This window comes from Clostridium sp. AM58-1XD (genome assembly GCF_003464085.1).
Classification (GTDB): Bacteria; Bacillota; Clostridia; order Lachnospirales; family Lachnospiraceae; genus Lachnoclostridium_A.
The window spans coordinates 57672-115342 of record NZ_QSDR01000003.1; the positions used below are offsets into that span (position 1 = coordinate 57672).

Annotated in this window: 54 protein-coding genes and 4 pseudogenes (2 of these 58 cut by a window edge); 47 read left to right on the forward strand and 11 right to left on the reverse strand. The window is 46.4% G+C overall.

The features are described 5' to 3' along the window. The 8 genes and pseudogenes from metG to DXA13_RS02305 form a co-directional block, all read left to right on the forward strand. Positions 1-1074, forward strand: a pseudogene (gene metG / locus DXA13_RS02270) (methionine--tRNA ligase); it begins 893 nt to the left of the window's first position. 161 nt (positions 1075-1235) lie between these two features. After that, the gene (locus tag DXA13_RS02275; protein ID WP_181995502.1) at positions 1236-1733 is read left to right on the forward strand and encodes a TRAP transporter small permease; all 498 of its coding nucleotides are present in this window, start codon (positions 1236-1238) and stop codon (positions 1731-1733) included. Then, complete coding sequence (locus DXA13_RS02280; protein WP_118241641.1) at positions 1734-3041, forward strand: TRAP transporter large permease subunit; 1308 nt, start codon at positions 1734-1736, stop codon at positions 3039-3041. Between the two features lie 15 nt (positions 3042-3056). After that, positions 3057-4025: a TRAP transporter substrate-binding protein DctP gene (gene dctP / locus DXA13_RS02285; RefSeq protein ID WP_118241643.1), complete on the forward strand. Its 969-nt coding sequence runs from the start codon at positions 3057-3059 to the stop codon at positions 4023-4025. 62 nt (positions 4026-4087) lie between these two features. Beyond that, on the forward strand, positions 4088-5020 hold the full coding sequence (locus DXA13_RS02290) for a 2-dehydropantoate 2-reductase (protein WP_118241645.1): 933 nt from the start codon (positions 4088-4090) through the stop codon (positions 5018-5020). A 132-nt stretch (positions 5021-5152) separates the two neighbouring features. Then, positions 5153-5734 carry a Crp/Fnr family transcriptional regulator gene (locus DXA13_RS02295; protein WP_118241647.1) on the forward strand — a complete coding sequence of 194 codons (582 nt, stop codon included), beginning with the start codon at positions 5153-5155 and terminating at the stop codon, positions 5732-5734. Positions 5735-6068: 334 nt separating this feature from the next. After that, complete coding sequence (locus DXA13_RS02300; protein WP_118241650.1) at positions 6069-7259, forward strand: M24 family metallopeptidase; 1191 nt, start codon at positions 6069-6071, stop codon at positions 7257-7259. A 25-nt stretch (positions 7260-7284) separates the two neighbouring features. After that, a complete protein-coding gene (locus DXA13_RS02305) occupies positions 7285-8463 on the forward strand; it encodes a M24 family metallopeptidase (protein WP_118241652.1) in 1179 nt (392 codons plus the stop codon). Between the two features lie 172 nt (positions 8464-8635). On the opposite strand, the gene DXA13_RS02310 is transcribed toward DXA13_RS02305, so the two are convergent. Both DXA13_RS02310 and DXA13_RS02315 read right to left on the reverse strand, forming a co-directional pair. Beyond that, positions 8636-9442: a sugar phosphate isomerase/epimerase gene (locus DXA13_RS02310; RefSeq protein ID WP_118241654.1), complete on the reverse strand. Its 807-nt coding sequence runs from the start codon at positions 9440-9442 to the stop codon at positions 8636-8638. 3 nt (positions 9443-9445) lie between these two features. Beyond that, positions 9446-10498 carry an isocitrate/isopropylmalate family dehydrogenase gene (locus DXA13_RS02315; RefSeq protein WP_118241656.1) on the reverse strand — a complete coding sequence of 351 codons (1053 nt, stop codon included), beginning with the start codon at positions 10496-10498 and terminating at the stop codon, positions 9446-9448. A 306-nt stretch (positions 10499-10804) separates the two neighbouring features. On the opposite strand from DXA13_RS02315, the gene DXA13_RS02320 reads away from it, so the two are divergent. The 10 genes from DXA13_RS02320 (at position 10805) to DXA13_RS02365 (ending at position 20793) form a co-directional block, all read left to right on the forward strand. Beyond that, complete coding sequence (locus DXA13_RS02320) at positions 10805-11569, forward strand: aldolase/citrate lyase family protein (RefSeq protein ID WP_118241658.1); 765 nt, start codon at positions 10805-10807, stop codon at positions 11567-11569. An 11-nt stretch (positions 11570-11580) separates the two neighbouring features. Then, complete coding sequence (locus DXA13_RS02325; RefSeq protein WP_147347982.1) at positions 11581-12408, forward strand: DUF6282 family protein; 828 nt, start codon at positions 11581-11583, stop codon at positions 12406-12408. A 36-nt stretch (positions 12409-12444) separates the two neighbouring features. Further along, positions 12445-13461, forward strand: a complete 1017-nt coding sequence (locus DXA13_RS02330) for a tripartite tricarboxylate transporter substrate binding protein (protein WP_118241662.1) — start codon at positions 12445-12447, stop codon at positions 13459-13461. A gap of 16 nt (positions 13462-13477) precedes the next feature. Further along, positions 13478-13948: a tripartite tricarboxylate transporter TctB family protein gene (locus tag DXA13_RS02335; protein ID WP_118241664.1), complete on the forward strand. Its 471-nt coding sequence runs from the start codon at positions 13478-13480 to the stop codon at positions 13946-13948. An 18-nt stretch (positions 13949-13966) separates the two neighbouring features. Continuing rightward, positions 13967-15484, forward strand: coding sequence for a tripartite tricarboxylate transporter permease (locus DXA13_RS02340; protein ID WP_118241666.1), 1518 nt, complete (start codon positions 13967-13969; stop codon positions 15482-15484). Between the two features lie 32 nt (positions 15485-15516). Then, a complete protein-coding gene (locus DXA13_RS02345) occupies positions 15517-16383 on the forward strand; it encodes a LysR family transcriptional regulator (protein WP_118241668.1) in 867 nt (288 codons plus the stop codon). A 276-nt stretch (positions 16384-16659) separates the two neighbouring features. Next, a complete protein-coding gene (locus DXA13_RS02350; RefSeq protein ID WP_118241670.1) occupies positions 16660-17664 on the forward strand; it encodes a 4-hydroxythreonine-4-phosphate dehydrogenase PdxA in 1005 nt (334 codons plus the stop codon). A 22-nt stretch (positions 17665-17686) separates the two neighbouring features. Continuing rightward, complete coding sequence (locus DXA13_RS02355) at positions 17687-18136, forward strand: tripartite tricarboxylate transporter TctB family protein (RefSeq protein WP_118241671.1); 450 nt, start codon at positions 17687-17689, stop codon at positions 18134-18136. A 12-nt stretch (positions 18137-18148) separates the two neighbouring features. Then, positions 18149-19666 carry a tripartite tricarboxylate transporter permease gene (locus DXA13_RS02360; RefSeq protein ID WP_118241673.1) on the forward strand — a complete coding sequence of 506 codons (1518 nt, stop codon included), beginning with the start codon at positions 18149-18151 and terminating at the stop codon, positions 19664-19666. A gap of 77 nt (positions 19667-19743) precedes the next feature. After that, positions 19744-20793 carry a tripartite tricarboxylate transporter substrate-binding protein gene (locus DXA13_RS02365; protein ID WP_118241675.1) on the forward strand — a complete coding sequence of 350 codons (1050 nt, stop codon included), beginning with the start codon at positions 19744-19746 and terminating at the stop codon, positions 20791-20793. Between the two features lie 82 nt (positions 20794-20875). Here DXA13_RS02365 and DXA13_RS02370 read toward each other — a convergent pair whose 3' ends face one another. The 3 genes from DXA13_RS02370 to DXA13_RS02380 are packed head-to-tail and all read right to left on the reverse strand — an operon-like array spanning position 20876 to position 22616. Continuing rightward, positions 20876-21700: a sugar phosphate isomerase/epimerase family protein gene (locus DXA13_RS02370; protein ID WP_118241677.1), complete on the reverse strand. Its 825-nt coding sequence runs from the start codon at positions 21698-21700 to the stop codon at positions 20876-20878. A gap of 23 nt (positions 21701-21723) precedes the next feature. Further along, positions 21724-22191 (reverse strand): MurR/RpiR family transcriptional regulator, encoded by a 468-nt coding sequence (locus DXA13_RS02375; RefSeq protein WP_181995504.1) that lies wholly within the window; start codon positions 22189-22191, stop codon positions 21724-21726. Continuing rightward, on the reverse strand, positions 22188-22616 hold the full coding sequence (locus DXA13_RS02380; protein ID WP_118241681.1) for a MurR/RpiR family transcriptional regulator: 429 nt from the start codon (positions 22614-22616) through the stop codon (positions 22188-22190). The genes DXA13_RS02375 and DXA13_RS02380 overlap by 4 nt, the downstream gene beginning before the upstream one ends. Positions 22617-22889: 273 nt before the next feature. On the opposite strand from DXA13_RS02380, the gene DXA13_RS02385 reads away from it, so the two are divergent. The 13 genes from DXA13_RS02385 (at position 22890) to DXA13_RS02445 (ending at position 36883) form a co-directional block, all read left to right on the forward strand. Next, complete coding sequence (locus DXA13_RS02385; RefSeq protein WP_118241683.1) at positions 22890-23663, forward strand: enoyl-CoA hydratase/isomerase family protein; 774 nt, start codon at positions 22890-22892, stop codon at positions 23661-23663. Positions 23664-23712: 49 nt separating this feature from the next. Then, the gene (locus tag DXA13_RS02390; RefSeq protein WP_118241685.1) at positions 23713-24753 is read left to right on the forward strand and encodes a DctP family TRAP transporter solute-binding subunit; all 1041 of its coding nucleotides are present in this window, start codon (positions 23713-23715) and stop codon (positions 24751-24753) included. A gap of 29 nt (positions 24754-24782) precedes the next feature. Next, positions 24783-25286, forward strand: a complete 504-nt coding sequence (locus tag DXA13_RS02395) for a TRAP transporter small permease subunit (RefSeq protein WP_118241687.1) — start codon at positions 24783-24785, stop codon at positions 25284-25286. Next, on the forward strand, positions 25283-26569 hold the full coding sequence (locus DXA13_RS02400; RefSeq protein ID WP_118241689.1) for a TRAP transporter large permease: 1287 nt from the start codon (positions 25283-25285) through the stop codon (positions 26567-26569). The genes DXA13_RS02395 and DXA13_RS02400 overlap by 4 nt, the downstream gene beginning before the upstream one ends. Before the next feature lie 42 nt (positions 26570-26611). Next, the gene (locus DXA13_RS02405; protein ID WP_118241691.1) at positions 26612-27688 is read left to right on the forward strand and encodes an alcohol dehydrogenase catalytic domain-containing protein; all 1077 of its coding nucleotides are present in this window, start codon (positions 26612-26614) and stop codon (positions 27686-27688) included. A gap of 497 nt (positions 27689-28185) precedes the next feature. After that, a complete protein-coding gene (locus DXA13_RS02410; protein WP_118241693.1) occupies positions 28186-29022 on the forward strand; it encodes a sugar phosphate isomerase/epimerase family protein in 837 nt (278 codons plus the stop codon). 3 nt (positions 29023-29025) lie between these two features. Then, entirely contained in the window at positions 29026-29685 is a 660-nt protein-coding gene (locus DXA13_RS02415; RefSeq protein WP_118241694.1) for an aspartate/glutamate racemase family protein, read from the forward strand. Between the two features lie 25 nt (positions 29686-29710). Continuing rightward, positions 29711-30538: a transketolase gene (locus tag DXA13_RS02420; RefSeq protein WP_118241696.1), complete on the forward strand. Its 828-nt coding sequence runs from the start codon at positions 29711-29713 to the stop codon at positions 30536-30538. A gap of 79 nt (positions 30539-30617) precedes the next feature. Next, entirely contained in the window at positions 30618-31478 is an 861-nt protein-coding gene (locus DXA13_RS02425) for a transketolase C-terminal domain-containing protein (protein WP_347559662.1), read from the forward strand. Between the two features lie 101 nt (positions 31479-31579). Beyond that, a complete protein-coding gene (locus DXA13_RS02430; RefSeq protein ID WP_118241698.1) occupies positions 31580-33484 on the forward strand; it encodes a sigma 54-interacting transcriptional regulator in 1905 nt (634 codons plus the stop codon). After that, a complete protein-coding gene (locus DXA13_RS02435) occupies positions 33477-34469 on the forward strand; it encodes an aldo/keto reductase (protein ID WP_118241700.1) in 993 nt (330 codons plus the stop codon). Before DXA13_RS02430 ends, DXA13_RS02435 begins: the two co-directional genes overlap by 8 nt. A gap of 172 nt (positions 34470-34641) precedes the next feature. Further along, positions 34642-36192 (forward strand): DUF4118 domain-containing protein, encoded by a 1551-nt coding sequence (locus DXA13_RS02440; RefSeq protein WP_243008929.1) that lies wholly within the window; start codon positions 34642-34644, stop codon positions 36190-36192. Beyond that, positions 36185-36883, forward strand: coding sequence for a response regulator transcription factor (locus DXA13_RS02445; RefSeq protein WP_118241704.1), 699 nt, complete (start codon positions 36185-36187; stop codon positions 36881-36883). Before DXA13_RS02440 ends, DXA13_RS02445 begins: the two co-directional genes overlap by 8 nt. A 49-nt stretch (positions 36884-36932) precedes the next feature. Here the strand turns inward: DXA13_RS02445 and DXA13_RS02450 are convergent, their stop codons facing one another. Next, positions 36933-37772: a hypothetical protein gene (locus DXA13_RS02450; protein WP_118241706.1), complete on the reverse strand. Its 840-nt coding sequence runs from the start codon at positions 37770-37772 to the stop codon at positions 36933-36935. 223 nt (positions 37773-37995) lie between these two features. Between DXA13_RS02450 and DXA13_RS22680 the strand changes: the two genes are divergently transcribed. The 16 genes and pseudogenes from DXA13_RS22680 to DXA13_RS02525 all read left to right on the forward strand — a co-directional run bounded on the left by DXA13_RS22680 (position 37996) and on the right by DXA13_RS02525 (position 53302). Further along, positions 37996-39195: a hypothetical protein gene (locus DXA13_RS22680; RefSeq protein WP_347559657.1), complete on the forward strand. Its 1200-nt coding sequence runs from the start codon at positions 37996-37998 to the stop codon at positions 39193-39195. A gap of 67 nt (positions 39196-39262) precedes the next feature. After that, a complete protein-coding gene (locus DXA13_RS22685; protein WP_347559658.1) occupies positions 39263-40042 on the forward strand; it encodes a DHH family phosphoesterase in 780 nt (259 codons plus the stop codon). 1 nt (position 40043) lies between these two features. Continuing rightward, positions 40044-40489: pseudogene (gene rplI, locus DXA13_RS02460) on the forward strand (50S ribosomal protein L9). 29 nt (positions 40490-40518) lie between these two features. Next, on the forward strand, positions 40519-41853 hold the full coding sequence (dnaB, locus tag DXA13_RS02465) for a replicative DNA helicase (protein WP_118241707.1): 1335 nt from the start codon (positions 40519-40521) through the stop codon (positions 41851-41853). Positions 41854-41941: 88 nt separating this feature from the next. Further along, positions 41942-42823, forward strand: coding sequence for a LysR family transcriptional regulator (locus tag DXA13_RS02470; RefSeq protein WP_118241709.1), 882 nt, complete (start codon positions 41942-41944; stop codon positions 42821-42823). 192 nt (positions 42824-43015) lie between these two features. Continuing rightward, a pseudogene (locus DXA13_RS02475) lies at positions 43016-44091 on the forward strand (tartrate dehydrogenase). Between the two features lie 41 nt (positions 44092-44132). Then, complete coding sequence (locus DXA13_RS02480) at positions 44133-45218, forward strand: C45 family peptidase (protein WP_118241711.1); 1086 nt, start codon at positions 44133-44135, stop codon at positions 45216-45218. A gap of 115 nt (positions 45219-45333) precedes the next feature. Beyond that, entirely contained in the window at positions 45334-45990 is a 657-nt protein-coding gene (locus tag DXA13_RS02485; RefSeq protein ID WP_118241713.1) for a helix-turn-helix domain-containing protein, read from the forward strand. 228 nt (positions 45991-46218) lie between these two features. Beyond that, complete coding sequence (locus tag DXA13_RS02490; RefSeq protein WP_118241715.1) at positions 46219-46890, forward strand: aspartate/glutamate racemase family protein; 672 nt, start codon at positions 46219-46221, stop codon at positions 46888-46890. A gap of 24 nt (positions 46891-46914) precedes the next feature. Next, entirely contained in the window at positions 46915-47934 is a 1020-nt protein-coding gene (locus DXA13_RS02495) for a DctP family TRAP transporter solute-binding subunit (protein ID WP_118241718.1), read from the forward strand. Positions 47935-47947: 13 nt separating this feature from the next. Then, positions 47948-48430: a TRAP transporter small permease gene (locus DXA13_RS02500; RefSeq protein ID WP_118241720.1), complete on the forward strand. Its 483-nt coding sequence runs from the start codon at positions 47948-47950 to the stop codon at positions 48428-48430. A 1-nt stretch (position 48431) separates the two neighbouring features. After that, a complete protein-coding gene (locus tag DXA13_RS02505; protein WP_118241722.1) occupies positions 48432-49700 on the forward strand; it encodes a TRAP transporter large permease in 1269 nt (422 codons plus the stop codon). Between the two features lie 93 nt (positions 49701-49793). Then, positions 49794-50528 carry a GntR family transcriptional regulator gene (locus DXA13_RS02510; RefSeq protein WP_118241724.1) on the forward strand — a complete coding sequence of 245 codons (735 nt, stop codon included), beginning with the start codon at positions 49794-49796 and terminating at the stop codon, positions 50526-50528. Positions 50529-50674: 146 nt separating this feature from the next. Next, positions 50675-51028 carry a cupin domain-containing protein gene (locus DXA13_RS02515; protein WP_118241726.1) on the forward strand — a complete coding sequence of 118 codons (354 nt, stop codon included), beginning with the start codon at positions 50675-50677 and terminating at the stop codon, positions 51026-51028. Between the two features lie 25 nt (positions 51029-51053). Next, entirely contained in the window at positions 51054-51866 is an 813-nt protein-coding gene (locus DXA13_RS02520) for a 3-keto-5-aminohexanoate cleavage protein (protein ID WP_118241860.1), read from the forward strand. A 14-nt stretch (positions 51867-51880) separates the two neighbouring features. Further along, positions 51881-53302 carry a four-carbon acid sugar kinase family protein gene (locus tag DXA13_RS02525; RefSeq protein ID WP_118241728.1) on the forward strand — a complete coding sequence of 474 codons (1422 nt, stop codon included), beginning with the start codon at positions 51881-51883 and terminating at the stop codon, positions 53300-53302. A 114-nt stretch (positions 53303-53416) separates the two neighbouring features. Here the strand turns inward: DXA13_RS02525 and DXA13_RS02530 are convergent, their stop codons facing one another. The 5 genes and pseudogenes from DXA13_RS02530 to pflB form a co-directional block, all read right to left on the reverse strand. Next, positions 53417-54127 carry a gamma-glutamyl-gamma-aminobutyrate hydrolase family protein gene (locus DXA13_RS02530; RefSeq protein WP_118241730.1) on the reverse strand — a complete coding sequence of 237 codons (711 nt, stop codon included), beginning with the start codon at positions 54125-54127 and terminating at the stop codon, positions 53417-53419. A 132-nt stretch (positions 54128-54259) separates the two neighbouring features. Beyond that, a complete protein-coding gene (locus DXA13_RS02535) occupies positions 54260-54430 on the reverse strand; it encodes a 4Fe-4S binding protein (RefSeq protein WP_118241732.1) in 171 nt (56 codons plus the stop codon). A gap of 117 nt (positions 54431-54547) precedes the next feature. After that, positions 54548-55312: a pyruvate formate-lyase-activating protein gene (gene pflA, locus DXA13_RS02540; RefSeq protein ID WP_118241734.1), complete on the reverse strand. Its 765-nt coding sequence runs from the start codon at positions 55310-55312 to the stop codon at positions 54548-54550. 110 nt (positions 55313-55422) lie between these two features. After that, positions 55423-55674: an autonomous glycyl radical cofactor GrcA3 gene (gene grcA3, locus DXA13_RS02545; RefSeq protein WP_118241736.1), complete on the reverse strand. Its 252-nt coding sequence runs from the start codon at positions 55672-55674 to the stop codon at positions 55423-55425. 30 nt (positions 55675-55704) lie between these two features. Further along, positions 55705-57671 (reverse strand): annotated as a pseudogene (gene pflB, locus DXA13_RS02550) (formate C-acetyltransferase); it runs 120 nt beyond the window's last position.

A 57671-nucleotide genomic window follows, 5' to 3' on the forward strand; every position in this document is an offset into this window, starting at 1 on the left:
CAGGGCGACGGCAAGATGAGCAAATCTAAGGGAAATGTGCTGTATGCCGATACTTTGACAGACTTTTTCGGCGTAGATGCCGTGCGCTACTTTGTGCTCCATGAGATGCCGTTTGACAATGACGGAGTCATCTCCTGGGAGCTGATGGTAGAGCGTATGAATTCCGACCTGGCCAACATACTGGGCAATCTTGTAAACCGTACGATTTCCATGAGCAATAAATACTTCGAAGGTATTGTAACGGATGCGAAGGCAGCAGAGCCGGTGGATGAGGATTTGAAGGAAACGGTTCTCTCTGCGGTTAAGAAGGCAGACGAGAAGATGGATAAACTCCGCGTAGCAGATGCAATCACGGAAATCTTTAATATCTTCAGAAGAAGCAACAAATACATCGATGAGACGACGCCATGGACGCTTGCAAAGGAGGAAGCAAAGAAAGACCGCCTTGCAACAGTGCTTTACAATCTGACGGAAGCGATTACAATCGGCGCTTCTCTTCTCGCATCCTTTATGCCAGAAACATCAGAAAAGATTTTAGCACAGCTGAACACTTCCAAACGGGAGCTGAAAGACATGGGATCATTCGGCCTCTATCCTTCCGGCAATCAGGTCGTGGAAAAACCGGAAATACTCTTTGCACGTATGGATATCAAGGAGGTTCTGGAAAAGGTAGAAGCTATGAATAAGGCGGCTGCAGCAGATCAGACGCCGGCAGAGGAAGAGGGCGGCATCGATTTGGAAGCAAAGCCGGAGATCACGTATGATGATTTTGCAAAGCTTCAGTTCCAGGTGGGCGAAATCCTTGCGTGCGAGGAAGTTCCGAAATCCAAAAAGCTGCTCTGCTCAAAAGTGAAGGTAGGGAGCCAGGTCAGACAGATTGTCAGTGGTATTAAGGCTCATTATACACCGGAGCAGATGGTCGGAAAGAAGGTAATGGTTGTTACGAACCTCAAACCGGCCAAACTGGCAGGTATTATGTCAGAGGGAATGCTTCTCTGTGCAGAGGATGCAGAGGGAAATCTTGCGCTTATGACACCGGACAAGGATATGCCATCAGGAGCGGAGATCTGCTAAGAAAATTAATATGAGAAAATATGATTTGAAACCTGAAAAGGCCAGTCTGTGACTGGTCTTTTTTTTGTGGAATGTCTCTTTTGGTACATTAGCAGGAATTGTTTGTATGATAAAATAAAAACAAGGTTTTGGATAAGAAATTAAAAAAAGGAGGGGAAGATGTGAAGGTATTTCATAAGGTCATTGACACATGTCTGAATATTTTGGCTACGATAGCAGGGCTGGCATTGGGATTTCTGCTGATTGCGATCTGTTACTCGACCTTTTCCAGGGTCGCATTTCACAATCCGATGTCCAATCTGATTGAATATTCAGCGTACAGCCTCATCTATATCACGTTTTTAGGGGCGCCGTGGATACTGAAACAGAGGGGGCATATTACGGTCGATCTGATTTTGGAGATGATGAGCAAAAAAAAGAAATATCTGATGAACATGATGACAGACATAGCCGGGAGTCTGATCTGCTCGGTTGTCTTCTGGGAAGGTGCAGTGGTGGTCTGGTCCAACATCCGGGAAAACATTAAGGTGATGGACTCTATGGGGACTCCCCAGTTCCTGCTGATTATTGTGATACCTATCGGGAGCTTTTTTATGGTTATCCAATTTCTGCGGAATGCGGCCGAGGATTACCAGCTGTGGAAGGCAGGTGAAAACTAGATGGATTGGTATGTTGTATTATTGCTTGTATTTGTCGGACTGATTCTCATCATGTTTACGGGACTGCCCATTGCGTTCAGTTTTATTGCAGTGGCTACGGCCGTCATCTATGCACTGATGGGAGAATTTGGACTCAGGCAGCTGATTCTGGGAATGTATGATCAGGTGTGCCAGTTCAGCCTGACTCCTATTCCATTCTTCATGATTATGGGGGAGGTGTTCTACCAGTCAGGACTGGTGTCCAGAACCCTGGATACTCTTTCCAAATTTGTAAAAAAGATACCGGGCAGACTTTCTGTCATAACACTGATTGGCGGCGGAATTTTCGCGGCCCTAAGCGGCTCTGTAGTAGCCAACACAGCCATGTTCGGCTCTCTGATGCTGCCGGAAATGACAAGACGGGGATACAATAAATCTCTGACAGCCGGCTCTATCATGGCTTCGGGAGCGCTGGCAATGGTAATACCGCCCAGTTCCCTGGCCGTACTTCTGGGAAGTATTGCGGGAATCTCTGTGGGCCAGATTCTGATTGGGGCGATCCTGCCCGGCATCCTTTTGATGCTTTTATACATATTCTACGTGATCGGCGGATGTATGTCCAAGCCGGATCTGGCGCCCCCTTATGATTCTGAGGAGACTAGCGCCAGTGAAAAATGGCGGGCGATGCTTCAGGATATTCTTCCTCTGGCATTTATCTTTTTGATGGTAATGGGATTGATCTTCCTGGGGGTTGCAACACCTACGGAGGCTGCGGCCCTGGGCGCTCTGGGATCGTATATTCTGACTGTTTTCTATAAGAAATTCAGCTGGAAAATGGTGCTGTCTACACTGGTCAGTTCTCTGAAGGTTACGGCAATGATTCTGATGATCATTGCGGGATCCGCCGGATTCAGCCAGATCCTGGCCCTGACCGGAGCCAGCAGAGAAGCGGTGATTGCAGTACTTCAAATATCGGATTCTAAAATCGTTATTCTGGTAATTATGCTGGCTGTTATTATTCTCCTTGGATTCTTTATGGAGCAGACGGCAATCATGATGATCACACTTCCGATATTTATGCCGATTGTAACGGCGCTGGAGATCAACACTGTCTGGTTTGCAGTGCTGTATCTGATCTGTCTGCAGATCGGCCAGCTGACGCCGCCGGTAGGCCTGGCCCTGTTTACCATGAAGGGCGTATCCCCGCCGGAAGTTACGATGAAAGATATTTATAAAGGAGCCGTACCGTTTTTAATTCTGGATATTGCAGCATTGGTCATTATCATGGCAGTACCGGCGATTGTCACCTGGCTGCCTGGATTGGGATGAGAGGGAGGAATATCTATGGGAAAACTGAAACAACTGGGAGCAATGATTGGATTTACGGCGTGTGTTGTCTGCCTGACTGCCTGTGGAGGAAAGCAGGCACAAACATCGAATGCAGGCGCAGGCGGTACAGAGGAATCAAAGGAAGTGACACTGAAGCTGTTTGCAGCCTGGCCGGAGAACAACAGCAACCTGATCGATATGGATAAATTTATCCAGAAGGTGGATGAAAAGTCGAACCATACGGTGCAGATTGTGTGGGGCGGCGGACCGGAAGCGATCCCATCCAACCAGCTGGCAGAGGCCATTAAAAACGGCGTGGTAGATGTGGCCTGGACTGCTCATACCTACAATGTATCCCATATTCCGGTAATGGAAGGAATGAAACTGACAGACGCGGACAAGATGAGATCAAACGGTGGATTTGAATTTGTAGATGACCTCTATGTAAAGAATCTCAATGCCCATTACCTTGGTAATGTTACAAATGGCTTAACGTATAATCTCTATACAAAAAAAGAGATTCATAGCCTGGAGGACTTTAAAGGATTAACCATCAGAGCCACACCGGCTTACCAGGCATTTGTGGAGAGCCTGGGGGCAGGCGCTGTCAACACCAGCGCAGGCGAGGCATATCAGGCGCTGGAGCGAAACGTTATCCAGGGATATGGATGGCCCAGCCTGGGAATTAAGGATTACGGCTGGCAGGAAGTATCTGAATATATCATTGAACCGGCTTTCTATACGGTAGACGTGGCGGTATTTATCAGTGATAAGGCGTGGAGCGGGTTGAGCGAAGAACAAAAAAATGCCCTACGGGAAGCTGGAAAAGAGGTTGAAGAAGAAGCTCAGACGTATTATAAAGATGCCATTCAAAAGGACAGAGAGGAATTGATTGCAGAAGGGATGAAGGTGATCACCCTCCTGATGATGTGGCGAAGGAGTATCTGGAACTGGCTGACAAGGAGGCGTGGGCGAATGTGCTGAAAGCAGACCAGGAAAATGGGGAAAAGCTGAAGGGATATACGGAATCATAAAGGAGGGGGAACATGAAAATTGTAATTATCGGAGCGGGGGCAATGGGAAGCCTGTTCGGAGGAACCCTGGCGTCTGTTGCGGATGTCTGTCTCTATGATGTGAATCAGACCCATGTGGATGCGATCAACAGAAACGGACTGCTGATGAGCCGTGGAGCAGAGAAAAATTATGTAAAGGTACGGGCGACTACCAAACCGGAAGAGATAGGAGAGGCTGACGCGGTTATCTTTTTTACGAAATATACGTTTATGGAGCAGGCGGCAAAGGATGCCCTCTGCTGTATCGGCCCTAAGACGGTGGCAGTCACCCTGCAGAATGGTCTTGGATGTATGGATATCATGAAGAAATATCTGAGGGAGGAACAGATCTATTATGGTCTGACTGCATACACCAGCGATATGAAAGGACCCGGTCATATAGAACTCACAACCAATGAGAATGTGGGCACCTATTTCTGGGCGCTGAACGGCAGCGTCAGCCCGGAAGCAAAACAGCTGGAAACAGTTATGAGGGAAGCCGGCTTTCACGTGGAGATCACCCGAGAAGTAGATGAACGGATCTGGAAAAAGCTGATGGTAAACTGTTCAGAAAATACTCTATGCGGAATTCTCCGCATGCGGGTAGGACAGCTGATCCACACGCCGGAGTCTTATGAAATATTAAAACAGGTGGTTGGAGAGGTCTGCAGTGTGGCGAGAGCAAAGGGGATTGAGATTTCTGATGAGGCAGGACTTGCGTATGTGATGGAGATCAGCCGGGCGGTGGAAGGCCATCTGCCTTCTATGGCTTTGGATATTCAAAAAGGGAGAAAGACAGAGATTGCCTGCCTGAATGAAGCTGTGATCGCAGAGGGAAGAAGGCTGGGTGTAGCCACACCGGCGCTGGAAATGACGGCACAGATGGTGCGGGCTATAGAAAAAAATTACAGTGTACTAGCATTTTGATATTATTATCAGAATATTTCATCTTATTTAGGGGATGGCAATCACTTATCTAGTTATTGAAAAAGAACCCATAGAATTGTATAATAGTTAAGAAGTATTTTTCCATGTTGGTCGAGGATTACGGAGGGTTACATGCTTCTTAAAAGAGAATTATACAATGATGAGTGGGAGCAGCTGCTGCGTGCCGGCGGACGCCGCAGATATCTGGCGGGTGATGTGATTTATATTCAGGGAAAAAAGAATGTGGGGCTGGTATGCATTACAAAAGGCAAGGCGAAGAACTGTATTTATTACAGTGACGGCACGGAAAAACTGGTGTGTATTTTAGAGGGACCGGCAGTTACCGGGGAGACGTCTGTGATAGACGGAGAAGGAAGCATAGTCTCCACGGAGGCTTTGACAGAACTGGAAGCCGTCATCGTGCCTGCCTCTGTGGTAAAGGAACTGATGGGAAAAAATCCGCGGATTATGATGTTTCTGCTGGAATTAAACGCGGAGAAAATCAGGGCGCTACAATTTCAGGCAGAAAATATTGTGCTGACCACCAGACAGAAGCTGGCAAGAATGCTGATCAATTTCTATTCTTCAGGGTATATACCAGGGAGCCGGAGGGAAATCTGGTTACCATTACCCATGAGCAGCTGGCAGATTTTTTGGGGACAACCCGCCCCAAGATTACGGGGGCCCTTAATGAATTTGAAAAGGGCGGCCTGATCAGAAAAAACAGGGGGAGTATTGAGATTATAGACAGCGAGGGTTTAAAACGGATTTATGACTTTGAGTAACGGGGCGGCAGGCAGTTTGCCGGCTGACCTGTTACGGAAACAATGAGCCGGAATGCGGTACTGGGTATCTGACAGAAGTTCGGATATCCGATATTGCGTTCCGGCTTTTGCTGTCATGAAGATCACAGAGCCGGAGTTCAGCGGTTTCGTATATTTATCAGTGATATAGGACGGAATGTTCCGAATGGAACAGAGGATTTGGGAGCCTCCTTTTATAATGGAATTACAGGAACCGAAAGTGATTATAAAAAGGAGGAAGAAACATGCCAGAAAAGTATCATGAGCGACTGAAATCTCCCATACCCAGGGAAGAGCTGGAGAGGAGGTCCGGGGCACTTCAGAAAGCGATGAAGGAAGAAGGGATTGACTGTATTGTCGCCCAGAATATTACACAGTATATGGGCGGATGCAACCGGTGGCTGACAGACACGACAGCCGAGAATAATTATCCCCAGTCCAGTATTCTGCCGTCTGAGGGAGAAGTCCAGTATATTGCCTGCAGCGGCCCGCCGCTGGATTTATACCCCCCGTCCCATCTGCTCAGAATCGGTAAGCCCTACGGAGCGGCCCCCTATTTTTCACCCTTTAATTTTACCCATACATGGGAAGGGCGATTTGTCGTCCAGTGGGCTGTGGACCACCAGGTGAAGAAAATAGGAATCGCCGGAATGGAGATGTTCTTCTGGAACTATTACAGCTACATAACAGAGCATCTGCCTCAGGTGGAGGTCGTGGACGCGTCCTCTATGTTCGATGAAATCAGGGCGGTGAAGAGCGGGGATGAATTGGCGTTTATTGAGCATTCTGCGGCAGTGCAGGATAAGGTGATGGGATATATACCGGCGATCGCCCAGCCAGGCGTGAGGGGGTATGAGATACGTTCCAAGATCATGCAGCTGGTCACAGACCACGGCGGTGAAGAGATGGTTGTCATTATGGGACATGGCAGGCGGGGAGAACCATATGATCTGGTTCCTTCGTTCTTCCAGAATGACGCGTTGGAACAGGGGGATGAACTGTACATCCGTATGACCACCAGTGGCCCGGGAGGGATGTTCACCACAATCGGAAGAACTTTTTCTATCGGATGCGAACCGTCCCCTCTGATGGTTCGGGGACAGGACAGCGTGAAGAAGGCGGAGCAGTATCTGACGGAGCTGATGGTTCCTGGTGGGGACCCACAGGTGGTGTTTGCGTCCTATAACCATTATCTTGAGAGTCATGGCTATCGAAAGGAAAAAGGGGTATTTGCTTACGGACAGGGATACGACCATGTAGAGCGGCCAAGTATACAGCCGGGAGAGACTATGCAGCTTAAAAAAGATATGTGTATGGCAGTCAACATCAGCCTGCAGAGCGAGACAGGTACATCCTATGGTGCCGACACGTACATACTCAAACCGGAGGGAGCAGTCAGGCTGCACCGGACGGAACAGGTGATCTTCCGGACATAGGTGAAAGAAAGGAGTGAAGAAAGGTATGAATCATAAAATCAGAAAAGCAATTTCCGATATGGAATTGAGAAGAAGATGGGCAGAAACGCGGAAAATACTCCGGGAGAAGGAGTTGGATTTCCTGTTCATGCAGGGGAGCAACATGCATTTGGGCGGTTATATTCGCTGGTTTACGGATATCCCGGCAGAATATAATTTTCACATGACTGTACTTTTTCCAATCGATGATGAGATGACTCTGGTGAGAACCAGCGCAAGCCCGATTCCTGCGTGGGCCCTAAGAGGCGTAAAGGAAGTGCGCTATGCACCGTTTGCCCCCACGCTAAACTACACGAGCGGGATGGAGATCGGACTGATTGAGGATTATTTCAGACAAAGAAGTCCAAAAAGAGTCGGCTATATCGGTGCAGCAATGATGACAGCAGGTCTGATGAAGGCGCTGCTGGAAAAATTCCCCCATACAGAGTTTGTTGATATCACAGATGAGATTGATCTTGTAAAAGCGCTGAAAAGTGAGGAAGAGATGGAATTTATCCGGGAGACGGCCAGAGTCCATGACGAGGTATGGGCCGCATTTCCGGCGATTGTAAAACCTGGTATGATGGAATATCAGATTCGTGCTGAAGTCATAAAGCTTCTAATGGATCTTGGTAGCGAAGAGCATTTGATCTTTATGGGAACGGCAGAACAGGGCAAATCCTGTGGAATGTCAACTTTCCAATATGCCAACAGAAGGGTAAAGGATGGGGACTACGGTACTCTGTTGATGGAAGTATCCGGCCCGGGCGGCTATTATTGTGAGTCAGCCAGAAATTTCTCCTTCGGAGAGCCGTGCCAGGCATTGAAAGATGCATGGGAAGTGGCGGTGGAAGGCCAGCAGATGACTGCAGATCTGCTTACGCCGGGACGTGATTCCACGGAAATTGTAGCGAAATACAATGCATTTGTTGCAGAGAAAGGATATAGCCAGGAGGGACGTCTGTATGGACATTCCCAGGGATATGATTTGATTGAGCGGCCGGCTTTCATGGCGTACAATGAAAACGGTGTTGAGACCATGAAGGTATACGCAGGAATGAACTGTTCCCTCCATCCATATCTGATTGATGATGAACAGACGGTTTATATCAATGACAATTATTATGTGACAGATCATGGAGCAGAGAAAATCCACCGCACGCCCCCAGTGATGATCCTGCTGTAGAGGATGACAATAAACGGTGTCATTTAAAAGAATCAAGATGCTGCAGCGGATGATTCGCTCGGTCCAGGCTGAAAATTCAAGATAAAAAAGGAGCGTCGCCCCTGACATGGGATTATTGTGAGTCCATGTCATTGCGCGACGCTCCTTTTTGCCATCTTTGAAAGCGTTAATTTTAAAGAGTGCTTATATAATTCAGGATTTTGTACGACAGTTCGGCAGCCTGGAAACTATCCGGAAACTGCTTGATTTCCAGGGAGTAATACCCGGAATAGGATGTTTCCCGGAAGCTTTTTAAAACGTTTTTAAAATCGATGTCACCACAGAAGGGAACAAGGCGCTCCGAGTCTGCCAGATGGACAAAACCGATGTGATCCGCCGCCAGCCGAATACTTTCTGAAATGTCGGATTCGGTAAATGCCATATGAAACGTATCCAGAAGCAGCTTCAGATTGCTGCATTTCATTTCGTTGATCCAGTCCAGAGATTCGGAAATGGTATTCAGATTATTAACATTATCATATTTCTGAGGTTCCATAACGATGCCGGCATTCTGCTGTCCCGCATAATTACAGAGATCGTAAAAAATCTCATTCAGCAGCTGGAAGGTGCAGTTGACCTGAGAGTTTACTTTACCACGAAATTTTCCGATGATCACAGGGGCCTGGAAGGCCGCGGAGAAAGGAATCAGCTGCAGTGTCCGCTCCAGCGCTTCCCCACGGATTTCCGGAACAGGGGAGAGCAGGGTCAGGCCGTCCTGTGCCTGCATGGGACTGGTGCCGATCGCCGAGATTTTCAAGCCCCGACGGGAAAGGGCCGTATCGATATAGGAGATGCTTAACTCTTTGGGGTCCCGTACGAGGAGTTCTACAGCTTCGTAGCCAATCCCTGCAATTGCGTCCAGATTGCTTTCAAAATTGCCTGTGAAGGCCATCAGATTTACATGGCTGTCCGGTGCTGCTATGGGATAAGACAGTTTCATCCGCTATGCCTCCTTACGCTTTTTCTGAACTCGTTCGACGATCGCCCTTGCCAGATCCATGGTTGAGGAATTTCCTCCTAAATCTGGAGTAAGGACCCGCCTTTCCGAGAGGACTTCCATTGTGGACTGCTCTACCCAGGCCGCTTCCTTTAAAGCTCCGATATGACGGAGGAGAAGGGCGCCTGAAAGGATTAGAGCCACAGGATTGGCTATCCCTTTGCCCGCGATGTCTGGAGCGGCTCCATGAGAAGCTTCAAAGACGGCGACATCGCTGCCGATATTGGCTCCCGGCGCAAGGCCAAGGCTTCCCACAAGGCCGGCTGCCAGGTCGGATAAAATATCGCCGTATTGATTGGAAGCTACCAGAACATCCAGCTTTTCCGGTGATTTTGCAAGATAGAATGCGGTCGCATCTACCATGTAGTCATCTGACTCGATATCAGGATATTTTGCAGCGACCTCGCGGAAACACTTGAGAAACAGCCCGTCGGTAATGCTGATCGCATTTGCCTTATGGATACAGGATACTTTTTTTCGCCCGTTTTTTCTGGCAAATTCAAAAGAGAAGCGGGCGGCCCTCACTGCGGCGGCCCTCGTTGTCAGCTTCGTGCATTCAGCTGCGATATCGCCGATTTCATGTTCAATTCCCGAATACACATCCTCTGTAATCTCTCTCATAATTACCACGTCCAGATTTTCATAATTTCCTGAAATATTTGGAATTCCGCGGATAGGGCGCGGGCATATGTACAGCTGCAGCTCCCTTCGGATCGCATTGTTCAGGGACGGATAAATGTGCTCGCTGCCGTCCTCGTGTACACAGAGCAGGCGGCCTTTAAATTTATCTACAAGAAGAGGGGCTTTGATAGCAAGCCCGATTTCTTTTATCTTTTTAACGGATTCCTGCGGAAGCGGATGATGATATTGCTCCATTCCTTCATCTCCGATTGCAATCGGCACCCATTCAAAATTCAGTCCGGTGGATTCCAATACAGAAAGAGTTGCTTCTGTTATTTCAGGCCCAATGCCATTTCCCTTGATTACGCCAACTTTCATAATATAATACTCCTTTTACTGTTATTAATAATAATGGTTTCAAATCTCAACGATATGGAATAAAAGTTTGTCTGCATATTTACAGTATAGGCTTTGTGGGAAATTTTGAGAAATAGGATTATAAAAGAAATTCCATTCCAAAACGGCATACCTCACATTATTCCACTTTGGAATAGAATTTCATCTATAAATCTATTTCTCCTTTAAAAAATCATTTGATATGATGAGTATAGCAAAGTCAAAAACAGGGATAAAAGATAGGAAAATGTCTGCAAACAAAAACATCATGTAAAAAGGAGATGCACCATGGAAGAACTGAAGGAAAAACTGGAAAGAGGAGAGAAGATAGCGGGTGTAATGACGAGAATCGTCAGAAATCCGGCCATTGCACTTCTGGCGAAAAATGCAGGTCTGGACTATATTATGATGGACTGTGAACACAGTAATTTCACTATGGAGACGATTCACGATATTCTGATTACTGCAAATGCGGTGGGACTGGCAGGCTTTGTAAGGGTTCCGGAAGGAACGAAGGCGTGGATATCCAGGGTTCTTGATACTGGAGCGGCAGGCGTAATGGTTCCGATGATCGAAACGAGGGAACAGGCGGAAAACCTGGTGCGCTACGCCAAGTATCAGCCGATCGGCGGCAGAGGGTATACGGCAGGCTGCTGCCATACGGATTATAAAGGCGGAAAACATGCAGATATTATGGAAATGGGAAATCGAAAAGTAATCGCAATCGCCCAGATCGAGACGAAGAAAGCAGTAGAAAATGCAGAAGAGATCGCTTCGACAGAAGGAATTGACGCGTTGCTGATCGGACCAAATGATTTGTCTGTTTCCCTGGGTATTCCGGGAGATTTTCAGAATCCTCTGGAATTAGAAGCGATTAAAACCGTTGCGGCTGCCTGCAGAAAATACGGGAAGGCCTTTGGGCTTCACGCAGGAGGTTCCCTGCTGGAACAGTTTTCGGATGACTTGACACTCGTTATGAACAGTATGGATACAGATATTCTGGCGGCAGGCCTAAAGACGGTAAATGATACATGCAGGAATCTTGGAAAGTGAGGGAAACACGTATGACTCTTGAAAATGTTGTGGAGCTTCATGTACACGCAGCTCCGGATATCAGAAAGAGATCGGTGGACGACTGGGGAATTGTAGAATCGGCCAACAGGGAGAAAATGCGGGCCGTCGTACTGAAATCCCATTTTTTTCCTACCATGTGCAGGGCGGAAGATATGCAGAAGATATCAGAAAAAACGCTGATATTCGGCGGTATTGCAATGAACCGCACCGTAGGGGGATTGAATCCTTATGCTGCTGAGAAAGCAGTCGATATGGGGGCTAAAATCATATGGCTTCCTACCCATGACGCACAGAATCACTGTGAAAAAATGGGAAAGGCGGGAGGGATTTCCGTTATGAATGGAAAACGTCCTGCGGACGGCCTGAAGAATATTGTCCAGCTGGCTGCAGAACGAAACGCAGTGCTTGGAACAGGCCATTTATCCCCTTATGAGATCAGGCATACAGCAGACCTGGCTGTAAAATACGGGGTAAAAAAGCTGGTTGTTAATCATCCGGAACTACATATCGTGAGCCTCTCCATCGAAGAGCAGAAACAGCTGGCCGAAGCGGGAGCGTATTTTGAAAGAGTATATGCTCAGCCGGTTACGCCAGGCAATTATAAATTAAATCTGGAAGAGAATTACCGGGCGGTTATGGAAGTGGGATATGAGACGACGATCATATCTACAGATGGGGGGCAGCTGGAAAATCCGTTTTGGACGGAGGCATTGCTTCAATATTTGAATTTTATGGAGGCAAAAGGGCTGGATCAGAAGAGAATAGAACAAATGGCAGTTAAAAATCCGGCGAAGATGCTGGGTCTGCCGGTAAACTGATTCTATAAACATAAGAATAAGAGAAGGAGAACAGGTATGAAGTTAAGCGCGAAAAATATCATTACATTTGCAGCAGCATTTGGATTTACGTTGTGTCTGGCGGCTTGTGGAGCAAAACAGGGGACGGAAGGCGCTGATAAAAAGGCGATGGACTTTCCGAAAAAACCAGTTACAGTTGTAGTTCCGTATGGGGCAGGAGGCGGAAACGATACGGTTGCCCGTATGCTGGCCTCTGTTTCCGATCAATATCTGGGGCAGAAGCTGGTGGTGGAGAATCAGGGCGGAGGCAATACGATTCCCGGATCTGCCAGCGTGGCAAAAGCAGATCCTGACGGATATACGATTTTACTAAATAATAATACTTCTATTACGGCAGTGACCCAGGTCTATGAAGCCGGTTTTGATCCAAGGGAAGATCTGATTCCGTTTGCCACTCCGGGTACATATTCCAACGTGATCTGCGCTGGCCCTGCGGCTCCGGCTAAAACGGCAGAAGAATTTATTGCATACTGTAAAGAGCACCCGGGCGAAGTGACCATTTCGTGCGCCGGATATGCGGATGCAACAGGGCTGACAGTTTTCCGTATGATGGATGCCATGGGTATCGAATGCCAGGTCATACCGTTTACATCAGGAAGCGAGCAGATATCTAACCTGCTGGGCGGTCACGTGATGTATTCGTCGGTAGCGGGCGGAAACGTAGTGAAGCATGCGCAGGAAGGAACGGTGGTACCGATCATTGAGACGTGTGGCATTGAAGATAATTCATATAAAGTACCCACCCTGGCGGACCTGGGATATGAAGAGGCTCTTACGCCGATCTGCCGTATGTTTTATGCACCGAAAGGTACGCCGGATGAGGTCCTGGATATCCTGGCGGCGGCATTTGAAAAGATGTTCCAGGATGAAGAGATGCAGAAAATGTTTGGTGAAATCTATGAGCCGCTGGATCACAGCAGCGTAGACAGAAAGCAGCTGACAGAAGACCATCTGAACGATTATGAAGACTTTGGAACGATCATTACGGAGCTGGATTTAAAGAGCAAAGTGTAAATGACGGAGGAAGTATATGAAATTTATGGTGAAAGTGCCTGCCCACATATATGAAAAGGCGGCGGCAGCAATGATCGTAGGGCTGGGAATTATGATGAAGATTTACAGTTATACGGCCGGCTGGTATGAAAGCAGCAGTTCCAGGATCAACAATCCGGCCTTTTTTCCGGATATGACAGCATACGCACTGATCGTGATCGGTGTCGTGATTTTTATCAACTCGTTCTTTACAAAGAAAGAGGAAGAAATAGAAGTCAATTTAAGAGGAATTCTTATGGTAGCAATATGGATGGCCTATGCGCTCCTAATGCCGGTGACGGGATTTGTTGCGGGCGGAATCGCGGTCATAGCAGTTTCCATGATTATTTGGGGTGAAAAGAAAAAGATAACAGTTGCAACGGTCAGCGTTCTTGCGCCGGTGATTATTTACATCTGTCTGGGAAAGCTGATGAGTGTAAATTTTCCAAAGGGAATTCTGCCGTTTTAAACAGAGAGGGGTGATTAAATGAATGCAGCGGTGATAGAAGGGGCTGCCATGGTATTCAGTATAAAAACGCTGCTGATCATGTGCGGCGGGGTGTTTTTAGGCGTAACGTTTGGAGCTATTCCGGGGCTGACATCGAGTATCGGTATTGCAATTATGCTTCCGATTACATTTTACCTCGACCCGATTCCTGCGCTTTCCCTGCTTTGCGCGATTTATGTGGGAGGCGCTTATGGAGGCAGTATTGCGGCAATCTTATTCGGAACGCCTGGAACGCCGGAATCCAGTACGACTACTTTTGACGGCTATCCCATGACCAAAAAAGGGCTGGCGAAAAAAGCGCTGTCAACAGCGTTGTACAGTTCTGCGGCCGGCAACTTTCTGAGTTCGCTTCTGATGATTGTGATGGCAGTATTTATTGCAAAGTTTGCGCTTCTGGTGGGGCCGGCAGAATATTTTGCGATTATTCTGTTCTCACTCGTCCTGATTGCTACGGTTGGCTCAAAGGGGTCGGTTGCAAAGGGGCTGGCTTCCGTTATGATTGGCCTGTTTGTCTCTTTTATCGGGGCAGATCCGATTACTGCAACGCCGAGATTTAATTTCGGAAGCATCAATCTGACGAGTAATATTCAGCTGATCCCTGTCCTTGTAGGGCTGTTTGTAGGAGCAGAGGTATTAAAGCATGTGAGTGTACCGTTCGTCGTTCAGAAGATGAGTAAAGTGGAAAATAAAGAGCAGAACAGGATTACGGGAAAAGATATAAAACGCTGTATCCCCTGTATCCTGACAGGCTCTGTCCTGGGCTCCGTTTTAGGAGCGCTCCCGGCCCTCAATGCGACTGTAGCCGCTACACTGAATTACACGGTGGGGAAAAAGATTTCAAAGACGCCGGAAGAATTTGGGACAGGCTGCATCGAAGGCGTGGCGAGTGCTGAATCGGCGAATAACGCGACCGTAGGACCGGCGCTCGTTCCCCTGCTGACGCTGGGGATTCCGGGTACGGGAACGGCGGCGATTTTCCTGGGGGCACTGATGATGCAGGGCGTGATACCAGGCCCTATGATATTTGAAGAGCACGGCTCGCTCGTGTACGGAATCTTTTTCTGTTTGATTTTCAGTACAATTCTGCTGGTATTTATTGGAAAGGCCGTCATACACATTGCTCAATACGTACTCAGCGTACCACGGTATATTATCTATCCCATTATTTTACTGCTGTGCTGTGCAGGCGCATTCTGCAGTAACCGGAGAATTTTTGATATTTATATTCTGCTGGCATTTATGCTGCTGGGATATCTGATGAACAATATAAGAATTCCTGTACTCCCACTGATTATTGGTTTTTTGCTTGGAAATACCATGGAACGTACCTTTAGACAGACGATGTTGATATCTAAGGGAAGCCTGGTAATTTTTGCAAAATCTCCGATAGCATTGATTTTTTTGATCGTTACAGCCATAATGATGGTATATTTTGTTATTTCGGAGATCAAAGATAAAAAAGCACAGAAAGGCAGTGAAGCGGAAGAGAGCTTATAGCAGCTGCCGGATTTTACAGGGCAGGGGAGCATATGAAAGACAGTGACTGGAAAATAATTGAAACATTAAAAAACAGCAGCAGTATTACGCAGGCGGCAGAGGCATTGTATATGTCGCAGCCTACGCTTACGAAACGGGTGCAGCAGATCGAACGTGAATGGGACATTGAGATTATAAGAAGAAACAGCAAAGGGATCATTCTGACTCCGGCAGGATACTGCCTTGCGGAATATGCAGGAAAGCTTAATGTGATTTTTAACGAAATTCCAGGCCGTTTGGAGAAAATAAAAAAGGGAACAGCAGGAGAATTGAGAATTGGGGTGCCGAATTCATTTGGCCGGTTCTCGCTTCCTGCTCTTCTGCAAAAGTACAAAAAATCGTATACGGACAGTTCTTTTCAGGTAATTACCATGCTCAGCAGTGAGATCGGAAAGAAGATTGAGGAAGGAAAGCTGGATGTGGGCTTTGTAAAGGGTGAGGTGCCTGTTTCCTGTAAAAAGTATTATATAGGAGAAGAGCAGCTCTATATTGTATACAGCCGGGAGTTTGAGGCAGAGGACCTGCCGGACCTTCCGATGATTACTTATCTGAAAGATCCGTTTACTCAGGACATCATTAATACATGGTGGGAGGAAATGTTTCGCACCCCTCCGAATATAGGCTTCCGGGTTAACCATGGAGATACATGCCGCGAAATGATTATTAACGGGCTGGGATACGGACTGTTCTTTTCAGATAATTTTTTCAGGGATACGAAGCAGCTGTATATACGCCCGGCACTTGACCGGGCAGGATGTCCCGTTGTAAGAAATATTTATTTTATTTATCAGGTAGAAGAGATGGATGCGCTTAAGCAGAATTTTATAGATTTCGTGCTCGATAAAAGAGAACGTGGCTGATGAAGGACCGACTGGATATTCCAGCCGGCCTTTTTGTTTCAAAAACAAAACAAAATGAAACAAAAGATAAAAAAGAAACGGAATAGAAACAAAGTGAAACATGACGAGATGCGTATTAACGAAAAATTAACAAAAATATGTTAAAGTTGCACAATAGTTAACCTGCGTTTTCGTGAAAGTACAACAAGATTTTAACGCTTTTTGAGGTTGGCACACCCTTTGCTTTTAATATGGTTAGGGAAATAAAAAATCCAAAAAAAGGAAGGGGAACAAATAATGAGCAAAAAACCAGTTTTAGGAATTCTTTTAGGTGACGCAGCAGGCGTAGGACCAGAAATCGTTGCAAAAGTAGCAGCAGATAACTTCTTCGACGAATACTGCCGTCCTATTATCATGGGAGATTTAAGAGTATTTGAGAGAGGCTGTGAAGTAGCCGGAGTGAAAGTAAAAACTCAGGTGATCAGCGACGTGTCTGAAGCGACATGGGAAGACGGTATTCCGGTACTGGATCAGCATGATGTAGACCCTGCAAACGTACCGTTCGGCGAATTGAGCATTGAAAGCGGACGCGCATGCCTGAACCTGTTAAAGCTTGGAATCGAATTATTCCAGGAGGGCAAGATCGATGGATTCAGCTTTGCGCCGTTAAATAAGGCTGGAATGATCCAGGCAGGCTGTAAATTTGAAAGTGAACATCACTACATGGCACATCTGCTGAACCACACAGCTCCGTTCGGTGAAATTAACGTTGTTGACAATATGTGGACAACAAGAACGACGAGCCATATTCCGATCTCTAAAGTAAGTGAGAGCCTTACAATTGATAAGATTTTACGTGCAATTACTCTTGCAAATACAACTTTAAAGACAACAGGACTTGACAATCCAAGAATCGGCGTTGCAGCGCTGAATCCACACTGTGGTGAAAACGGAAAGTGCGGAAGAGAAGAAATCGATGTAATTGCTCCGGCAATTGAAGAGGCGAAAAAGCAGGGCATCAATGCCAGCGGTCCATGGTCTTCCGACATTCTGTTCCATAAAGCATTTGTGGGCGGCGAATTTGACGGTGTTGTTACAATGTATCATGATCAGGGACAGATCGCTCTGAAGTTAAGAGGATTTGAAAGAGGAATTACGATTGCAGGCGGGCTTCCAGTGCCGATCGCTACTTGTGGACATGGTACGGCTTATGACATCGCTGGCAAAGGAATTGTTAAGACAACATCTTTTGAAAATGCAATTAAGATGACAGCTAAGATGGCGGCTAATATCAGAGGTTAATCTTTCTAAAGGGGTGGAAAAGATGAAAAATTTTGGTACAAAACAGGTTGTTCCGGTTTTGTCTGCTATCGTAGGCGTCGTATTTGCTTATGTTGGATTCACGCAGCTGGGCTTTTGGCACGGCACGGATGGTCCAATGCCGGGATTCTTCCCAAGCATTATGTCGATCGTAATGGTTCTTGCAAGTATTCTCGCTTTTGTTCAGTCCTTTAAGGAAGAAGGAAAGCCTACATACTATAAAGAAGAGCTGCTCGTTATTGCCGGCGGTGCAGCAATTTACGCGGGTACATTTATTATTGGCCTGCTTCCGATGTGTTATATTTATGTAATTCTTTGGTTAAAGCTCTTTGAAAAGGAGTCCTGGAAAAATACTTTGATCGTACTGGCGGTTATTCTGGCAATCACGATCGGCGTATTCTACTTCTGGCTTGGCATACAGTTCCCAATGGGGCTGCTCGAAAATTATCTGTAGGAGGGATAAATAATGGAGAATATTGGATTATTAATGCATGGTTTCCAGACAGCCCTTACATTACAGAACATAGGTGCAGCTTTACTGGGTGCTGTTCTTGGTCTTGTTGTAGGTGCCATGCCTGGTATCGGAAGCCTTGCAGGCGTAGCTCTGCTGCTTCCGCTTACATACAAATTTGACCCGACAACCGCGATCATCATGCTTGGAGCGCTTTACTATTCCAACATGTACGGCGGAAGTTTCAGTGCAATACTTTTAAATATTCCGGGTGACTCGCCGGCCGTAATGACGGCTCTGGACGGCTACCCGATGGCTACAAAAAAGAAACGTCCCGGACAGGCGCTGATGACGGCGAATATGTCTTCTTTTATCGGAGGTACAATCGGTATCTGTATCCTGACATTTATGGGACCGGCTCTGGCAGATCTGGGATTAAAATTCGGCCCGTCCGAAATGACAGCCGTTCTGCTGATCGCCATGACATCAATCAGCTGGCTGGTTGGTGAAAATCCGACAAAGGGTGTTGTAATTACAATGTTTGGTATTCTTCTTGCCAGCATGGGTATGGATACTCTGTCGGGAGCGCCGAGATATGATTTCGGCAATATGTATTTACTGGGCGGTATACCGTTTACGCCATTTATCATTGGTACAGTAGGCTTCTCTCAGGTAATCAGCCTTGTTATGGAGCGTGACTCTGACGCCAGCAGAAAAGAAGCAGGAAGCGGAATGAAGCTTAGCATCCGCGGAAGTATGCTGACCGGCCATGATTTTAAGAGACTTTTAGGACCGGCTCTGCGTTCTGGTTTTCTTGGAACATTCGTAGGTGTACTTCCTGGTGCAGGTGCAACAACCGGTTCCTTCATGGGATACGCTATGCAGAAGAAGTTTAAGAGTGAAGAGCCTTTGGGAACAGGTGCCGTAGAAGGTATCGCTTCCTGCGAGGCAGCAAATAACGCTGCCGCTGCAGGTGCATTTGCTCCGCTGCTCGCACTTGGTATTCCTGGTTCCGGTACAGGCGCCGTTCTTCTTGGAGGACTTATGATGTGGGGCCTGAACCCAGGACCGCTTCTGTTCACCAATGAACCTGATTTCACATGGGGCTTAATTGCGTCTCTGTTCCTGTCAAACATTCTGACATTAATTATTGCGCTGGCAGTTATTCCGTTCCTGATCAAGATTCTTTCCGTGCCGGTTAAGTTTATGATTCCGTGTATCACCTGCGTCTGTGTAGTTGGTTCCTACAGCTCCAGCTATTCCATGTACGGCGTACTGATCATGATGTTATCCGGTGTTGTGGGATATTTCCTGAGCAAGAACAGCTATCCGACGGCTCCGATGATGCTGTCCTTCGTACTGGCTCCTCTTCTGGAATCCAATATGAGAAAGGCATTTATCATTTCCGGCGGCAGCCTGAATATTTTCTTTACGAGACCAATTACATGTGTCCTGATGATCGTATTCCTGGCTATGGTATGTGCACCAATTGTTAAAGCTATCTTAAGAAAGAGTAAAAAAGCTGACAAATAGAAAGTTGTATAGTAAAATAAAAAGATATTAGTACAAATTAGTATTAATATAAATTTTTAAGAAAAGGGGTAAGGAAAATGAAGAAAAAAATCGCGTTAGTATTGGCGGGCATGATGGCAGTATCTGTTTTAACTGCTTGTGGAGGCGGACAGAAAGCTGAAGAAGCAAAAGCTCCGGCTGGAGATGCCAAAACAGAGGCAGCAGCAGAAGGCGCCAAGGAGGCAGCAGCTTCCAATTTTGAGATGAAGGATACGTTAAACTGGATGGTAACAAGCTCTCCGGGCGGCGGTTCTGATATCTATACACGTATGATTTCAGACATCATGACAAAAGAGAACCTGGTAAACGGCAAGACGATCGTTGTAACCAACAAGACAGACGGCGGCGGCGAGATCGGACGTAACGAAGTTGCTAATACAAAGGGCAAGAAAGCAGATTATACCTTATGTACATTCAACAGCGGCGACTTAATGCCAATGGTACAGAATACAAAGAACCGTATGGCTAACTTCAAGGCAGTAGCACTTATGGCAGTAGATAAGCAGCTGATCTTCAAGGGCGAGCAGACAAAGTATGAAGACTTTGCAGCAGCAATCGAAGCAGCTAAGGCTGGCACAGAGGTTGTTCTTGGCGGTTCTAAGGGCGACGACGTAGCTACATATGAGGCTATGCTGGAAGAAATCGGCGTATCCAAGGACAAGATGAAATACATCACATATGACTCTACAGGTGATGCGATCACAGCAGCACTTGGCGGACATATCGAATTCGTTATTTCCAAACCGGCAGCAGCTTCCGAATATGTGGAAGCCGGCTCTCTCATTCCTGTTGTAGCTCTTGCTACTGAAAGATACACAGGCAAGTTCGATGCTCCTACATTAAGCGAAATCGGCGACTATGAGAATGTAGAAATTCCGGTATGGCGTGGTGTTGTAGCTCCGGCAGCTATGAGCGATGAAGCAGTTGCATTCTACAGTGATGCATTAAAGAAGGTTTCTGAGACAGATCAGTGGAAGAACGATTACATCGATAAGAACAAGCTGATCCCACAGTACATGAACGCAGCAGAAGCAACAGAGTTCATGACAACATTCGAGACAGATTACCTTGCTACATTAGGTAAGTAATATAAAGTAAGGATCATTGATTGAAAAATTAAAACAAAGAAGGCTCCTTCCAGGCTGTGCGCCTGGGAGGAGCCTTTTTGTTTTAATTAAGAAAGGATTTCAGGAAGGTTACGCCTTGATCGGCCCATGCTTCTTCCTGCTTCAGTGTTTCTTCCAGGCCGGGAAGGCTTTCCATCCAGGACTCCAGAATAGTGGAAAAATCACAGGGCGCTTCTTTCCTCAGCCTTTGGAGAATGTAGGGTATGTCCAGACGTCCGTCTCCGGCAGGCGCTCCCGTTATGACAAATCCCATTTCGCCGTTTCGCCGCCGAATTATGTAATCCTTCACATGAAAACAGACCGTATATTTTGCAAGGCAGCCCAGGACCTGACCGATTGGTTCTTCTCTGGCCAGGGAATTGGCCGTATCAAGAATAATTCCCACGTGGCGGCTTCCGACCGTCTCAATGATTTCGGCAAATTCGTGACTGTAAAACCGGTCGTGATTTTCGATGCCCAGTACAATATTGTATTCGTTCAGGACAGGGATAATCGCTTTTAAGATCGCACAGACTTCGCTTATGGAAGGCTGAAAGGAGGGCGTGTCGATGACACAGCGCATGAGATGGGAATCCAGCTGTCTCGTAAGCTGGATGCGGTCCATGAATCGATTAGGCTCGATGCCGCGAAATCCTGTTTCCAGAGAGATTCCCCGTTCCTGGCTGTATGTTTTCAGACGCCTGACTTCGGGCGCAGACAGAGCGTCCAGAGACATGTTATCTGCGATCTGCACAACCGAAAGTCCGTAGGCGGCGGCTTTGTCAATCAGTGTAAATGGTGTTAGGGGCTCCGCTGGACGAAGTCTTTTGTTTGTTCCGCATGCGAACGGAAACGTATAGGAACTGATACCGAGACGAGTCTTGTTCATTTGTACCTCCTTTTCTTTATCCTTTATATACGTGACTTTTTAATTGCCAGTTTGGAGCGCTGCAGGGAATTCCTGCTCTTCTCTGCGGTGATGTTGATATAAGCAGTCTGCAGTTGACCGATAATCGCCAGTTCACACATTCGCGCCGCATGAATCTGGCGCAGGTCGTCGCTTATTTTCGTGCTGTAGCACAGAGGTATTTCTGCCAGCTTGCTGAGCGGATGATGGGTGCCGGAGGTAATTGCGATTGTAGTAGCCCGTTTTTGCTTGGCAAGAGTGATCATCTCCGTAACGGTAGCGGAATTTCCGCTGAAATTAATGCCGACAGCAACATCATTTTCCTTCAGGTGCTCAATGCTCATTAGTCCTAACTGGCGGTCAATGAAATAGTTGCAGGGAATGCCGATCTGGAGGAACAGCTGGTATACATAGGTGGCGGTGGCGCCGGAACCGCCGCTGCTGTAAATATAGACACGTTCAGCCCGGCTCAATGCCTGGCAGCCTGCATGATGTACTGGTCTTTGATGTTGAGCAGAGTGTCGGTGAGAACGGTCGTATAGAGGTTCAGATATTTTTTCTTCGTAATCCGGATATTGTCATTCGTATTGAATTCCGTCGTATCATTTGGAAATAAAAGCTCTTTTTCTGCGCAGAATTTCATATCTGAAAAACCTTTGTAATTCAGCATCTGACAGAAGCGGGACATGGAGCTGGGGCTAGTTCCGATTTTTTTGCAGAGCGAAGTAATGGAACAACGGCTGATCTCGTCTGGATGGTCATTCAGGTAGTTGGCGATCTTTTTCTGCGATTTGCTCAGATAAGAATATTTCTGGTTGATTCTGCAAAGATAATCAATGTAAATGTCTGCCGTATCGTCGTTTAATGATGATACGGAAGCGCTGTAAGAGGTATCCATTATATTCAGCTCCTTTTGAATAGGCAGGGATCATAATGAAAATTGTCCCATGTAAGTTCGGAAATTTATATTGATTATACGAAAAAAACCAGTGGGAATCAATTAGATGTATAAAAATAAAGGGTAAAATGAAAATGTTTTCAGAAAATGAAAGGATTGGAAGGGAAAGCTTTTCAAAACTCGACATTTTTCTTTACTCTGCTTTGAAAATGAATTAAGTTAAATGTACCAGAAAAAATCAGATTAAAACTTAAAAAATGAGGAGGTGTGAGAATGTATAATTGTATTGTGTGTACAAAAGAAAGAACGGCAAAAATTATAAGACTAAATATGCCGGAGACTGGAAACAGAATCGGCCTGCAGGCTGTTTCAGAAATTCAGCAGGCGATCAGAGAAGCAAATGAGGATGAGGAAGTGGGAGCCATCATTCTGACAGGAACGGGAGAGTTTTTCTGCGCCGGAGGAGCGATTGACGGCTTTCCCGACGGGTACGCCATGGATCAGAGAGACTACAGTGACGGTACGGTGGAATTTCAGAAAGCGCTTTATCAATCCGGCAAGCCGATGATTGCAGCGGTAAATGGAAAAGCGTTTGCAGGAGGTCTTACGATAGTGGAGGGCTGCGATCTGGCGGTAGCCTCTGAAGAAGCTCAGTTTGGGCTGTCGGAATTGAGCCACGGCAATTTTCCCATGATTGCTCTGGCGGTGAATGGAAAATGGATTCCGAAAAAGCGGCTGTTTGAAATGATTTATTTGTCGGAACCGATTGATGCAAAAACGGCAGAGAGCTGGAATATGGTCAATAGAGTTGTTCCAAAAGATGAGGTTCTTGCAGAAGCGGTCAGAATGGCTGAAATCATCGGTACGAAGAGCAGAGTTGCAATGAAAGTCGGGCGACAGACGTACTATGACATGGTTGATATGCCCCTTTCCAGCGCTATGGTACATGCAAAAGCAGCGCTTTTAGGGCTTCTGGCCATGGAAGATGTCATTGAATCAGAACACGCCAAACGTGAAAACAGAGAACCGGAGTGGATCGGAAAGTAGCGCGGAAAAGGCAATTTGATAAAGTAATGATAAAAATGGAGGGGAATTTATGAAACGTATGATATCAGGATTGGTTACAGTGGCAGTGATCGTCTCGATGACGGCGTGCTCAGGCGGAAACGGAACGGACCGTGGGGCACAGCCTGCAACGGAAGAGAAAAAAGATGGGGAAGCAATAGAGCTGAAACTGGACATGCCTGTTCCAGAAACGAGCACCTGGAATGTTGCGGCAAAAACATTTGCAGATCGGGTAAATGAAAAGACGGATGGAAGATACCATATTACGATTCACCCGAATTCAGAGCTGGCAGGAGGAAGCCAGTCTGCTGCGCTGGAGATGCTGCAGGCAGGCGATATCGATGTAACAGTGCATGGGGTGCTTACATGGGCTGGGACTGATGTAAGACTTTCCATGCCGGCCATGCCGTTTTTGTTTGACGGCTGGGATGAGGTCAATACGGCCCTGGACGGAGAAGGGGGGAAATTGCTGGGCACGATTGTAGAGGAAAACGGAGCACATGCTCTTGCTTACGGCATTTCCGGCTTCCGCCAGCTGTTTAATAATGTGAGAGAAATCAGGACGGCTGAAGATTTAAAGGGTATTAAGATGAGGGTGCCTGGCAATTCCATGTATGTAGACTGTTTCACTGATCTGGGAGCCGATCCGGTTACCATGAATGCTTCCGAACTATACAGCGCCCTTCAGACGGGCTCGGTTGACGGTCAGGAAAATCCGGCGGACATGACGATTACACAGAAGTTTGCGGAAGTGGTGGATTATATGACGGTCTGGAATTATTCCTGCGAACCGATTATTCTGTCGGTCAGCCAGAAGTGCTGGGATAAACTTTCTGATGAAGACAAACAGATTTTCCAGGAAGCTGCTGAATATGCCTGCAGCCTTCAGAGAGAAGAGGCAGAGAAAAGAGACCCTGAATTTATGAAACAGCTTGTAGATGATTATGACATTCAGGTATATGAGCCTTCCGAGGAGGATATGGCAACTTTTAAGGAGGCGGTGAAGCCTCTGTACGCAGAATATAGGGACATCATGGGAGAAGAATTGTACACAGCTTTTGACGCACAGTGAGATTTGGGCGAAATAAGGGAAGGTGCTTTATGGGCAGGATATTTAAGGGGATTGACTTTATAGAAAAGACAGGGATTGTAATCGGTTTGTCGATTATGGTGGTGATGAACTTTGTGAATGTGGTGTGCCGATTTCTTCTTCCGCAGACGCCGTTTTCCTATACGGAAGAGCTGACAAACCTGGTTTTTGTATGGATCACGATGCTGGGTATATCGATGGGATACCGGACATTTTCCCATACGGGACTTTCCATGGTAACGGAACGGATGACACTGAAAATGCAGGTTGGGATGGCTGTTTTCGCAGCCGCCTGTACCATCGTGCTGATGGTATTTGTAATGAAGTCAGGCCTGGAAACCGTATCAAACCAGATCAAGTTTCACAGCAATTTTCCTGGCCTTAAGATTTCCAAGGTCTATGGGAGTATAGCAATGCCCATAGGAGCGCTGCTGATTTCCGTAAGTGCGGTAAGCGCAGCGGCAGAACGCATCGAACAGCTTCGGGAGCAGATGGGGGGTGAAGAAAAATTATGATTGCATTGGCTCTGTTCGGCAGTTTCTTTGTACTGCTTCTGTGCAATGTGCCAGTTGCCGCTTCGATGGGACTGGCTACGGTAATAGGGGCGCTGGCTGGCGGGTACTCTCTGACTTCGGTGGCCAGCCTCATGTATGCGGCGATTTCCAAGAATGTACTTCTTGCAATTCCGTATTTTATCCTGACAGGCGTTCTCATGGAGTATGCGGGAATCAGCAAAAGGCTGATAAGACTGGCTGAGGTATGCGTAGGACATATCAAAGGCGGCCTGGCTTATGTAGTAATCATAGTAGCCTGCTTTTTTGCGGCGATTTCCGGATCTGGGCCTGCGACGGTGGCAGCGCTGGGGGGAATTCTCATTCCGGCTATGGAAAAGAATGGCTATGACAAGAATATGTCGGCTGCACTCGTTGCGGCATCCGGAGGGATCGGCGTCATTATTCCGCCAAGTATTGCGTTCGTTATCTTCGCCATGTATGCGGAGCTGAGCGTGGGAAAGCTTTTTATATGCGGAATTGTGCCGGGATTATTTTTGGGCCTTATGTATGCGGCGGCAGCCACATGGTCGATTCGGAAAGATGAAAATATCGTCCGAAGCAAAAAAGAAGGAAGCAGAGAACGGTGGCTGGCATTTAAGGACGCGCTTTGGGGACTGCTCACGCCGTTTATTATACTGGGAGGGATATATACAGGAATTTTTACGGCTACGGAGGCAGCAGGAGTCGCTGTTGTCTACTCGCTGTTTGTAGGGGTGTTTATTTACAGGGAGATAAAAATAAAAGACCTGATATCGATCTTTATCGACTCTGCAAAAACATCTGCTGTAGTCATGTATATCCTCTCGACGGCGGGCATTCTGTCGTGGCTTCTCACTACTTCAGGAGTTGCAAAAGAAATGTCGGTGGCCCTGATGTCGCTGTCATCTAATAAATACATTATTTTACTGCTGTTCAACATCCTGTTTATCATCGCCGGCTGTTTTGTGGAAGCGAATTCGGCATTTTGCCTCTTCCTCCCGATTCTGTTGCCGATTATCGATTCCATAGGCTACAGCAGATATGCGTTTGCAATATTCATGGTGACCAGTTTTGCAGTTGGAATGGTAACGCCGCCGGTTGGAGCAAATCTGTATGTGGCCTGTAACATCGGCCGTCTGTCCATGGGAGATATCTGTAAGAAGATCGTTCCGTTTGTGGTTGCAGGAATGATCGCCGTGCTGGTACTTACGTATATCCCTGCCATATCCCTGTTTCTTCCGGATATGATCGGGATGAAGCAGTAAGAAACTTAATATAGGAAATATAAAATATAAGGGGGTTTTCAGATGGAACCGGAAAAAATGATGGCTATTGTAAAAACAAAGAAGGAGAGGGGAGCAGAATATAAAGAAGTTCCCATGCCGGAACCGGGGCCGGAAGATGTGCTTGTCAGAGTACATGCGGCGGCAATATGCGGAACGGATATCCACATCTACCAGTGGAATAAATGGGCTCAGGAGAATTTTGAGCGTTCCTTCAGTAAAATTCCCCGCATTATGGGACATGAGTTCAGCGGTGAGATCGTTCAGACAGGAGAGCTGGTAAAGAATGTGCAGGTGGGGCAGCGGGTCGCATGTGAAACGCACATCCCCTGCGGACACTGTTACCAGTGCAGGACAGGAGACACCTATAACTGTCTGAACATCACCAGATTTAAGGATGGAATTTATGCGGACTATGCGGTAGTTCCGGCAAAAAATCTTGTCATCCTGCCGGACACAATGACATATGATCAGGCTGCCGTTATGGAACCGTTCAGCGTGGCGACCCATGGAGCCAGTATGGTCAGGATGGTTGGAGATACCGTCATGGTTATGGGCTGCGGACCGATCGGGCTGTTCGTAATTAAAGTTGCAAAGGCCATGGGAGCTTCCTACATATACGCCTCTGATATCAGCGGGTACCGCAGAAATCTGGCTTTAGAAAGCGGTGCGGCCGAAACATTTGATCCATCTCAGTGCGATGTCGTAAAAGAGGTGAAAATGCGCACGGAAGGACTGGGATGCGGAACCGTTTTTGACACGTCGGGGAATGTGGAGGCGATCAACCAGGGATTTAAAATATTAAGAAAGTGCGGAAGTATGGTCATGATCGGACTGCCTTCCAGGACGTTGTCGTTTGAAGACGCAGGCAATGATATCGTATGGAAAGCAGCTAAAATTTATGGAATACATGGAAGGGAAATACTGACCAGCTGGGAAATATCAAAAGGTCTGATCGGATCAGGGGCCGTCAATATCGACCACCTGCTTACGCATCGGTTTAAATTCAGCGAATACCAGAGCGCCTTTGAACTGGCTGAAAAGGGGATGACGGGAAAAGTAATCTTATATCCGGACCGCATATGCGAAAGCGGTGAATAAACAGGAATAACAAGAGGGGCTTCTGAGCGCGCCGCAAAAGTGAAATCAGACATGCCTTTCATACAGGGGATCGTTCCGGGCAGCGGCCGGATCACTTCTTACTGTATGGAAGGCAATGATTATTCTTTTTTGCAGCGCGCTTTTACATATGATGGGGTAATATATGTGACAAATCTTAACATACCGGTAACAGGATAAAATTAAAACTTTTGACAGCCCTATTTCAGCCTCTTTGATTGAAACAAAGAAATGTGAAACGAGAGTTTCAAAGTGTTACATAAAAAGAACGAATATGAAACACGTTGAAACTTGACAGAAACAAATAAAGAGCATATAATGAAAAAAGAATGCAAAATATGGTAAAATTGTACAAAATACGAGCGTTCGTTTTGTGGATATTATAAAAAAATATGGGGAAAAGAAAGCAGAATTTGGTTGGCATGGATTTTGCTTTAAATTTAGGTAGAAAAATATAATAAAGTAAAGGAGTAGGGGATATGAAATTATGTTATCAGGTTGCTACACCGGATGTTGCGATTGCAGATTCCGTAACTGCCTATCAGGGGCCTCTGGCAAAGAGCTTCGGAGATTTGGCTGCCCTCGGTTATGATGGAGTTGAATTAATGACTCTTGATCCGACAAAGCTGGACTGGGAAGAAGTAAAGGCAGAAGCAGATAAGAACCATCTGAGCGTTGTTCTTGTATGTACCGGAGAAGTATTTGGACAGCTTCACTGGAGCTTTACCGATCCTGATGAAGAAATCAGGAAAAAAGCAATTGAACGGACAAAGGTTATTATTGATTTTGCAAGTTATCTGGGAGCAAATGTAAACTTTGGAAGAATCCGCGGCCAGTACTGCAGTGCAATGAGCAAGGAAGAGACAGAGGAACTTGCTGTTAAGGCATTCCAGGAACTGAGCGATTACGCTGCTGAAAAGAACGTTGCCCTGGCTCTGGAGACAGTAACTATCATGCAGACGAATTTCATTAATACGCTGGAAGAAGGCGCCCGCATGGTTGACCGTGTAAACCGTCCGAACTTCAAGCTGATGCTCGACATTTTCCATCTGAATCTGGAAGAAAAAAATATATATGATGCAATCCGCGAGTACAGCAGTTATAATATACATGTACACCTTGCCGACAACAACAGAAGGTATCCGGGCCACTGCGGTCTTGACTTTGAGAAGATCCTCTCTACGTTCAAGGAATGCGGATACGACGGCAATTACTGTACAGAAATTTTCCAGATTCCAAACCAGTATGAGGCTGCTAAAGGTGCAATGGAACATTTAAGACCAATCTTAGACCGCGTTTATGGAAAGCAGGCGTAATATATGAAAAGTATTGCATTGATACATACTGTAAAAAGTGTTGCCAATACCTTTGAGGACACACTGAAGAACGGCCTTTCTGAGGAAGTTAAGGTTTATAATCTTCTGGATGAATTCCTCGCAAAGAATCCGAATGAAATCGGCGAATTTACGATAGAGAACCGCAACCGCCTTTTTAATGATGTAAAGACGGCAGAGATGACAGGAGCAGATGTGATTGTAACAACATGCTCCACACTTACGCCTGTAATTGAAATGATTCGTCCGTTTGTAAAAACACCGGTAATTGCTATTGACGATGCAATGGCAAAGAAAAGTGTTACATTTGGCCCGAAGATCCTTGTTATGGCTACCGCAGAGAGCACAATCGGCCCCACAAAGGCAAAGGTTGCTGCAGAGGCGGCTATGGCAGGAATGGAACCGCAGATTTCCGACCTCGTCATGATGGATGCATTCAAAGCAATGCAGGCTCTTGATATGGACGAGCATGACCGCATTTTAAGAGAGCGTGCAAAAGAGATCAAAGGTTATGATTGTATTGTGCTTGCCCAGGCATCCATGGCTCACATGGAAGCAGAGATTGAGAAGATTACCGGCTGTCCGACTTTGTCCAGCCCATCTCTCTGTATCGCCCAGGTGGAAGAAACAATAAAGAGAATCTAATAATTTTAGAAAAGAGGAGAGTAAAATGACAGAAGAAAGAGCAAAAGAATTACAGAACCTCTGCCTTCAGTTCCGTAACGAGATCGTGGATCTGCTTCACGATATTCAGACGGGACATCCAGGCGGATCCTTATCCTGTGCAGAGATTGTAACCACCCTGTACTATGAGAAAATGAAGATCGACCCGAAGAATCCAAATATGGAGGGAAGAGATCATTTTATTCTTTCCAAGGGACATGCTGCTCCGATTCTTTACATCGTATTGGCTGAATTAGGATTTTTCCCGAAGGAAGAATTAAAGACATTACGTCAGATCAACAGCATTTTACAGGGACATCCTTGCGTACATAAGACACCAGGTGTTGAACTTTCCACAGGTCCTCTGGGATTAGGCCTTGGCGCTGGTCTTGGCATGGTTCTGAGCGAGAGACTTCAGGGCAGAGACAACTATACGTATGTTGTATTAGGCGACGGTGAGATTGAAGAAGGCGCAATTTGGGAAGCAGCTATGGCAGCATCCAAGTTCAAAGCGGATCATTTAATCGCAATCCTGGACAACAACGGCGTACAGCTTGACGGTACGGTTGAAGAAATTATGCCTCTGGGCGACATCAAAGCAAAGTGGGAGAGCTTCGGCTGGGAAGTAATCCAGTGCGACGGCCATGATGTAAAAGCCATTTCTGATGCAGTTGATGCAGCTAAGAAGGTAACAGGCAAACCTGTTCTGATTCAGGCTAAGACTGTTAAGGGCAAAGGCGTTTCCTTCATGGAAGGTAAGAATACATGGCACGGAAAAGCAATCGGCGACGAAGATTATAAGAACGCTAAGGAAGAATTAGGAGGTGCTTGTTAATGGCTAACAAAATCGCAATCAGAGATGCATATGGTGAAGCACTCTAAAACTGGGAAAAAAGAATGATAAAGTTGTTGCTCTGGAAGCCGATGTAGGATCTTCTACAAAGAGCGGCGTGTTCGGAGGCGAATTCCCGGACAGATATTATAACGTAGGTATCAGCGAGATCAACATGGTTTCCATGGCAGCTGGTATGGCAAGAACAGGACTTACACCATTTGTAAATACATTTGCTGTATTCTTAACAACAAGAGGAGCAGACCCGATCCAGTCCTTAATCGCTTATGATAAGCTGAATGTTAAGATTGCAGGTACATACTGCGGTCTGTCTGATTCCTATGACGGAGCAAGCCATCATGGAATTACAGATATGTCTTTAATGCGTTCCATTCCGAACATGACAGTAGTCTGCGTATCTGATCCTGTAGAGACAGAGAAGGCAGTTATGGCAGTCGCTGACTTTGACGGCCCTGTATACTTAAGACTCAGCCGTGCTCCAGCTCCGGCTCTTTACAGTGAAGACATGAAGTTCGAGATCGGCAAGGGAATTACAGTAAAAGACGGTGCAGATGTAGCGCTTGTTTGTACAGGTACTGTTCTTCATAAGGCAATAGAGGCAGCAGAGCTCCTTGAAAAAGAAGGTATTCATGCAACAGTAATCGACATGCATACCGTACAGCCAATTGATAAGGATTTGCTCGTTGCAGCAGCTAAGAAGACAGGTGCGGTTGTAACTGTTGAGGAGCACAGCATCCGCGGCGGTCTGGGAAGTGCAGTAGCAGAAGTTCTTGCAGCTGAATGCCCGACACCAATGGAATTTGTCGGTGCAACAGACTTCGCAGAGTCCGGCGACTACGATGAACTGTTGGAGAAGTATGGCTACAGCGGCGCCAGCATTGCAGAGAAATGTAAAGCAGCAATTGCAAAAAAGAATAAATAATCATTACAAATAAACAGATAGAATTCTTATTCGGCAGCTACAGAGATGTAGCTGCCGAATGGCTATCTTGCCGGCGGCATTCTTAGAGAGGGGAAACGGACATGGTCAAAATATTGGTCACTATTCCACATATGGATATGAAGGAACGCTTTGAGAAAGTTACTTCAAAATTGAAGATTCCGGATAATGTGAGCATAGAGCTGCGTCATATATTTGGAACACCGCAGTCGCTGGCTGATAATAAGGATGCCGATATTATTGTGGCACGCGGTATGACCTTTGATTACCTTCGAACGATTTTTCCGGACAAACATATGATAAGGATACAGCTGACCAGCTTTGACATCTTTGACGCGCTGGTACGTGCAAGAGATGAATTCCATCCGAATAAAATAGGGCTTTGTATCCACAATCAGGAGATACGGACTTTAGGCAGTCTGGAAGAACTGTGCAGGGCAAAAATTGAGTTATATGACGTTTGGGATGAAAAAAGTTCCCATGAAGTGATTGAAAAAGGTGTTGCAGCCGGAGTGGATGTATTTGTAGCTGCAGGTACAATTTGTGGATTCTGTGATGAAAAAGGTCTCTCGAGAGTCCATATTGAAACGAAAGACGAGGCGATTGATTCAGCAATTCGTTCCGCTGTCAGCGTAGCTAAGACAATCAATATGGAACGTATGAAATCGAGCCTCATGTATACGATTTTAAATAACGATGAAGATTCGATTATCGCTGTCAGCGAAGAGGGAAAAGTGCTGGCTGCCAATAATCAGGCATACCGTACATTCCAGGTATCGACAACAGAACGAATTATCGGACAGCCGGTAGAGAAAATCTATCGTAAATTCAACTGGAAGCAGACTGAGAAGAATAACAGGATCAAGGCTTCCGAGCTGATTGAACTAAAAGGGAAAAAATACTATATTGAATATCATCCGATTATTGATGATTCGACAGGTTCCGGTACACTGATTGTAACAAAGAGTGCGGAACAGATTCAGGAAACAGAAATCAAAATCAGGCAGAGTTTAAGCGAACAGGGCCTGACTGCAAAATATACATTTGACGATATTATCGGTTCCAGTCCGGCGATTAAGGACAACATCAGGATGGCAAGAAGATACAGCAGGGTAGACTCCAACGTCCTGATTATGGGAGAAACCGGTACTGGAAAGGAACTATTTGCGCACAGTATTCATCAGGAGAGCAGCAGAAGCAATGAGCCTTTTGTAGCCCTTAACTGCGCGGCACTCCCGGAAAATCTTCTGGAAAGCGAACTGTTCGGATATGAACCGGGAGCGTTTTCAGGAGCTTCAAAAGGCGGAAAAATCGGATTGTTCGAACTGGCTCACAGAGGAACCATTTTCCTGGATGAGATCGGAGAACTGCCGATTACCCTTCAGGCGAAGTTGCTCCGGGTGCTTCAGGAGAAAGAGATCAGAAGGATCGGAAGCGACAGGGTGAAGCCAATTGATGTCCGTGTGATTTCAGCTACGAATATCAACATAGAAAAGCAGATTGAAGAGGGAAATTTCAGATCCGACTTATATTACCGTCTCAACCTTCTGGATATCGTGATTCCTCCGCTGCGCGAGAGGAAAGAAGACGTACAGGATCTGGTGGACTTCTATCTGACCAGATTTGCATGTGACATGCGAAGAAGCATTCCCAGGGTGTCCAAGGGAGCAGCCAGAATGCTGAGAGAATACGACTGGATGGGAAACGTAAGAGAGCTGAGAAATATCTGTGAAAAGCTGATCGTTTTAAACGATACGGCAGAGATTGGTGAAGAAGAGCTCTGCCATCTGAAGATATTCAAGGATTACCAGAAACGGGTAAAGAAAAAGAGTGAGAAAAAAGAAGATTACGACGAAATATACGAACAGCTTCAACCCCGCCGAAAGAAGCAGGATATTGCAAAGGAACTGGGCGTAAGCAGAACGACGTTGTGGCGTATGGCCAAAAGGCAGGAAAAGCTGAATCATTTGGGGGAGTATAATGAATAATAGAATTTTAAACAACGCCAGACTCTCCGTATCGGAATTATCACTGGGTACATGGGCATTCTCCGGAGCAGCCGTATGGGGGCCCTGTGATGAAACAGCGGCAGTGGATACGGTACACTGCGCGTTGGATTATGGAATTAATCTAATTGATACTGCAGAAAAATATGGAAATGGTATGGCTGAGATCGTGCTTGGAAAAGCGCTTGCAGGAAAGAGGCATCAGGCGGTTGTGGCATCAAAACCGGCTGCCGTCCATATGCATAAAGAAGATATTATAAAAACATGTGAAGACAGCCTGAAGCGGCTCCAGACAGACTATATTGACATTTATCAGATCCACTGGCCGAATCCGTCGATACCGGTGGATGAGACGTATGAAGGACTGGAACAGCTGAAAAAAGACGGAAAAATTCTGGCCGTAGGTGTCTGCAATCATGGAGAAGGAGCTCTGAGAGAAAAGGGTAACTGGGAAATCGTTACGGACCAGCTGCCATATTCTCTGATCTGGCGCGTGGGAGAAAAGCATTTCACTTCGGATCTGAAAAAAAGAGAAATTGCAGTATGGGCCTACAGCCCGCTGTCTCAGGGCCTGCTCACGGGAAAATATCTGTCTGTAGGCGAGGTGCCGTTAAACCGCCGGACAACGAGGATCTACGATTCTAAATGGGGAGCGGGGCGCCATACGGACAGCGGCTATGAAGGCGTTGTATTTCCGTTTCTTCGTAAGCTTAACGAAATGTGTACAGAATCAGGCTATACGATGACAAATGTGGCGATGCAGTTTTTGAAGAGGAAACAGATCGTTGCCAGCGTACTTGCAGGAGCCAGAAACATAAGCCAGCTGACTCAGAACATCGAGGCGTTTGAAAAACCTGTGGCGGATGACTTTATGGAACAGGTGGAGAAGATGTCCCTGGATTTAAAGGCTCACATGGGTGACAATGCAGATTTGTGGGAAAATCAGAACGGCGGAAGGATCTATTGACCAGACTCGGTCTTTATAATATCTTAATACTTTTTTCAGTGCCCTTAATGTGATGGTAATATCATGTTAAGGGCATTTGTAGTATAATTGTAACTGTAAGACGGCGAAGATGCGGCCGGAATCCATATACGGATAAGAACGAATATTAATGATAAAACAGGAGGCAGACTTTATGGAGGATTTTCGCTCAGACAGGTTGCAGGGGCGGCAGGACGGCGGGGATGCGGCAAAGAGTCTGCTGCTTTTAGCGGCGTCAACAGGAGTAGGCATGATTTTCAGACGGGCGGGATTTTCAGACGCCAATATTATTATGGTATATATTCTGGGGGTGCTGATTACTGCCGTTGTGACGTCAAGGCGCATATACAGTCTGGTATCATCTGTCGTAAGCGTTCTGGCATTCAACTATTTTTTTACAGTGCCGTATTTGACGCTGAAGGCATACAACAGTGATTACCCTGTTACTTTTATTATCATGTTCCTGTCTGCCTTCATAACAGGAACGCTGGCAGTCAGGATGAAGCAGCAGACAAAACAGGCGGCCGAGGCAGCATACCGGACGCAGATTCTGCTGGAAACGAATCAGCTGATTCAGAAGGGAAAAGGAAAAGAAGAAATCGTATCTGTAGTGGCAAATCAGCTGGTGAAGCTATTAAAACGTAATATCGTGGTTTATCTGGCAGATAACGGGACTCTTACGGAACCAATGTGCTTTGCGGCCTGCGGCGAAATGATCCCTGATGAATATACAGGAGACAACGAAAGGGCCACGGCCGATCTGGTGCGCAAAACGGGAAGTCCGGCAGGAGCGACAACGGATGTGCTGGGAAATGAAAAGTGTCTTTATCTTCCTGTTCACATAGGAGAAGCCATTTATGGAGTGGTTGGGATTGCTGTGCCTTCCAGTCCTCTCGATACCTTTGAAAATCATATGGTCCGTTCCATTCTGGGAGAATGCGCACTGGCATTGGAGAATGAAACGTCGTTGAGAGAGAGGGAACAAAGCGCCCTCATGGCAAAAAATGAACAGCTCCGGGCTAATCTGCTGAGGTCGATCTCTCATGATCTCAGGACTCCTCTGACGTCGATTTCGGGAAATGCCGATATACTGATTACGAATTCGGAAGATATGGACGCTTCCGGCCGGCGCCAAATGTATCTGGATATCTATGACGATGCCAGATGGCTGATTAATCTGGTGGAAAATATGCTGGCTGTTACCAGAATTGAGGATGGAACGATGAGGCTGAGAATGTCCGCAGAACTGATGGATGAGGTGATTGCTGAGGCATTGAAGCATGTGAACCGGAAAAAACAGGAACATAAAATTACGGTATGCCAGCCGGAGGAGTTTTTTCTTGCCAAAATGGATGCGAGGCTGATCGTACAGGTCATCATTAACCTTGTGGACAACGCGATCAAATATACGCCTCCCGGATCGGAGATCGTTTTGCATACGTATGACAGAGACGGTATGGTGGTTGTCGATGTATCTGATAACGGCGACGGAATTGGCGATGAGGAGAAAAAGAGAATTTTTGATATGTTCTATACGGTAAACAAAGGGGCGGCGGACAGCCGCAGAAGCCTGGGGCTCGGCCTGGCGCTCTGCAGATCAATTATAACGGCGCATGGGGGAGAGATTTTCGTACTTGACAATTGTCCGAAGGGGACGGTTTTTCGATTTACGCTGCCGAAAGAGGAGGTAACATTACATGAATAAGCCATTAATTCTTGTTGTAGAGGATGATACTGCTATTCGAAATCTGATTTCAACTACACTGGAAACACATAACTATCGGTATATTACGGCCTCTAACGGGGAATCTGCAATACTGGGCGCGGTATCCAATAATCCAGATGTCATGCTTCTGGACCTTGGACTTCCGGATATCGATGGAATTGAAATCATAGAAAAGGTGCGTTCCTGGTCCAAACTGCCAATTATCGTTATCAGCGCCAGGAGCGAAGAAACAGATAAAATAGAAGCTCTGGATGCAGGGGCAGATGATTACCTTACAAAACCATTTTCTGTAGAGGAGCTGCTGGCCAGGCTTCGGGTTACCTTCCGACGCCTCAGCTATCAGGACAGCAGCTGTGGAGCAGATACGGCTGTATTTGAAAACGGAGATTTAAAAATCGATTATTCGGCCGGATGTGTCTACCTGAATTCAGAAGAACTGCATCTGACACCGATTGAATATAAGCTTCTCTGCCTTCTTGCGAAAAACGTGGGGAAGGTGCTGACCCATTCTTATATTACAAGGGAAGTATGGGGCAGCTCGTGGGATAACGATGTCGCTTCTCTAAGGGTATTTATGGCAACTCTGCGCAAAAAAATCGAAAAGGACTCTTCGGTGCCACAGTATATTCAGACCCATGTTGGAATTGGCTACCGGATGCTGAGAGTGTAAGATAAAATTACCGATTGTTTGATACAATATAAAAAGAGGATGCTGTTTTTTACAGGTGATTACTGGCTTTTGTTTCAGGATGGCTTTCGCTGCCACCGTCTTCATAATCGCCGTAGCCGTCTTTATTATCACCATTCCCGTAATCATCATAGCTGTTATAATCATCATAGTTATTATAGTCATCATAACTGTCATAATCATCATAACCGCCGTAGCCGCCATAATCATTAAAAAAATCAAAGATATCAAAATCTGGCATATCATAATACGGCATATTGTAATACGGATCGCTTCCAGAATAATAATCGGAGTAGGTGTCATAGGGGTCCGTTTCCGTTTCAGCTGTAAACGGAAGGGCTGATTTCTGATAGATGAGCTGAAACTCGTCGATCTCTTTTGGTACGACAAAAATCAGATTACCGGTACGGGAAGACTTCTTAAAAAGACGGATTTCGTTATTATAGTCGGGCAGCTGATCTCCGATATATGCGTCTGTTTCCGGCGTTACTGCATATCCGCCGAGATCCTTCCATGTAATCATAAATGAGGTGCTGTCTATGTATAGAACAGCCGAGTTCTCGAAGCGGCTGTCTGCGGTAATGTTGACAACAAGAAAACGCCAGTCCTCATCTCCCGGTGATTCTGATTCATATGTCTTATAGAGCCCGGCTGAGTTGATCTCCAGGTTTAATACATTTGTTCTCAGTTTGCCGCCCTCTTTCAGAACAGTCATGTTATCGGGACATTTTAGCCCTACGGGCGTCTGTATTTCCTCATCCTGCACATCATTGGAGGTATCCAGAGGCTGGTTTGGAAACGGGTAATAAAAACAGCCGGATGTCAAAAGACAGCAGCCGGTTATTCCTGCTGTAAGAATGATCTTTTTCATAGTTGTCCCTCCAGATTCATTTAGTGATTGTTTCAGAGATATTGTACCATATTTTTTGTGGAAAAGGAGGGATTTAAGGAAAAGTATGGTGGAAAAAGCCGGAAATTGTAAGAAAAGACAACGAATTACAGATTATAGACGAAAATAATTTCTTGTGATATACTGTATAAGATAAACAAACAGAATATAGTGGCTGAAAACACAACACGTAAGGAGACCGGATATGAAAGAAAAGGTGAAAGTCAGAGGGCAGCTGAAGATTTATCTGCAGTGGCCCCTTCTGATGACGGCATTAGTGGTTTTTATGAATCTGGTAGTCGGATGCATAAATTCCATCGCCGGGCTGATTATGTCAGTGTTTACGATTTTATATGCAGCAATTGCACTCTGGCTTTATATTTACAGGAGGAAAAAACTGCTGGGTGGTCTGGTAGAGTTTTCTTCGGAATATGCCTGGGTACAGAAGCAGCTTCTTTCAGAACTGGCGTTGCCGTATGCTCTTGCAGATGATGAGGGGCGGATTCTCTGGCTGAATGAAACGTTTTCAAAGATTCTGACCGATGATAAGGGGAAAGTCATCAAAAAGAATCTTACGGCTCTTTTTCCGGAAGTTACGAAGGAAGTGCTGAATTCCAGAGAGGCGACCACCCTTCATACGGTATATGGTCCATGCCGGTATCAGCTGGATTTAAAGCCTGTATTTCTGGATATGGAGCAGGAAAAAAAGCTGGGTATTCAGGATGAAGAGGAGAAGCTGATTGCAATTTATCTATTTGATGAGACGCAGATTATTGAATATCGGAGAGAGATCGATAATCAGAAGATGGTCTGCGGCCTGATTTACCTGGATAATTATGAAGAAGCTCTGGAGAGCGTGGAAGAAGTAAGGCGCTCTCTTCTGACTGCGCTTATCGACAGGAGAGTCAGCAAATATATTAACGGCATGAACGGCATAGTCAAGAAGATCGAAAAGGACAAATATTTCTTCGCGATTAAGCAGGAATACGTGGAGACTCTGAGGGAAGGGAGATTTTCCATCCTGGAAGAGGTAAAGACCGTTAATATCGGAAATGAAATGGCGGTTACGCTGAGTATCGGTCTTGGAATGAACGGTGACAGTTATTCTCAGAATTATGATTTTGCCAGAGTTGCAATTGATATGGCATTGGGCAGAGGCGGAGATCAGGCTGTTATCAAAGACGGAGTGAGAATCCAGTATTACGGCGGTAAGAGCCAGCAGGCAGAAAAGGCGACGAGAGTAAAGGCCAGAGTGAAGGCTCATGCTCTGAGAGAGCTGATGGAGACGAAAGACCGTCTCCTGATTATGGGACACAAGCTGGCGGATATTGATTCCCTGGGAGCGGCTGTAGGTATTTATCGTATCGCGACAGCGATGAATAAAAAAAGCAAATATCGTTATTAATGAAGTGACTTCTTCCGTACGTCCGATGATGGACCGGTTTAAAAACAGCGGAGATTATCCGGACGATATGTTTATAAACGGGGCGAGAGCGATGGAGCTCTCCGACAGCACAGCTATGCTGGTGGTAGTAGACGTGAACAGGCCGAGCATTACGGATTCTCCGGAACTTCTGCAGAAAATAAAGACGATCGTTGTGCTGGACCATCACAGGCAGAGCAGCGAGATTATCAGCAGCGCCGTTTTGTCCTATGTGGAACCATTCGCCTCTTCTACATGTGAAATGGTGGCAGAGGTGCTTCAGTACATTGCCGACGGAATCAAGATGAAGCAGATCGAAGCCGACGCCATGTACGCAGGAATTGTAATTGATACAAATAATTTTACGAATCAGACAGGGGTCAGGACATTCGAAGCTGCCGCCTTTTTAAGGCGCTGCGGAGCCGATGTAACCAGGGTGAGAAAGATGTTCCGTGACGATATGGCTGATTATAAGGCCAAAGCAGTTGCAATCAGCAACGCAGAGGTGTTTGAAAATGCATTTGCGATCAGCGTGTGTCCTTCTGATGGGCTGGAAAGCCCGATGATTGTAGGCGCACAGGCGGCGAATGAACTGATGGACATCTCAGGGATCAAGGCATCCATTGTTATGTCCTTATACAATGGCGTAATCTATGTGAGCGCCAGGTCGATTGATGAAGTGAATGTACAGGTTATGATGGAACAGCTTGGCGGAGGCGGTCACAGAACGATTGCCGGCGCACAGCTGACCGGATTGACCATTGAAGAGGCCGAAGAGAAGATTAAAGATGTGATTCGGTCCATGATTGAGAAAGGAGATATATCATAAAATGCAGATTGTATTATTAGAGGATGTAAAGGCTTTAGGAAAAAAGGGACAGATTGTCAATGTAAACGATGGATACGCAAGAAACTTTATCCTCCAAAGAAACTGGGGGTTGAGGCGAATTCAAAGAATCTGAATGATTTGAAGCTGCAGAAAGCCAACGAAAACAGAATTGCTGCTGAGCAGCTGGCAGCAGCGAAGGAACTGGCCGAAAAGCTGGCACAGTCTGCCATTACTTTGAAGATTAAGGCAGGAGAAGGCGGGAGAGCATTCGGATCAGTTTCCGGAAAGGAAATTGCCGGCGCCGTAAAAGACCAGCTCGGTTTGGAAATCGATAAGAAAAAGCTTGTGCTTCCGGAACCGTTGAAAACGTTAGGTACCCACGAAGTACCTGTAAAACTGCACAAGGATGTAACAGGAAAGCTGGCTGTCAAAGTCATTGAGGCGTAAGCCCCATTCTCATTTCAGGAGATAAGATTATGGATGAAGCTCTATTAAAACGTGTACTGCCCCACAGCGTGGAAGCGGAACAGTCGGTTATCGGTTCCATGCTGATGGACAGGGAAGCGATTATCGCTGCTTCTGAAATCGTGACGGGTGATGACTTTTATCAGAATCAATATGGTATTATGTTCGAATCCATGGTGGAGCTGTTTAACGAGGGAAAACCAGTCGATCTGGTAACACTTCAGAACCGGCTTAAGGAAAAGGATGTTCCTCCGGAAGTGAGCAGCCTGGAGTTTGTCCGTGATATTATTACGACGGTACCCACATCGGCCAATGTGAAATCCTATGCAAATATCGTAAGGGAAAAAGCAGTTCTAAGAAGACTGATTAAAGTAAATGAAGAGATAGCAAATACATGTTACGCCGGAAAAGAGAACCTGGAAGACATCCTTGCCCATACGGAAAAGTCCATTTTTGATCTGCTTCAGAGCAGAACCGGGGGCGATTTCGTACCTATTAAGCAGGTTGCATTAAACGTTCTGGAGAAAATTGAGATCGCTTCGAAGACAAAGGATACGGTGACAGGTATTCCGACCGGCTTTATCGATCTGGATTATAAGACCTCCGGCATGCAGCCGTCTGATTTTGTTCTGATTGCAGCCAGGCCTTCTATGGGAAAGACGGCATTTGTCCTCAACCTTGTTGAACATGTAGCTGTTAAGAAAGGTTTTCCATGTATGGTATTCAGCCTGGAAATGTCAAAAGAGCAGCTGGTTAACCGAATGCTTTCCATGGAGTCCAACGTGGATTCCCAAAAGCTTAGGACCGGGACGCTGACGGATGAGGACTGGGACGCTGTCGTGGAAGGTATTGGAGTGATCGGCAATTCCAAACTGATCATTGATGATACGCCGGGAATTTCCATAACAGAACTGCGTTCCAAATGCAGAAAGATGAAACTGGAATATGGTCTGTCCATGGTAATCATCGACTATTTGCAGCTGATGTCAGGTTCAGGAAAGGGCGGAGATAACCGTCAGCAGGAAATTTCAGAAATTTCCAGATCTTTAAAAGCTCTGGCCAGGGAATTGAACGCTCCGGTCATAGCGCTGTCCCAGTTGAGCCGTGCCTGTGAGACGAGGCAGGACCACAGGCCTATGCTGTCTGACTTGAGAGAGTCAGGAGCAATTGAGCAGGATGCGGACGTTGTAATGTTCCTGTACAGGGACGATTACTATAATAAGGATACAGAGAATCCGAACATAGCAGAAGTTATCATTGCCAAACAGAGAAACGGCCCAATCGGCACAATCAATCTCGTATGGCGCCCAGAGTATACGAAGTTTGCGAATATGGCCAGGCAATAAGAACAGCCGTTAATGAGTACCTGCCTTTTAGACGGCGCGTATTTGGGATTTTATAGCTCGCTCCATTTCCAATTTCAGAGGTAAATTCATGAAACTCCATAAGCTACAATACTACTGTGCGGCATGCAGGAACGGAAGCATAACCAAGGCCGCCAATGAGCTCCACGTTTCGCAGCCGTCTATTTCCATGGCCATCCGGGAGCTTGAGAACGAGTTCGGCGTCCTGCTTTTGGAGCGGAACAACAAAGGATTTGCGGTGACCCAGGAGGGGAAGTATTTCTGTGAAAGGGCCATGGCCCTGTTGGAACAGGCGGATGAGCTGGACCAGATGATGCGGGACATAGGGAACCGGAGAAAGCGGATTAACCTAGGGATACCGCCTATGATAGGCACATTCCTGTTTCCTAAGATGTATAAAGAATTCAAAAAATATTATCCGGAAATCATGCTTAATTCCAGAGAGGGAGGAAGCCGGTATCTGATGGAGATGCTGGACGACAGTGTTCTGGATTTCGCAATTGTTCCAATCAATGATCTGACTGAGGATTCCTATAATATTCTGAAGCTGACGGAGACGGAAACAGTATTCTGTGTGTCCAGGAATCATCCGCTGGCCGGGCGTGGCAAGGTCTCCGTTGAGCAGATCAAGGATGAGCCGCTGATTATGTTTAACGACGGTTTCTACCAGAATCAGGTCATCAAGGAACGGTTTGAAAGGGAAGGATTCAGGCCCAGAATCCTGCATTATTCCAGCCAGTTTTATACCATCAAGGAATTCATATCCGATGAAATCACAGCGGGTTTTATGTTCCGGGATATTGCGGAGACCGTACCGGAAATCAGGGGGATTTCCCTGGAAAATCCGGTCTATATCCAGATAGGCCTTGTCTGGAAGCGGAACCGGCATATGTTTCACGATGCAGCCAGGTTCCTGGACTTTACTAAGAAGTATGCGAAAACAATTTTATAAAAGCAGAATAACAAAATAGTTAATAAAAAAGTTAAGAAAACAAGAGCAATCAATGGATGAAAAGATTATGGCGGACCAGCAACGGTTTGCCATAATCTTTTTTGATGGTTTCATCAGAAAAAAAGATTTTACTTATGGACCTTTAAGGAATAGTATGTATATATAAGGATGACAGTGAAGGGGGAAGCGAAAGTGGTAAAACACAAGATAGCGGTTATTGCAGGAGACGGCATTGGCCCGGAGGTGCTGACGGAGGGGATTAAGGTCCTGAACCGTGTGGCGGAATGTGACGGAGGTTTTGACTTCGAATTTACATATTTCCCATGGGGGTGCGAGTACTATTTAAAGACTGGAAAAATGATGGATGACGACGGGATTGAAAGGCTGAAGGAGTTTGACGCGATCTTTCTGGGAGCGGTTGGGTATCCCGGAGTACCGGATCACATATCCCTGTGGGATTTGCTGCTGACCATCAGGAAGAGTTTCGACCAGTATGTGAATTTGCGGCCGGTGAAGCTTTTGGAGGGAGCGCCTTGTCCACTTAAGGATGTGGATAGAAAAGATGTTGATATGATATTTGTACGGGAGAACAGCGAGGGCGAGTACGCAGGAAGCGGCAGCTGGCTGTTTAAAGGAAAACCACACGAGGTGGTGCTCCAGGAAGGGGTGTTCTCCAGGCATGGCTGCCAGCGCATTATCAGATATGCATACAACCTGGCCCGGGAGAAAGGAAAGTCTCTGACCAGTATCAGTAAGGGAAATGCGCTGAACTACTCCATGGTTTTCTGGGATCAGATATTTAAGGAGATAGGGGAAGAGTATCCGGATGTCAAGACACAGTCCTTATTGGTGGATGCCGCCAGCATGTTCATGGTAAAAGACCCGGGGCGTTTTGAGATTGTAGTAACATCCAATCTGTTCGGGGATATTCTGACGGATCTGGCGCAGCCATTGCCGGAGGAATGGGTTTGGCGGCCGGGGCGAACCTGAATCCGGAACGGGAATTTCCGTCCATGTTTGAACCGATCCATGGATCGGCGCCGGATATTGCAGGACAAGGCAGGGCCAATCCCCTGGCTGCCGTATGGTCGGCCAGCCAGATGCTGGATTTCTTCGGACATGAGGAGTGGGGAAAATGTCTGATCGAGATTATAGAAGAGGTGTTAAAGGAGAAAAAGGTATTGACGCCTGACCTTGGCGGCGCGGCAACAACAAGCCAGGTAGGGGACGAGGTCGTTTTAAAGTTACGGCATAGGAAAAAGGCCTGATAGAGGCCCCTTTTGGGAGGGGGGAAAGGAAGGTGAATGGTATGGAGAATTTTCCATTAGCAGAGATAGCGGGAACACCGTATGAAATTGGTTATCAGCACGGGAAGCTTTTTAAAGAGAAGGTGGCGGATACAATTGCATGTTACAGGGAAATGTTCATGGATTACTCAAACCTTGAGTGGGAGAGGGCCAAAGAGCTTTCTAAGGGTTTTACGGAGATTATCCGCGACTACAATCCGGATTATCTGGAAGAGATAAAAGGGGTTGCTGCGGGTTCCGGATTTGAATTTGAAGATATCCTAGCGCTCAACTGCCGGAGTGAGCTGGTTTTTGTGGGCAGTGAAATGGATCAGACGGACGGCGGCTGTACATCCATCGGTATCAGCAGCGACGCAGGAGCGGGCGGGGATGCCTTTTTGGCGCACAACTGGGACTGGAAGACCAGCCAGCGCGGGGCCATGATCATGATGAAGATACGGCAAAAGAACGGAAAACCGGATATTTTCATGGTTACCGAAGCTGGGATCATCGGTAAGACCGGGTTTAACAGCGCCGGAATCTGTCTGTATCTCAACGCTCTGTCCACCAACCAGGCGCCTAAGGGACTGCCGCTGCACCTGGCCATGAGAGGAATCCTGGACTGTGAGACGCTGGCTGAGGCCATCGGCGCAGCCACCAGGTTCCAGATTGGCTGCTGCGCTAATTTCATGATTGGACACAGGAACGGAGAGTGTGTGGATATTGAGATAGAAAATGAGGACTTTGACGTCTTGTACCCTAAGAATGGTATTCTTGTACATACGAATCATTTTATCAGCAGCCGTCTGCCGCTGGCGCCCAGGAAGGATACGTCCAAGCAGAAATTTGCGGATACCTTTGTAAGGCTGGGAAGGGCCGATAAGCTGTTGAGGAAAAAGGGAAGGGAGATCTCGGAAAAGGATATTATGGAAGTGTTAAGGGACCATGTGGAATATCCCTGCAGCATCTGCCGCCACGACGATCCGAAAGCGCCTAAGGGAAAGAGGATGGGAACCGTGTTCTCTATAGTCGTGAACCTGACCAAGGGCAGGATATATTTTTGCAAAGGCAATCCCTGTGAGACAGAATATGAAGAATTCCGTCTGTAGACTGACTTGAGGTCAGCAGCAAATTTTTTTCATCTCACAGTCATATTTTCGAATATCCTCTCATAAGATATAAACAGGTTACGAAATATTGTTAACTAAAGGAGAGGATTTAGTCATGGGTGAGATACATTACTTAATATCAGATGCATCCAAAAAAGTGGACGTGGAGTCGCATGTACTGAGATACTGGGAAGATGAACTGGAATTAAAGATTCCCCGTAATGAGATGGGGCATCGTTATTATACAGATTTTCATATCCGCCTTTTCCAGCAGATCAAAGCGCTGAAGGAAAAAGGATATCAGCTGAAGGCGATAAAAACGGCCCTTGATAAAATGACAGCTGAAGGAAAAGAGGAATTATCCGATGAAATGATGGATGAGGCTGCGGCCGCGCTTCGCGAAAGTGCCGCATCGGCCGGGACAAACCTCGTATCAGTTTCGGGCGAAGGCGGACAGGCCCTTCAGACGATGACGGCAGAGGAAAAAATGGAGCAGTTCCAGGAAATCATGAACCATATTATTGGACGGGCTCTCGAGCATAATAATGAGCAGCTGAGTCAGGATATAAGCATGCTGGTCAATGATAAGATGTCGAAAGAGATAGAATATCTCATGAGGGTCAGCGACGAGAAGGAAGATGAACGTTTCAAACAGCTGGATGAAACGATCCGTGCATATCAGAAGGAGGGAAAGGGACGCGCAGAAGCGGCCGCCTCCAAAGTTCCGTTTTTCCGCAGAAAGAAATTTGGGAGAAGCGGAAAGAAAATGTAAGAAGAACAGCATAAGAACAGAAATGATTATGGCGCAGGCCGGGAAACAGACAATTGCTGATGGAAATCCATCATAAAGTACTGTTTCCCGGCTTTTTCGTAGAAGTTGCACAAAAAAATAGGCTAAGGATGTGTAGTTTTACTATTTACATGGAACGTAGGATGTAGTATATTAAAAGCAAGTTAAACATAGGATGTTCTACGTAGCATATAAATAGGAGGATGAAATATGAAAGTAGCTTTAGTTTACACGAGTACAACACCAGAATTAATTGAGCTTGTTGAGAGGGAAGTGGGAGACCTCCTTCCAAAAGAGACCGAGGTGATCAGCTATCAGGACCCGTCAATTCTGGCGGAGGTGAGAGATGCGGGATATGTCACGGCACCGCCGGCAGCAAGGCTTGTAGGAATGTATATGACAGCGGTATCGGCAGGGGCGGATGCTGTCCTCAATCTGTGTTCATCCGTAGGAGAAGTCGCAGACGCAGCACAGGATATTGCGAAATACACAGGGATCCCGATTGTCCGTGTAGACGAAGAGATGTGCAGAGAGGCGGTTAGAAAGGGCACAAGGATCGGCGTTATGGCAACGCTTCCAACGACACTGAACCCTACCAAGAATACGATTTTAAGAGTTGCAAGGGAAATGAACAGACATGTGGAACTGGTAGATGTTCTGGTAGACGGCGGTTTTGGCCTGGATCAGGAACAGTTCAAAGCTCTTATGACGGAGTATGCAGGAAAGATTGCAGATCAGGTAGACGTAATTCTTTTTGCACAGGGCTCTATGGCGTATTGTGAAGAGTATATTCACGATAAATATGATAAAATTGTATTATCAAGCCCGAGGTTCGGTGCTGCAGCGCTAAAAGAAGCGCTCATAAAGAAAGGATTAATGTAATTTCCGGCGAAAGGAGAAGGAAATATGTTTAAGAGGTTAAAGAAAATAGCTGCGGTTGCATGTGCGGCAGCGATGGTATTTTCCATGACAGCCTGCGGATCTGCACAGGATAAAAAAGTTGTTCTGCATTTTACCCATACACAAAGTCCGGGATCAATCAGTGATCTGACGGCGCAGCAGTTTAAACAGCTGGTGGAAGAAAAAAGCGGAGGAAGAATTGAGGTAAATATTTATTCTAACTGCGGACTCTCCGGTGGCGACCTTACAAAGGCCATAGAGCTGGTTCAGGCAGGTAACATCGATATTCACTCCTGTGCGCCGCCCAATATAGCGAACTATGACAAGAAATTTTATTCTTTCTGGCTTCCATTCCTTTTCCCGAATTCGGACGACCTGCTGGCCTTCTGTCACAGTGAAAAGGTACATGACGTAGTGAACGGATGGTGCAATGATCTGGAAATGGAAATGCTCGGCATCAACAACGCAGGATCAAGACAGATATCAAACAGCAAGAAAGAAATTACGGCTCCGGAAGACTTAAAGGGAATGAATATCCGGGTTCCGGGTGCGAATATTTTCATCGATCTGTATCGCAACTACTTCGGAGCGAACCCCACAGCCATGGACTTCTCTGAAGTTTATACATCCCTTCAGCAGAAGACCATCGACGGACAGGAGAATCCGATCGCCGTATTCGATTCTTCCAAGTTTGCAGAGGTGCAGCAGTACGTAACACTTTGGGATGGCGTACGCGATACGACAATCTGGGTCATGAGCCAGAAGACGATGAAGCGGTTATCTCCGGAAGACCAGGCGCTGGTAAGGGAATGTGCAACAGAGGCTCTCGACTGGGGCAACGATTATCTGGCGGACAATGAAGCAAAAATCATTGAGAAACTGAAAGACGGCGGAACGGTTATTACAGAGCTGACGGATGAACAGAAAGCGGAGTTCCAGAAGGCATGTGCAGGAATTTATGATGACTATGCGCAGTCGGTAGGACAGGATGTAATCGATCTGTTTACAGGCGGTTACAAAGAATAACAGGAGGAAGGGTATGAAAGAAAAAGGTTTGTTTAGCGATTTCTGGGAAAATCTTGAAGAGTATCTCTGTTCCATCGCGCTTATCATTATGGCAGTCGTTACCTTTATGAACGTATTTTCCAGAAAAATATCATGGTTCAACATGTCGTTTACACAGGAACTTGTTACAACGATGTTCGTATGGGTATGCTGTCTGGCAGCAGCTAGCGTATTTAAAACGAATTCTCATATGGGATTCAGCTATCTCACTGACAAATTTACAGGAACGAAGAAAAAAGTTTACCGCATTTGCAGACTACTTCTGTGTTCGGCAAACTACGTGATCTGGATTGTATGGGGAGCACAGATGGTGTACCGCCAGTATCATTACAATCTGCTCACAGGCGTTTTGGAAATGCCTCAGTGGACAATCGGTATTGCGATCCCGTTAACAGCCGTATTTTCCATAATACGTATGGTTCAGTACGAAATTAAATCATCAAAGGAGGGAAATTAATATGTCAGCAGCGATTCTTTTTGGCTCCATGGCGATTATGATTGCGTTCGGTATTCCGATTGCAATTGTGCTTGGCGTATCCAGCGCCCTCACCCTGATGTATTCCGGTTCTCCTCTTGGAGTCATTCCTTCCATGATGCAGGCGACCGTACAGAAATTCTCTCTTTTGACAATCCCGTTATTCGTCCTCGCAGGTGCGATCATGGACAAGGGCGGCATTTCCAAACGTCTGATCAAACTGGCAGACAGTATGATCGGACCAGTCCACGGCGGACTTGGCTATGTGGCAGTTGTAACGGCATTATTCTTTGCGGCCATTTCCGGTTCCGGTACGGCAACTGTAGCTGCGATGGGATCAATCCTGATTCCAGCTATGGTGCGCCAGGGATACGATCCGGGATTTTCCAGTGCGTTATCCGCAATATCAGGATCGCTTGGCACCGTTATCCCGCCAAGTATCACATTTATTATCTATGGCATGATTACAGGAGAATCCATTGGAGACCTCTTCTTATCGGGTATTGTTCCCGGATGTATTTTCGGACTTATGCTCTGTGTGACGGTCTTCGTTCAGGCCAAGAAAAACGGCTGGAAGGGCGATACGCAGCGCGCTTCATCCAAGGAGATCGGAAAACTGTTTTTAGACACTGTATGGGGCCTTTTAAGCCCGGTTATCGTACTTGGCGGTATATATTCAGGACTTTTTACACCGACAGAAGCAGCGGCCGTAGCGGTTATGTACAGCCTGTTTGTAGGTAAATTCATTTACAAGGAACTCCATTTTGCGGAGTTGAAGGAAACACTGTTTTCCACAGCAAAGACAACCGGTATGATTCTGCTGATTATCATGAACGCAGGAATTTTCTCATGGGTGCTGACCCAGCAGGGCATCGCGGCTTCTCTTACAGAAATGGCGCTTGCACTCACAACGAATAAGTATATTATGCTTTTTATTATCAACATCGTATTCCTGTGTGCCGGCTGTGTAATGGACAATACCAGTGCACTCTACATACTCGTTCCGATAATTATGCCGATCGCAAAGGCTCTGGATATCAATCTTGTCCACTTAGGAGTTATCCTTGTACTGAACCTGTCTATCGGTCAGGTGACACCTCCTGTAGGCCCGAACCTTTACGTAGCAGCAGATATCGGTAAAGTTAAATTCGAGGTTATATGCCGTAAGATGGTACCTCTTCTGCTGATGTCCCTTGTAGCCTTGTTTGCTATCACATATATTCCATGGTTTGCTACCTGTCTCATCCACTAGGAATAAATGGAATGGATTTTCCCCGGAAACAGAAGATTGCGCTGAACCAACATATGATGTATACTTAAAGAAGAGCGGGCAAGGAGGTTCAGTATGGGAAATACAAGCTTTTTAAAAGAAGCGGTTGGCGGAAAATCTGTAGTAAGCAAGATTGTAGACAATATTACAAATGCAATTATAAATGGAGAATTAAATCCGGGAGATAAGATTCCGACGGAAGGAGAACTGTCCGAGTCCATGGGAGTCGGAAGGAACTCTGTCCGGGAAGCGATAAAAATACTGGAGGCTTATGGAGTCGTCCATATAAAGAGAGCAGAGGGGACATTTGTCAGCCAGGAGTATGACAGCAAGATGATATATCCGGTCTTATACGGAATCATTCTTCAGAAGGATTCCACGAAGCAGATCATGGAGCTCCGTAAGGTAATTGATGTAGGAATTCTTCAACTGGCTGTTGACAAACTGAACTCCACAGGATTTGGAGATGCGTATCTGAATGCGGTGGAAGAAGCTCTGGACAGCCTGGAAAAAGAAGTTCATTCCGATGAGCTTCAGATTCGCAGGGTACATGAAGCAGATGTGGCATTCCATGCGGCCGTTGTAGGCATTACGGAGAACACGATGCTGGAGGCTATATGCAATTATGTGGATAAGATTACCCGCCGGTCCAGAATGACGACAATGGATCAGATATTTTCAGGAGGAGAGCTGGAAAATTTCCTGGAAATGCATCGCCGGATTGTCAGGCTTTTGCAGGAACGGGATGCGGCTTCCATTTATAAAATTGTCGAAGAACATTATCAGTACTGGGTTAAGGTAAAAGAGTAGCAGGCGGCTGCTGCATAGAGGACAGGGACGATGACAGGACAGGTGTCATAAGAAGTCGGATATGCAGCAGCCCCTTTTGTTTTTTGGTTCACAGTGAGTTTGTCTTGCTTTTTGCCCACTGTTTATAGGAAAGGAAGGGAAAAATAATGATTTATAGAAAGAAAAGTGATTTGGAAGTCGTACCGATTGAGAACTGTATGGGAGGAAAAGGAACCGTCTCCATGGAAAAACTGCTGTATGCACCGGAGGAGATGCTGGGAAAAGGCCGGGCTTACGTACGCCATACATTAAATCCAGGCGTTGCAATCGGAAGCCATAAACATGAAAAAGAAATGGAAACCATGGTGATTGTCAGCGGCCGGGCGGTACATAAAATCAATGGAGAAGTGCAGCTGCTGGAAGCTGGAGATATCATCGCAGCCGAACCGGGAGATACACATGAAATCGCAAATGAGGGAGAAGAACCTCTCGTTCTGATCGCCCAGGTATTGTATGAATAACATGTTTAAAAAGGAGAGAGATCATATGGCAGAGATGGAAAATAAAGTACTTGTTTCCGTAGCTCCTGTAGCAGCTACGGACAAGATAATCATACCGGAAAAAATAGCAGAAGACGTGCTCCGCTGCTACAAGGCAGGCGCAGCAATGGTTCACCTTCATGTAAGGGATGGGGAAGGCAATCTGACGCCGGATATGAGTCTTCTGGAAGAGACGCTCCGTCTGATCCGGAAGGATTCCGACATCATTATTGAAGTTTCAACAGGCGGAGTTTCCAGTCTGACCATCCAGGAAAGGTGCGCACCTTTGTATTCTGACCTCGTAGAAGCATGTTCTTTGAATGTTGGTTCAACAAATTTGGGAAAATCTGTTTACGCGAACCCCATTGATGATGTAGAATACTGTGTAAGGGAGATCTTGAAACAGAAAAAAACACCGGAAGTGGAAACATTTGAAATCGGCCATACCTGGACGATGCAGGAGCTTATGAGAAAATATGAATTTGTGTCCCCTGTTCTGTTCAGTATTGTATTGGGACATGAAGGAGAGGCGCCTGCAACGCCGAAGGCGCTGGCAGCCATGATTGAGATGATTCCAGAAGGTACATTATGGGGAATTACACATGCCCACCGGAAAGATTTTTCACTGATTGCAGGAGCCCTCGGAATGGGAGCAAAGACTGTAAGAATTGGTTTTGAGGACAGCAATTATCTGGACCCATGTACTCAGGTGGATTCCAATGCACCTCTTGTAGCCAAGACGGTCAGTCTGCTTCACGCGATGGACAAGGAAGCTATGACACCAGATGAAGCAAGAGCTTACTTCCGTATTAGCAGATAAGGGAGGATTATATTATGCTGAGCGCATCCGTACTCACAAAATACCCGTCCGTGGATGTTACCGCGGTCCAGGCCGCACTTGAGGACGAGGTAAAAAAGGACAGACACAAAATCATAGTACTGGACGATGACCCTACAGGGGTACAGACGGTTCATGACATTTCTGTTTATACAGACTGGTCGTATGAAAGCATTAAGAAGGGCTTTTTAGAGGACTGCAAGTTATTTTATGTCCTTACAAACTCCAGAGGATTTACTGTTGAGCAGACGACAAAGGCACATTTGGAAATTGGAGAGACAGTAGCGAAGGTAGCAGACGAACTGGGTATGGAATACGTGATTGTCAGCAGAGGTGATTCCACACTGCGCGGCCACTATCCGCTGGAAACAGAACTGATCCGACAGATGGCGGAGAAACACGGTACGAGAAAGGTGGACGGAGAGATCATCTGCCCGTATTTTAAAGAAGGCGGCCGTTTTACCATCGACAACGTTCATTATGTAAAATATGGTGACGAACTGACTCCTGCCGGTGAGACAGAATTTGCCAAAGACAGGACATTCGGATATAAATCTTCAAATTTAAAAGAATATGTGGAAGAGAAAACGGAAGGGAAGTATAAGGCAGCCGACGTAGTCGATATATCGCTGGATGAACTCCGCGCTCTTGATTATGAAGGAATAGAGAAAAAGCTGCTTTCTGTCAGCGGCTTTGGAAAAATTGTAGTAAATGCTGTAGATGCCTGCGATCTTAAGGTGTTCTGCGTAGCGCTTTATCGTGCAATGGCGAAAGGACACAGTTTTATGTTCCGTACGGCGGCAGGCTTTGTAAAAGAATTCGGCGCCATCAGCGACAAGCCCCTTCTCACCAGGAAGGATATGGTTACGACCGATACGAATGCAGGCGGAATCATAGTGGTTGGATCCCATACAAAGAAGACCACCAGTCAGCTGGAAGCTCTTAAAACAGTTCCGGGAATTGAATTTATAGAGTTTAATTCGGATCTTGTTCTGGATGAAGATCAATTCAAAGAAGAGATCGCTTCTGTCATTAAGAAGGAGGAAGAATTGATTCAGAGCGGTACAACGGTTGCCGTATATACCAAGAGAAAGCTTCTGTCACTGGAAAACGATACGCCGGAGGCAGCTCTGGTGCGTTCGGTAAAGATTTCCGATGCAGTACAGTCACTTGTAGGCAGTCTGAAGGTAACGCCGGCCTTTGTAGTAGCAAAAGGAGGAATCACATCCAGCGATGTGGGAACGAAAGCGCTTCAGGTTAAGAGGGCGACGGTGCTGGGCCAGATCCGTCCGGGAATTCCGGTATGGCAGACAGGAGAAGAGAGCCGTTTCCCAGGTATTCCGTACATCATTTTCCCAGGCAATGTTGGGGAAGAGACGACTTTGAAAGAAGCAGTGGAAATTCTTTTAGATAAGTAAGGCGCTGTAAAAGAAATCATGAATGCCGCCAATATCAGATTCTGTTCTTGGGAAAATGGTATTGGCGGCATTGCACTTTTTTACAACACCCTCAGTTATTATTATTATGCAAGATCAGATGCAGGCTCTGACAAACGCTTCAAACAAAGCGCGTTCCTCCGGCTGTTTCGTCCAAAGATGCTCCGGATGCCACTGAACAGCCAGAAAGAATGGATAACCCGGATATTCCACAGCCTCTACAAGATGGCCGGAAGCACAGGCGCATGTTTCCAGGCACGGAGCGAGATCTTTAATTGCCTGATGGTGCATACTGTTAACCATCAGAGAGGATTCGCCAGTAATCTCGGAAAGAAGAGTGCCGGGGAATACATCTACGGTGTGACAGGGAATTTTAAAGTCAAAGGTCTGATCATGGGCTACGGGAATCTCACTTGAGAATTGGCTTTCAATATCCTGATAGATGGTTCCTCCAAGTGCAATATTTAAAATCTGAATTCCGCGGCATACGCCGAAAACCGGTTTTTCCTGTTCCATAATAATAGGAAGGATATCCATTTCCAGAGTATCACGCAGAGGTGATATATTCCTGCATTTCGGATGAGTTTCTTCGCCGAACAGGAAGGAATGAACGTCGGGCCCCCCGGTAAACAGAAAGCCGTCCAGGGTATCGACAAGCTGTTTTAAGTCCTGTTCTGATATTTCCAGCGGAAGAACGACGGGAATGCCTCCTGCAGCTGTAATAGCCCTCGTATATGCAGATCTCATATAGATGTCATTCGTTGCAGTGTCATGGTACGGCAATAAGCCAATAAGCGGTTTGCTCATGTATAAACCTCGCTTTCACAATAAGAATAAAGTAGGCAGGGCCAAAGGATGAAATCTTTCCTCACAGGATGATTTTCCCTATGCAACAAAAAGCCCCATCCAGATCGGATGGAGCTTTATGTATTGGATATATTAGCCCTCAGAAATAGCACCTGTTGGGCATGTACCAGCACAAGTACCGCAGTCGATGCATGTATCAGCATTGATCTCGTACTTTCCGTCACCTTCAGCGATAGCACCAACTGGACATTCACCAGCACAAGCGCCACAGCTAACGCAAGAATCACTAATTACGTATGCCATAATAATTGCCTCCTTTATATTCTTTAGATTAGTCTCTATTTTATACTATAAACATAAATTATTCAAGTGGAAAATGATGTTGGGATTGTTTAAATTTAGGAGCAGAAACCGAAAGGATTACCGGCTGTCATTTAGAGCCTGGCGCCGTTCATCCCGGATTCCCCGAAGAATCACCGTCCTGGCGGCAGCAGCCTCTTCTGCGCTCAGGGGCTTTGTATTTTCAAGAGGATAGGAAATTCCCAGCTGCTTATATTTTTCCTTTCCCATATCGTGATAGGGAAGGACGTCCAGAGCCTTAACGTTCGAAAGACTGCCGATAAACCGGCCGACACGATACAGTTCCTCCTGCTGGAAGGTGATTCCTGGAACAACTACGTGGCGAATCCATACGGGAATATGCTTATGATCCAGATAGCGGGCAAAAGCCAGGATGTTTTCATTCGGATGGCCGCAGAGCTTCTGGTGTTCAGCGGAATCAATATGCTTGATGTCTAAGAGGATCAGATCCGTAACGGTGAGAAGCAGATCGATTTTGCCAGTCAGCTTTGAATTGTCTGGAACATACAGGATTCCGGATGTATCCAGACATGTGTGTATTCCATGACCTTTGGCCAGCGTGAACAGCTCGATCAGAAAATCCAGCTGCATCATCGGTTCTCCTCCGCTGACGGTAATTCCGCCGTTTCGATAGTAGGTTTGGGAGGCCATGTACTGACGGATGATCTCCTCCGGTTCCATTTCCGTTCCTCCACCCGGTTCCCACGTATCAGGATTATGACAGTAAAGGCAGCGCATGGGGCAGCCTTTTAAGAAAACAACAAGGCGGATTCCCGGTCCGTCTACCGTTCCAAAGCTTTCTATGGAATGAACATATCCTTTCATGGCACGACTTCCTTTCCTGTATATTTATACAGATGATAATTAGAAGAGGGTGCGGCAAAAGTAAAACAATGCTTTTTGCGGCACCCTCGTGTAGGTTTACGATATTAACATTAGATTGACGTATGGAACGTACGGGAAATGACCTCGTCCTGCTGTTCCTTTGTCAGCTTGTTGAAGTTAACTGCGTATCCGGATACACGCACGGTCAGCTGAGGATATTTTTCCGGGTGAGCCTGTGCATCCAGAAGCGTTTCTTTTGTAAACACATTTACATTTAAATGATGTCCGCCCTGCTGTACATAGCCGTCTAACAGGGATACAAGATTGTCAATCTGCGCGTCGCTAACATTTATATTTGCCATAGCTGAGTCTCCTTTTCTTATTGTGTACGATTATTCTCTGTCCATTCCGTCAAATAAGGTTGCTCCGTCACATGCACCGCAGCCGTCAAGCTCAACATCCAGATCGCCCATAAATACCTGAGTTCCCTTTCCAAGAGCATCCGGGATGATGGAGAAGGTGTTGGATATTCCGTCCTGAGCGTCCTTGAAAGGAAGCTTGGCTACAGAAGAGAGGGAAGCGACGGCTCCGTGAGTATCACGCCTGTGCATTGGATTGGCTCCTGGAGCAAAGGGCTGTCCTGATTTTCTTCCGTCCGGTGTAGCGCCTGTATTCTTGCCGTAAACCACATTAGAGGTAATGGTGAGAATGGAGGTGGTGTGGATTCCGCCCCGGTAAGCGTGGTTCCTCTTAATATAGTTCAGGAACGTATGAACGATGTCACTTGCTATTTCATCAACACGGTCATCGTTGTTGCCGTATTTCGGGAAATCCCCTTCTACGATATAGTCAACGACAATGCCGTTTTCATCTCTTACGGTCTTAACCTTCGCATATTTGATGGCGGACAGGGAATCGGCAACAACAGAGAGTCCGGCGATACCGGTAGCAAACCATCTCGTCACCTTCTGATCGTGAAGAGCCATCTGAATTTTTTCGTAGCAGTATTTATCATGCATGTAGTGAATGATATTCAAAGCATTGACATATACCTGAGCAAGCCACTGCATCATGTTGTGGTAAGCTTCCATGACCTCATCATAGTCCAGATACTCCGATGTAATCGGACGGTAAGTCGGCCCAATCTGCTTTTTAGTCATTTCATCTACACCGCCGTTGATTGCATAAAGAAGGCATTTCGCCAGGTTGGCGCGGGCTCCAAAGAACTGCATTTCCTTTCCTACACGCATAGAGGATACACAGCATGCAATTGCATAATCATCACCGTGAGTAACTCTCATCAGATCGTCGTTCTCATACTGTACGGAAGACGACTGGATGGAAGTTTTTGCACAGTAACGCTTGAAATTCTCAGGAAGCTTTGTTGACCAGAGTACGGTTAAGTTCGGCTCCGGCGCCGTACCGAGGTTCTCCAGTGTGTGAAGATAACGGAAGGACATCTTAGTAACCATATGGCGGCCATCGATGCCTACGCCTCCGATAGATTCAGTCACCCATGTAGGATCGCCGGAAAACAGAGTATTGTATTCCGGAGTACGGGCAAATTTGATCATGCGCAGCTTCATGATGAAGTGATCGATAAATTCCTGAATCTGTTCTTCTGTAAATGTGCCTTCAGCCAGGTCGCGCTGTGCATAGATGTCCAGGAAGGTAGAGGTCCGTCCAAGAGACATGGCGGCGCCGTTCTGTTCTTTGACAGCAGCCAGATATCCGAAGTATGTCCACTGAATCGCTTCCTGCACATTAACAGCCGGACGGGAAAGATCGAAACCGTAAATCTGTCCAAGCTTCTTTAAGTCGTCCAGAGCGCGGATCTGTTCAGAGAGCTCTTCGCGGTCACGGATCACTTCAGAGTACATGATTGTACGTGTTGTTGCCTTCTGCTCTTCTTTGTCCTTAATCAGGCGGTCCACACCATAGAGAGCAATTCTTCTGTAGTCGCCGATAATGCGTCCGCGTCCGTAAGCATCCGGAAGGCCTGTAATGATATGGCTGGAACGGCATGCGCGCATTTCCGGGGTATAGGCGTCAAATACGCCGGCATTATGGGTCTTTCTGTGAACCGAAAAAAATTCGGAAATTTCCGGATCCACTTTATATCCGTTATCAAGGCATGCCTTTCTGCCATACGGATTCCGCCGTAAGGCTGAAGGGCACGTTTAAAGGGCTTGTCTGTCTGGAATCCTACAATCGTCTCTTTTGACTTTTCCAGATATCCTGGTCCGTGAGAGGTAATTGTGGAAATTACTCTGGTATCCATGTCCAGAACTCCGCCGGCTTCCCGTTCTTTCTGTGAGAGATCCATGACCTGATCCCATAAATCTTTCGTGTTTTGCGT

Coding starts and splice junctions, on each gene's coding strand:
- DXA13_RS02280 (WP_118241641.1), top strand. CDS start 1,734: ATGGATTGGTATGTTGTATTATTGCTTGTATTTGTCGGACTGATTCTC.
- dctP (WP_118241643.1), top strand. CDS start 3,057: ATGGGAAAACTGAAACAACTGGGAGCAATGATTGGATTTACGGCGTGT.
- DXA13_RS02290 (WP_118241645.1), top strand. CDS start 4,088: ATGAAAATTGTAATTATCGGAGCGGGGGCAATGGGAAGCCTGTTCGGA.
- DXA13_RS02295 (WP_118241647.1), top strand. CDS start 5,153: ATGCTTCTTAAAAGAGAATTATACAATGATGAGTGGGAGCAGCTGCTG.
- DXA13_RS02300 (WP_118241650.1), top strand. CDS start 6,069: ATGCCAGAAAAGTATCATGAGCGACTGAAATCTCCCATACCCAGGGAA.
- DXA13_RS02305 (WP_118241652.1), top strand. CDS start 7,285: ATGAATCATAAAATCAGAAAAGCAATTTCCGATATGGAATTGAGAAGA.
- DXA13_RS02310 (WP_118241654.1), bottom strand. CDS start 9,442: ATGAAACTGTCTTATCCCATAGCAGCACCGGACAGCCATGTAAATCTG.
- DXA13_RS02315 (WP_118241656.1), bottom strand. CDS start 10,498: ATGAAAGTTGGCGTAATCAAGGGAAATGGCATTGGGCCTGAAATAACA.
- DXA13_RS02320 (WP_118241658.1), top strand. CDS start 10,805: ATGGAAGAACTGAAGGAAAAACTGGAAAGAGGAGAGAAGATAGCGGGT.
- DXA13_RS02325 (WP_147347982.1), top strand. CDS start 11,581: ATGACTCTTGAAAATGTTGTGGAGCTTCATGTACACGCAGCTCCGGAT.
- DXA13_RS02330 (WP_118241662.1), top strand. CDS start 12,445: ATGAAGTTAAGCGCGAAAAATATCATTACATTTGCAGCAGCATTTGGA.
- DXA13_RS02335 (WP_118241664.1), top strand. CDS start 13,478: ATGAAATTTATGGTGAAAGTGCCTGCCCACATATATGAAAAGGCGGCG.
- DXA13_RS02340 (WP_118241666.1), top strand. CDS start 13,967: ATGAATGCAGCGGTGATAGAAGGGGCTGCCATGGTATTCAGTATAAAA.
- DXA13_RS02345 (WP_118241668.1), top strand. CDS start 15,517: ATGAAAGACAGTGACTGGAAAATAATTGAAACATTAAAAAACAGCAGC.
- DXA13_RS02350 (WP_118241670.1), top strand. CDS start 16,660: ATGAGCAAAAAACCAGTTTTAGGAATTCTTTTAGGTGACGCAGCAGGC.
- DXA13_RS02355 (WP_118241671.1), top strand. CDS start 17,687: ATGAAAAATTTTGGTACAAAACAGGTTGTTCCGGTTTTGTCTGCTATC.
- DXA13_RS02360 (WP_118241673.1), top strand. CDS start 18,149: ATGGAGAATATTGGATTATTAATGCATGGTTTCCAGACAGCCCTTACA.
- DXA13_RS02365 (WP_118241675.1), top strand. CDS start 19,744: ATGAAGAAAAAAATCGCGTTAGTATTGGCGGGCATGATGGCAGTATCT.
- DXA13_RS02370 (WP_118241677.1), bottom strand. CDS start 21,700: ATGAACAAGACTCGTCTCGGTATCAGTTCCTATACGTTTCCGTTCGCA.
- DXA13_RS02380 (WP_118241681.1), bottom strand. CDS start 22,616: ATGGATACCTCTTACAGCGCTTCCGTATCATCATTAAACGACGATACG.
- DXA13_RS02385 (WP_118241683.1), top strand. CDS start 22,890: ATGTATAATTGTATTGTGTGTACAAAAGAAAGAACGGCAAAAATTATA.
- DXA13_RS02390 (WP_118241685.1), top strand. CDS start 23,713: ATGAAACGTATGATATCAGGATTGGTTACAGTGGCAGTGATCGTCTCG.
- DXA13_RS02395 (WP_118241687.1), top strand. CDS start 24,783: ATGGGCAGGATATTTAAGGGGATTGACTTTATAGAAAAGACAGGGATT.
- DXA13_RS02400 (WP_118241689.1), top strand. CDS start 25,283: ATGATTGCATTGGCTCTGTTCGGCAGTTTCTTTGTACTGCTTCTGTGC.
- DXA13_RS02405 (WP_118241691.1), top strand. CDS start 26,612: ATGGAACCGGAAAAAATGATGGCTATTGTAAAAACAAAGAAGGAGAGG.
- DXA13_RS02410 (WP_118241693.1), top strand. CDS start 28,186: ATGAAATTATGTTATCAGGTTGCTACACCGGATGTTGCGATTGCAGAT.
- DXA13_RS02415 (WP_118241694.1), top strand. CDS start 29,026: ATGAAAAGTATTGCATTGATACATACTGTAAAAAGTGTTGCCAATACC.
- DXA13_RS02420 (WP_118241696.1), top strand. CDS start 29,711: ATGACAGAAGAAAGAGCAAAAGAATTACAGAACCTCTGCCTTCAGTTC.
- DXA13_RS02430 (WP_118241698.1), top strand. CDS start 31,580: ATGGTCAAAATATTGGTCACTATTCCACATATGGATATGAAGGAACGC.
- DXA13_RS02435 (WP_118241700.1), top strand. CDS start 33,477: ATGAATAATAGAATTTTAAACAACGCCAGACTCTCCGTATCGGAATTA.
- DXA13_RS02440 (WP_243008929.1), top strand. CDS start 34,642: ATGGAGGATTTTCGCTCAGACAGGTTGCAGGGGCGGCAGGACGGCGGG.
- DXA13_RS02445 (WP_118241704.1), top strand. CDS start 36,185: ATGAATAAGCCATTAATTCTTGTTGTAGAGGATGATACTGCTATTCGA.
- DXA13_RS02450 (WP_118241706.1), bottom strand. CDS start 37,772: ATGAAAAAGATCATTCTTACAGCAGGAATAACCGGCTGCTGTCTTTTG.
- DXA13_RS22680 (WP_347559657.1), top strand. CDS start 37,996: ATGAAAGAAAAGGTGAAAGTCAGAGGGCAGCTGAAGATTTATCTGCAG.
- DXA13_RS22685 (WP_347559658.1), top strand. CDS start 39,263: ATGTTTATAAACGGGGCGAGAGCGATGGAGCTCTCCGACAGCACAGCT.
- dnaB (WP_118241707.1), top strand. CDS start 40,519: ATGGATGAAGCTCTATTAAAACGTGTACTGCCCCACAGCGTGGAAGCG.
- DXA13_RS02470 (WP_118241709.1), top strand. CDS start 41,942: ATGAAACTCCATAAGCTACAATACTACTGTGCGGCATGCAGGAACGGA.
- DXA13_RS02480 (WP_118241711.1), top strand. CDS start 44,133: ATGGAGAATTTTCCATTAGCAGAGATAGCGGGAACACCGTATGAAATT.
- DXA13_RS02485 (WP_118241713.1), top strand. CDS start 45,334: ATGGGTGAGATACATTACTTAATATCAGATGCATCCAAAAAAGTGGAC.
- DXA13_RS02490 (WP_118241715.1), top strand. CDS start 46,219: ATGAAAGTAGCTTTAGTTTACACGAGTACAACACCAGAATTAATTGAG.
- DXA13_RS02495 (WP_118241718.1), top strand. CDS start 46,915: ATGTTTAAGAGGTTAAAGAAAATAGCTGCGGTTGCATGTGCGGCAGCG.
- DXA13_RS02500 (WP_118241720.1), top strand. CDS start 47,948: ATGAAAGAAAAAGGTTTGTTTAGCGATTTCTGGGAAAATCTTGAAGAG.
- DXA13_RS02505 (WP_118241722.1), top strand. CDS start 48,432: ATGTCAGCAGCGATTCTTTTTGGCTCCATGGCGATTATGATTGCGTTC.
- DXA13_RS02510 (WP_118241724.1), top strand. CDS start 49,794: ATGGGAAATACAAGCTTTTTAAAAGAAGCGGTTGGCGGAAAATCTGTA.
- DXA13_RS02515 (WP_118241726.1), top strand. CDS start 50,675: ATGATTTATAGAAAGAAAAGTGATTTGGAAGTCGTACCGATTGAGAAC.
- DXA13_RS02520 (WP_118241860.1), top strand. CDS start 51,054: ATGGCAGAGATGGAAAATAAAGTACTTGTTTCCGTAGCTCCTGTAGCA.
- DXA13_RS02525 (WP_118241728.1), top strand. CDS start 51,881: ATGCTGAGCGCATCCGTACTCACAAAATACCCGTCCGTGGATGTTACC.
- DXA13_RS02530 (WP_118241730.1), bottom strand. CDS start 54,127: ATGAGCAAACCGCTTATTGGCTTATTGCCGTACCATGACACTGCAACG.
- DXA13_RS02535 (WP_118241732.1), bottom strand. CDS start 54,430: ATGGCATACGTAATTAGTGATTCTTGCGTTAGCTGTGGCGCTTGTGCT.
- pflA (WP_118241734.1), bottom strand. CDS start 55,312: ATGAAAGGATATGTTCATTCCATAGAAAGCTTTGGAACGGTAGACGGA.
- grcA3 (WP_118241736.1), bottom strand. CDS start 55,674: ATGGCAAATATAAATGTTAGCGACGCGCAGATTGACAATCTTGTATCC.